Origin of the sequence: Microbispora hainanensis (assembly GCF_006874475.1) — a bacterium.
Classification (GTDB): Bacteria; Actinomycetota; Actinomycetes; order Streptosporangiales; family Streptosporangiaceae; genus Microbispora; species Microbispora hainanensis.
In genome coordinates this window covers 113,449-169,758 of sequence record NZ_VIRM01000002.1, presented here as the reverse complement: position 1 = coordinate 169,758, position 56,310 = coordinate 113,449, and the positions used below count along the sequence as shown (strand labels likewise).

General features: G+C 71.3%; 55 protein-coding genes (2 of these 55 cut by a window edge). 25 read left to right on the top strand and 30 right to left on the bottom strand.

The features are described from left to right. On the top strand, window positions 1–830 hold the 3' portion of the coding sequence (locus FLX08_RS02320; protein ID WP_244312246.1) for a D-alanyl-D-alanine carboxypeptidase family protein. Its footprint begins 511 nt before the window's first position; 830 of the gene's 1,341 nt are visible here — the last part of the coding sequence; its start codon lies beyond the left edge, outside the window; the stop codon is at window positions 828–830. Here FLX08_RS02320 and FLX08_RS02315 read toward each other — a convergent pair. Then, window positions 827–1,687, bottom strand: a complete 861-nt coding sequence (locus FLX08_RS02315) for an SDR family oxidoreductase (protein WP_142616503.1) — start codon at window positions 1,685–1,687, stop codon at window positions 827–829. The two genes, FLX08_RS02320 and FLX08_RS02315, sit on opposite strands and share 4 nt — an antisense overlap. Window positions 1,688–1,808: 121 nt before the next feature. Between FLX08_RS02315 and FLX08_RS02310 the strand changes: the two genes are divergently transcribed. Beyond that, entirely contained in the window at window positions 1,809–2,438 is a 630-nt protein-coding gene (locus tag FLX08_RS02310) for a TetR/AcrR family transcriptional regulator (protein ID WP_142616502.1), read from the top strand. Here FLX08_RS02310 and FLX08_RS02305 read toward each other — a convergent pair. From FLX08_RS02305 to FLX08_RS02295, 3 genes are all read right to left on the bottom strand, one after another. Continuing rightward, window positions 2,435–3,433, bottom strand: a complete 999-nt coding sequence (locus FLX08_RS02305; RefSeq protein WP_244312241.1) for a YihY/virulence factor BrkB family protein — start codon at window positions 3,431–3,433, stop codon at window positions 2,435–2,437. The two genes, FLX08_RS02310 and FLX08_RS02305, sit on opposite strands and share 4 nt — an antisense overlap. Window positions 3,434–3,567: 134 nt before the next feature. Then, entirely contained in the window at window positions 3,568–4,581 is a 1,014-nt protein-coding gene (trpS, locus tag FLX08_RS02300; RefSeq protein ID WP_142616501.1) for a tryptophan--tRNA ligase, read from the bottom strand. Between the two features lie 62 nt (window positions 4,582–4,643). Next, on the bottom strand, window positions 4,644–5,963 hold the full coding sequence (locus FLX08_RS02295; protein WP_244312239.1) for a hemolysin family protein: 1,320 nt from the start codon (window positions 5,961–5,963) through the stop codon (window positions 4,644–4,646). A 158-nt stretch (window positions 5,964–6,121) separates the two neighbouring features. Between FLX08_RS02295 and galE the strand changes: the two genes are divergently transcribed. Beyond that, the gene (gene galE, locus FLX08_RS02290) at window positions 6,122–7,075 is read left to right on the top strand and encodes a UDP-glucose 4-epimerase GalE (RefSeq protein ID WP_142616500.1); all 954 of its coding nucleotides are present in this window, start codon (window positions 6,122–6,124) and stop codon (window positions 7,073–7,075) included. Between the two features lie 57 nt (window positions 7,076–7,132). Here the strand turns inward: galE and FLX08_RS02285 are convergent, their stop codons facing one another. Further along, window positions 7,133–7,879, bottom strand: coding sequence for a CARDB domain-containing protein (locus FLX08_RS02285; protein ID WP_142616499.1), 747 nt, complete (start codon window positions 7,877–7,879; stop codon window positions 7,133–7,135). A gap of 221 nt (window positions 7,880–8,100) precedes the next feature. Further along, complete coding sequence (locus tag FLX08_RS02280; RefSeq protein WP_244312237.1) at window positions 8,101–9,531, bottom strand: MDR family MFS transporter; 1,431 nt, start codon at window positions 9,529–9,531, stop codon at window positions 8,101–8,103. A 55-nt stretch (window positions 9,532–9,586) separates the two neighbouring features. Between FLX08_RS02280 and FLX08_RS02275 the strand changes: the two genes are divergently transcribed. Next, window positions 9,587–10,150, top strand: coding sequence for a PadR family transcriptional regulator (locus FLX08_RS02275; protein ID WP_142616497.1), 564 nt, complete (start codon window positions 9,587–9,589; stop codon window positions 10,148–10,150). 157 nt (window positions 10,151–10,307) lie between these two features. Here the strand turns inward: FLX08_RS02275 and FLX08_RS42840 are convergent, their stop codons facing one another. The 4 genes from FLX08_RS42840 to FLX08_RS02255 form a co-directional block, all read right to left on the bottom strand. Next, window positions 10,308–12,728 (bottom strand): serine/threonine-protein kinase, encoded by a 2,421-nt coding sequence (locus FLX08_RS42840; RefSeq protein ID WP_142616496.1) that lies wholly within the window; start codon window positions 12,726–12,728, stop codon window positions 10,308–10,310. A gap of 366 nt (window positions 12,729–13,094) precedes the next feature. Then, the gene (locus FLX08_RS02265) at window positions 13,095–14,312 is read right to left on the bottom strand and encodes an NADP-dependent isocitrate dehydrogenase (protein WP_142616495.1); all 1,218 of its coding nucleotides are present in this window, start codon (window positions 14,310–14,312) and stop codon (window positions 13,095–13,097) included. Window positions 14,313–14,419: 107 nt separating this feature from the next. After that, window positions 14,420–14,704 (bottom strand): DUF3017 domain-containing protein, encoded by a 285-nt coding sequence (locus FLX08_RS02260; protein ID WP_142616494.1) that lies wholly within the window; start codon window positions 14,702–14,704, stop codon window positions 14,420–14,422. A gap of 45 nt (window positions 14,705–14,749) precedes the next feature. Beyond that, a complete protein-coding gene (locus FLX08_RS02255) occupies window positions 14,750–15,871 on the bottom strand; it encodes a citrate/2-methylcitrate synthase (protein ID WP_142616493.1) in 1,122 nt (373 codons plus the stop codon). A 181-nt stretch (window positions 15,872–16,052) separates the two neighbouring features. On the opposite strand from FLX08_RS02255, the gene FLX08_RS02250 reads away from it, so the two are divergent. Continuing rightward, window positions 16,053–16,709, top strand: coding sequence for an FHA domain-containing protein (locus FLX08_RS02250; RefSeq protein WP_142616492.1), 657 nt, complete (start codon window positions 16,053–16,055; stop codon window positions 16,707–16,709). An 88-nt stretch (window positions 16,710–16,797) separates the two neighbouring features. Here the strand turns inward: FLX08_RS02250 and FLX08_RS02245 are convergent, their stop codons facing one another. The 4 genes from FLX08_RS02245 to FLX08_RS02230 form a co-directional block, all read right to left on the bottom strand. Then, entirely contained in the window at window positions 16,798–17,259 is a 462-nt protein-coding gene (locus FLX08_RS02245) for a hypothetical protein (protein ID WP_142616491.1), read from the bottom strand. Between the two features lie 141 nt (window positions 17,260–17,400). Beyond that, a complete protein-coding gene (locus tag FLX08_RS02240) occupies window positions 17,401–17,967 on the bottom strand; it encodes a hypothetical protein (protein WP_142616490.1) in 567 nt (188 codons plus the stop codon). Window positions 17,968–17,973: 6 nt separating this feature from the next. Continuing rightward, window positions 17,974–18,702, bottom strand: a complete 729-nt coding sequence (locus FLX08_RS02235) for a hypothetical protein (protein WP_142616489.1) — start codon at window positions 18,700–18,702, stop codon at window positions 17,974–17,976. A 119-nt stretch (window positions 18,703–18,821) separates the two neighbouring features. Continuing rightward, window positions 18,822–20,231 carry a PE-PGRS family protein gene (locus tag FLX08_RS02230; RefSeq protein ID WP_142616488.1) on the bottom strand — a complete coding sequence of 470 codons (1,410 nt, stop codon included), beginning with the start codon at window positions 20,229–20,231 and terminating at the stop codon, window positions 18,822–18,824. Between the two features lie 55 nt (window positions 20,232–20,286). Between FLX08_RS02230 and FLX08_RS02225 the strand changes: the two genes are divergently transcribed. Both FLX08_RS02225 and FLX08_RS02220 read left to right on the top strand, forming a co-directional pair. Next, window positions 20,287–20,541, top strand: coding sequence for a hypothetical protein (locus tag FLX08_RS02225; protein WP_142616487.1), 255 nt, complete (start codon window positions 20,287–20,289; stop codon window positions 20,539–20,541). Window positions 20,542–20,616: 75 nt separating this feature from the next. Continuing rightward, window positions 20,617–21,309, top strand: coding sequence for a hypothetical protein (locus FLX08_RS02220; RefSeq protein ID WP_142616486.1), 693 nt, complete (start codon window positions 20,617–20,619; stop codon window positions 21,307–21,309). A gap of 46 nt (window positions 21,310–21,355) precedes the next feature. Here FLX08_RS02220 and FLX08_RS02215 read toward each other — a convergent pair whose 3' ends face one another. The 5 genes from FLX08_RS02215 to purN all read right to left on the bottom strand — a co-directional run bounded on the left by FLX08_RS02215 (window position 21,356) and on the right by purN (window position 26,632). Beyond that, complete coding sequence (locus FLX08_RS02215) at window positions 21,356–23,173, bottom strand: phosphatidylglycerol lysyltransferase domain-containing protein (RefSeq protein WP_208761223.1); 1,818 nt, start codon at window positions 23,171–23,173, stop codon at window positions 21,356–21,358. Between the two features lie 99 nt (window positions 23,174–23,272). Next, window positions 23,273–24,118: a bifunctional methylenetetrahydrofolate dehydrogenase/methenyltetrahydrofolate cyclohydrolase gene (locus FLX08_RS02210; RefSeq protein WP_142616484.1), complete on the bottom strand. Its 846-nt coding sequence runs from the start codon at window positions 24,116–24,118 to the stop codon at window positions 23,273–23,275. Between the two features lie 25 nt (window positions 24,119–24,143). After that, the gene (locus tag FLX08_RS40340) at window positions 24,144–24,311 is read right to left on the bottom strand and encodes a hypothetical protein (protein ID WP_167530245.1); all 168 of its coding nucleotides are present in this window, start codon (window positions 24,309–24,311) and stop codon (window positions 24,144–24,146) included. A gap of 126 nt (window positions 24,312–24,437) precedes the next feature. Then, window positions 24,438–25,979 carry a bifunctional phosphoribosylaminoimidazolecarboxamide formyltransferase/IMP cyclohydrolase gene (purH, locus tag FLX08_RS02205; protein ID WP_142616483.1) on the bottom strand — a complete coding sequence of 514 codons (1,542 nt, stop codon included), beginning with the start codon at window positions 25,977–25,979 and terminating at the stop codon, window positions 24,438–24,440. Beyond that, window positions 25,976–26,632, bottom strand: a complete 657-nt coding sequence (gene purN / locus FLX08_RS02200) for a phosphoribosylglycinamide formyltransferase (protein ID WP_142616482.1) — start codon at window positions 26,630–26,632, stop codon at window positions 25,976–25,978. Before purN ends, purH begins: the two co-directional genes overlap by 4 nt. Before the next feature lie 167 nt (window positions 26,633–26,799). On the opposite strand from purN, the gene FLX08_RS02195 reads away from it, so the two are divergent. The 3 genes from FLX08_RS02195 to FLX08_RS02185 all read left to right on the top strand — a co-directional run bounded on the left by FLX08_RS02195 (window position 26,800) and on the right by FLX08_RS02185 (window position 28,954). Continuing rightward, window positions 26,800–27,204 carry a hypothetical protein gene (locus FLX08_RS02195; protein ID WP_142616481.1) on the top strand — a complete coding sequence of 135 codons (405 nt, stop codon included), beginning with the start codon at window positions 26,800–26,802 and terminating at the stop codon, window positions 27,202–27,204. A 196-nt stretch (window positions 27,205–27,400) separates the two neighbouring features. Further along, complete coding sequence (locus FLX08_RS02190) at window positions 27,401–28,471, top strand: MDR family NADP-dependent oxidoreductase (RefSeq protein WP_142616480.1); 1,071 nt, start codon at window positions 27,401–27,403, stop codon at window positions 28,469–28,471. 18 nt (window positions 28,472–28,489) lie between these two features. Beyond that, the gene (locus FLX08_RS02185) at window positions 28,490–28,954 is read left to right on the top strand and encodes a MerR family transcriptional regulator (protein WP_142616479.1); all 465 of its coding nucleotides are present in this window, start codon (window positions 28,490–28,492) and stop codon (window positions 28,952–28,954) included. Here the strand turns inward: FLX08_RS02185 and FLX08_RS02180 are convergent. The 4 genes from FLX08_RS02180 to icmB form a co-directional block, all read right to left on the bottom strand. After that, on the bottom strand, window positions 28,933–30,594 hold the full coding sequence (locus FLX08_RS02180; protein ID WP_142616478.1) for a cell division protein PerM: 1,662 nt from the start codon (window positions 30,592–30,594) through the stop codon (window positions 28,933–28,935). The two genes, FLX08_RS02185 and FLX08_RS02180, sit on opposite strands and share 22 nt — an antisense overlap. 178 nt (window positions 30,595–30,772) lie before the next feature. Continuing rightward, the gene (sucD, locus tag FLX08_RS02175) at window positions 30,773–31,648 is read right to left on the bottom strand and encodes a succinate--CoA ligase subunit alpha (RefSeq protein WP_142616477.1); all 876 of its coding nucleotides are present in this window, start codon (window positions 31,646–31,648) and stop codon (window positions 30,773–30,775) included. Then, window positions 31,648–32,829, bottom strand: coding sequence for an ADP-forming succinate--CoA ligase subunit beta (gene sucC, locus FLX08_RS02170; protein ID WP_142616476.1), 1,182 nt, complete (start codon window positions 32,827–32,829; stop codon window positions 31,648–31,650). Before sucC ends, sucD begins: the two co-directional genes overlap by 1 nt. 157 nt (window positions 32,830–32,986) lie before the next feature. Beyond that, on the bottom strand, window positions 32,987–33,388 hold the full coding sequence (gene icmB / locus FLX08_RS02165; RefSeq protein WP_142616475.1) for a coenzyme B12-dependent isobutyryl CoA mutase small subunit: 402 nt from the start codon (window positions 33,386–33,388) through the stop codon (window positions 32,987–32,989). 280 nt (window positions 33,389–33,668) lie between these two features. On the opposite strand from icmB, the gene FLX08_RS02160 reads away from it, so the two are divergent. Both FLX08_RS02160 and FLX08_RS02155 read left to right on the top strand, forming a co-directional pair. After that, the gene (locus FLX08_RS02160) at window positions 33,669–34,562 is read left to right on the top strand and encodes a hypothetical protein (protein WP_142616474.1); all 894 of its coding nucleotides are present in this window, start codon (window positions 33,669–33,671) and stop codon (window positions 34,560–34,562) included. A 304-nt stretch (window positions 34,563–34,866) separates the two neighbouring features. Beyond that, entirely contained in the window at window positions 34,867–36,903 is a 2,037-nt protein-coding gene (locus tag FLX08_RS02155) for a glycoside hydrolase family 71 protein (RefSeq protein ID WP_244312235.1), read from the top strand. A 128-nt stretch (window positions 36,904–37,031) separates the two neighbouring features. Here the strand turns inward: FLX08_RS02155 and pcrA are convergent, their stop codons facing one another. Then, complete coding sequence (pcrA, locus tag FLX08_RS02150) at window positions 37,032–39,341, bottom strand: DNA helicase PcrA (protein WP_142616473.1); 2,310 nt, start codon at window positions 39,339–39,341, stop codon at window positions 37,032–37,034. A gap of 66 nt (window positions 39,342–39,407) precedes the next feature. Here pcrA and FLX08_RS02145 point away from each other — a divergent pair, with 66 nt between their 5' ends. The 4 genes from FLX08_RS02145 to FLX08_RS42835 all read left to right on the top strand — a co-directional run bounded on the left by FLX08_RS02145 (window position 39,408) and on the right by FLX08_RS42835 (window position 42,938). Beyond that, window positions 39,408–40,127: a PIG-L deacetylase family protein gene (locus FLX08_RS02145; protein ID WP_208761236.1), complete on the top strand. Its 720-nt coding sequence runs from the start codon at window positions 39,408–39,410 to the stop codon at window positions 40,125–40,127. A 304-nt stretch (window positions 40,128–40,431) separates the two neighbouring features. Further along, the gene (locus tag FLX08_RS02140; RefSeq protein ID WP_142616472.1) at window positions 40,432–40,920 is read left to right on the top strand and encodes a hypothetical protein; all 489 of its coding nucleotides are present in this window, start codon (window positions 40,432–40,434) and stop codon (window positions 40,918–40,920) included. A 9-nt stretch (window positions 40,921–40,929) separates the two neighbouring features. After that, a complete protein-coding gene (locus FLX08_RS02135; protein WP_142616471.1) occupies window positions 40,930–42,090 on the top strand; it encodes a sensor histidine kinase in 1,161 nt (386 codons plus the stop codon). Continuing rightward, window positions 42,087–42,938, top strand: coding sequence for a response regulator transcription factor (locus FLX08_RS42835; RefSeq protein WP_142616470.1), 852 nt, complete (start codon window positions 42,087–42,089; stop codon window positions 42,936–42,938). The genes FLX08_RS02135 and FLX08_RS42835 overlap by 4 nt, the downstream gene beginning before the upstream one ends. Here the strand turns inward: FLX08_RS42835 and FLX08_RS02125 are convergent. Both FLX08_RS02125 and FLX08_RS02120 read right to left on the bottom strand, forming a co-directional pair. Then, entirely contained in the window at window positions 42,902–43,657 is a 756-nt protein-coding gene (locus FLX08_RS02125; protein WP_244312219.1) for a CPBP family glutamic-type intramembrane protease, read from the bottom strand. The genes FLX08_RS42835 and FLX08_RS02125 overlap by 37 nt on opposite strands. An 11-nt stretch (window positions 43,658–43,668) precedes the next feature. Further along, on the bottom strand, window positions 43,669–44,562 hold the full coding sequence (locus FLX08_RS02120; protein WP_244312282.1) for a LysR family transcriptional regulator: 894 nt from the start codon (window positions 44,560–44,562) through the stop codon (window positions 43,669–43,671). A gap of 80 nt (window positions 44,563–44,642) precedes the next feature. On the opposite strand from FLX08_RS02120, the gene FLX08_RS02115 reads away from it, so the two are divergent. Next, complete coding sequence (locus tag FLX08_RS02115) at window positions 44,643–45,533, top strand: NAD-dependent epimerase/dehydratase family protein (RefSeq protein ID WP_142616468.1); 891 nt, start codon at window positions 44,643–44,645, stop codon at window positions 45,531–45,533. After that, complete coding sequence (locus FLX08_RS02110) at window positions 45,518–46,423, top strand: aldo/keto reductase (protein ID WP_142616467.1); 906 nt, start codon at window positions 45,518–45,520, stop codon at window positions 46,421–46,423. Before FLX08_RS02115 ends, FLX08_RS02110 begins: the two co-directional genes overlap by 16 nt. 19 nt (window positions 46,424–46,442) lie before the next feature. On the opposite strand, the gene FLX08_RS02105 is transcribed toward FLX08_RS02110, so the two are convergent. The 4 genes from FLX08_RS02105 to FLX08_RS02090 form a co-directional block, all read right to left on the bottom strand. After that, the gene (locus tag FLX08_RS02105; protein WP_244312215.1) at window positions 46,443–47,117 is read right to left on the bottom strand and encodes a neutral zinc metallopeptidase; all 675 of its coding nucleotides are present in this window, start codon (window positions 47,115–47,117) and stop codon (window positions 46,443–46,445) included. 70 nt (window positions 47,118–47,187) lie between these two features. Next, on the bottom strand, window positions 47,188–48,648 hold the full coding sequence (locus FLX08_RS02100; protein ID WP_142616465.1) for a glutamate-cysteine ligase family protein: 1,461 nt from the start codon (window positions 48,646–48,648) through the stop codon (window positions 47,188–47,190). A gap of 57 nt (window positions 48,649–48,705) precedes the next feature. Then, the gene (locus FLX08_RS02095) at window positions 48,706–49,344 is read right to left on the bottom strand and encodes a response regulator (RefSeq protein WP_142616464.1); all 639 of its coding nucleotides are present in this window, start codon (window positions 49,342–49,344) and stop codon (window positions 48,706–48,708) included. Continuing rightward, window positions 49,341–50,516: an ATP-binding protein gene (locus tag FLX08_RS02090; RefSeq protein ID WP_425280608.1), complete on the bottom strand. Its 1,176-nt coding sequence runs from the start codon at window positions 50,514–50,516 to the stop codon at window positions 49,341–49,343. Before FLX08_RS02090 ends, FLX08_RS02095 begins: the two co-directional genes overlap by 4 nt. Before the next feature lie 143 nt (window positions 50,517–50,659). On the opposite strand from FLX08_RS02090, the gene FLX08_RS02085 reads away from it, so the two are divergent. The 7 genes from FLX08_RS02085 to FLX08_RS02055 all read left to right on the top strand — a co-directional run. After that, window positions 50,660–52,870, top strand: coding sequence for a PspC domain-containing protein (locus tag FLX08_RS02085; RefSeq protein ID WP_142616462.1), 2,211 nt, complete (start codon window positions 50,660–50,662; stop codon window positions 52,868–52,870). Beyond that, window positions 52,860–53,066, top strand: coding sequence for a hypothetical protein (locus FLX08_RS02080; protein ID WP_142616461.1), 207 nt, complete (start codon window positions 52,860–52,862; stop codon window positions 53,064–53,066). Before FLX08_RS02085 ends, FLX08_RS02080 begins: the two co-directional genes overlap by 11 nt. A gap of 61 nt (window positions 53,067–53,127) precedes the next feature. Then, on the top strand, window positions 53,128–53,715 hold the full coding sequence (locus FLX08_RS02075) for a CGNR zinc finger domain-containing protein (RefSeq protein WP_244312207.1): 588 nt from the start codon (window positions 53,128–53,130) through the stop codon (window positions 53,713–53,715). Window positions 53,716–53,862: 147 nt separating this feature from the next. Then, window positions 53,863–54,306 carry a VOC family protein gene (locus FLX08_RS02070; RefSeq protein ID WP_142616460.1) on the top strand — a complete coding sequence of 148 codons (444 nt, stop codon included), beginning with the start codon at window positions 53,863–53,865 and terminating at the stop codon, window positions 54,304–54,306. A 2-nt stretch (window positions 54,307–54,308) separates the two neighbouring features. Continuing rightward, the gene (locus FLX08_RS02065; RefSeq protein WP_142616459.1) at window positions 54,309–55,190 is read left to right on the top strand and encodes a pyridoxamine 5'-phosphate oxidase family protein; all 882 of its coding nucleotides are present in this window, start codon (window positions 54,309–54,311) and stop codon (window positions 55,188–55,190) included. A 65-nt stretch (window positions 55,191–55,255) separates the two neighbouring features. After that, entirely contained in the window at window positions 55,256–55,792 is a 537-nt protein-coding gene (locus tag FLX08_RS02060; protein ID WP_142616458.1) for a PadR family transcriptional regulator, read from the top strand. Between the two features lie 56 nt (window positions 55,793–55,848). Then, on the top strand, window positions 55,849–56,310 hold the 5' portion of the coding sequence (locus FLX08_RS02055; protein WP_142616610.1) for an ABC transporter ATP-binding protein. It continues 222 nt past the right edge of the window; 462 of the gene's 684 nt are visible here — the first part of the coding sequence; the start codon lies at window positions 55,849–55,851; its stop codon lies off the right edge, out of view.

Here is a 56,310-nt window from a genome sequence, read left to right as displayed (position 1 = left end):
AGCCGATCTACAAGGTCGACGACCTCATGCGGGCGCTGCTCATGGTCTCCGGCAACGACGCGGCGGTCGCGCTGGCCGAGGCCAACGGCGGCGTGAAGAAGACGCTCGCCGACATGAACAAGGAGGCGCGCAAGCTCCAGGCGTACGACACGGTGGCCAAGACGCCGAACGGCCTCGACGCCCCGGGCCAGCGCAGCTCGGCCTACGACCTCGCCCTGATCGCACGGGCCGGGCTGGCGCTCCCCGACTTCCGCGAATACATCAGCACGAAGGTCGCCAAGTTCCCCGCGCCGAAGGAAGACCCCAAGAAGAAAAAGAAGAAGAAGCGCCGCGGCGACGCCGAGGCCAGCGAGTCTCCGCCGCCCGCCTACTACGAGATGGCCAACCACAACCGGCTGCTGGGCCGCTACAAGGGCATGCTCGGCGTCAAGAACGGCTGGACGTCCAAGGCCCTGGGCAGCTTCGTGGGCGCGGCCAAGCGCGACGGCCACACCATCATCGTCGTGATCATGCATCACCCCGGCGGATTCTGGGAGGAGGTCGCCAAGCTGCTCGACTGGGGCTTCGCCGCCAGGGGCAAGGCGGCCCCCGTGGGCCAGCTGGTCGCCCCCGCGCCCGACCCCAAGCCCGCCTCCTCTCCTCTGGCCGTACGGGCCTCTCCGACGCCGGGCGCGGCCGATGTGGGCGCGGCCAAGGCGCGCGGAGCGGACCCCGCCTCCGCGGGCCCCGCCACCCCCCTGCTGATCGGCGGCGGCGCCCTCGTGGTCCTCGCCATCGGCGCGTACGCCCTGCGCCGGCGCCGCAGGACGCCCGGCGACGCCGCCGGCTAGCGGGCAGGCGGGGCGGGGACGGCGTGCTCGGCGGCGCGGCTGACCTCCTCCCAGCGGGCCCACGTCTCCATGCGCTGCCGGGAGACGGCGAAGGCCAGGTCGTAGGCCATGCCACCCAGCAGCAGCCGTAGCGGCGGCTCGTCGCTGCCGACGAGCTTCAGCACGGCCTCGGCCGCCAGCCGGGGATCGCTGTCCACCGACCCTTCGGCCCACTGCTTCTCCAGCTCGGCCCGCAGAGGGGCGTAGTCGGGGATCGGCGTGGTCGCCGTCATGCTCGTGTAGAGGTCGGTCCAGTAGCCCCCGGGCTCGACGATGGTGAGCTTCACCCCGAACCGCGCGGCCTCCATCGCCAGGGCCTCGCTCATGCCCTCCAGGGCGAACTTGCTCGCACTGTAGAGCCCCGTGGTGGCGAAGCCGCCGAGCGCTCCGATGCTGGAGATCTGCACGATGTGCCCCGACCCCTGAGCACGCAGGCAGGGCAGGACGGCCTGGCTGACCCACAGCGCGCCGAAGAAGTTGGTCTCCATCTGGGCCCTGGCCTCGGCCTCGGTGAACTCCTCGATCATCCCCATGGACATGATCCCGGCGTTGTTCACCACGACGTCGAGCCGGCCGAAGCGCTCGGTCGCCCGGTCGACCGCGGCGAAGACCGCCGCGCGGTCGGTGACGTCCAGAGGAAGCACGAGCAGCCTGTCCCCGTTTTCGGCGGCCAGGTCGTCCAGGGGCGCGACGGTCCTGGTCGCGGCGACCACCCGGTCGCCGTTTCCGAGCGCGGCCTGGGTGAACGCCCGGCCGAGGCCCCGCCCCGCACCGGTGATGAACCAGACCCGTCCCGAACCGGCGGTCGTCGTACGCATGGTGGCTCCATTCGCTTACTTCGGTTGAACGATACGTCTCGTCTCGTTCGGCAATAGTGGCGTCCTGCCGGATCCCTGTCAAGACGGATCGTCTCGTCTCGTTTTTGATAGGTTCGGCGGCATGACGGCACAGCACGGCACGGCTCCCGGCACGGCTCCCGGCACCGCTCATGGCACGAGGCGCCGCAGCGAGGCCTCGCGGCGGGCCATCCTCACCGCGGCGTTCGAGCTCGTCGGCGAGGTCGGCTACGCGAAGCTGAGCATCGAGGGGATCGCCGCCCGGGCCGGGGTCGGCAAGCAGACCATCTATCGCTGGTGGCCCTCCAAGGGAGCGGTGCTCTTCGACGCGTTCCTCATGCTCTCCGAGGGACCGGACGACTCGCCCGCGCTGCCCGACACCGGCGACCTGGAGGCCGACCTCAAGGCGGTCCTGCGCGCGACGGTCGCCGAGCTGAACGACCCGCGATACGACGAGCCGATGCGCGCGCTCAACACGGAGATCCTGCACGACCCCGCGCTCGCCGCCGCGTACGCGGAACGGCTCGACGGGCCGATGAAGGAGCTGAAGAAGCAGCGGCTGCGCAGCGCGCAGCGGGCCGGGCAGCTCTCCGGCGACCTGGACCTGGACGTCGCGATCGAGATGCTGTGGGGACCGCTGCTCAACCGGTGGCTCCAGCGCAGCGGCCCGCTGACCCCCGAGTACGCCGACACGGTCGTGGAGACCGCGCTCAACGGGTTGCGCCCGCGTTAGGTCGTGTCCGACAGATCATGGCCCTGCTGCGCGGGGCCGCGGCCGGTCGTGGGCGTGATCGCGGGCGACGGCAGCGGGGTGGGCTGGGGCGGTGGGCCGAGCGTGGCCGTCGCCGTCCACGCGGCGGCATAGAGGATCACCCGGGCCGACAGGTTGATCCACAGCAGCAGCCCCACGACCACGGCGAACGTGCCGTACACCGGGTTGTGCAGGGTGCCGGCCAGGATCAGCGCCGCGAGCTGCTTCAGCACGCCGAAGCCGACCGCGCCCAGCAGCGCGCCCTTGAGCACCACGAGGAACGGCTGCGGCGGCTTGGCCAGCCAGCCGAGGATGACCAGGAAGAGCAGCAGGTCGGCGACGAGGCTCGCGCCGACCCCGGCGAGCCAGATCCCGAAGCCGGCCAGTGGCGAGGAGCCAAGGCCGAGCCATCCCGCGACCGTGCTCGTGGCCCCGGTGGCGAACCCGCTCGCGATCACCGACACCAGCAGGGCCAGGCCCATCAGCACGAGCGCGACGAGGTCGCGGAGCTTGCCGACGAAGTAGTTGAGCGGCGGCTCGCAGGTCATCCAGACGGTGCGCAGGGCCCCGCGCAGGGCGTCCATCGCGCCCAGCCCGGCGTACAGGAGGCCGAGCAGACCGATGATCCCGGCCCGGGCGCGGGCCCCGGCGAGCTGGTCGATGTGGAGCTGGTCCGCGAGCCCCGGAAGCTGACTGTTGATCGCCTCGGTGAGCGTGGCGAGCGCGTCCGGGCGGATCGTCACGACATAGCCGAACAGGGCGAACGCCAGCGCGATCAGCGGAAAGAACGACAGGAACGCGAAATAGGTGATGGCAGCCGCCAGCCGGTCCCCCGCCTGCACCTGATAGCGCTGCACGGTCCGGATGAGGTGGTCGAGCCAGGGGAAGCGGATCCGGTAACGCTCGATCCGCATCCGGCCCCATGCCCTGACCTCGTCGATCCGCCGCGTGACCCGGTCGACCAACGCCATCCCCATCGCCCTTGTGTACCCGGGGAAGGCGTCTCGATGCGTACGGCGACCGCGGCCCGGGGCGGGGCCGCGGTCTCAGGCGCGGCTCACTCGAAGGGCGGTGTGGGCGCGGCTCACTCGAACGGCGGCGTGGGCGCGGCTCACTCGAAGGGCGGCGTGGGAAGCAGGCCGAGGCGCTCGCGGACCTGCTCCATCGTCTCGCGGGCCACCTTGCGGGCCCGGGCGGCGCCCGCGACCAGCAGCCGGTCGAGCTCGGCCTCGTCGGCCAGCAGCTTCTCCGTACGCTCCCGGATCGGCGAGAACGTCTCGACGACGGCCTCGGCGACCTCCTTCTTGAAGGCGCCGTATCCCTGCCCGGCGAACCGCGTCTCCAGGTCGGGGATCGGCGTGCCGGTCAGCGCGGACAGGATCCGCAGCAGGTTGGTGACGCCCGGCTTGTTCTCCTCGTCGGCGACGATCTCGCTGCCGGTGTCGGTCACCGCGCGCATGACCTTCTTGCGCAGGACGTTCGGCTCTTCCAGCACGTCGAGGATGCCCTGGGGGCTCGACGACGACTTGGACATCTTGGCGGTCGGGTCCTGGAGGTCGGTGATCTTCTCGACCTCCTTGAGGATGTAGGGGCTCGGCACCTTGAACGTCTGGCCGTAGCGGCTGTTGAAGCGCTGCGCGAGGTCGCGGCTGAGCTCCAGGTGCTGCTTCTGGTCCACCCCGACCGGCACCTGGTCGGCCTGGTAGATCAGGATGTCGGCCGCCTGGAGGATCGGGTAGGTGAACAGGCCCACGCTGGCCGAGCTCTCGCCGTATCGCGCGGACTTGTCCTTGAACTGCGTCATCCGGCCGGCCTCGCCCATGCCGGTCTGACAGATCAGATACCAGGCGAGCTCGCTGTGCTCGCGCACGTGGCTCTGCGCGAAGACCGCGGCGCGCTCCGGGTCGAGCCCCGCCCCGAACAGCTGGGCGGCGGCGATCCTGGTGCGCCGGCGCAGCTCCTCGGGCTTGGGCGCGACGGTCAGCGCGTGCAGGTCGGCGATGAAGAAGAAGGCCTCATGGGTGTCCTGCAGCGCGACGTACTGACGGATGGCGCCGAGATAGTTGCCCAGGTGGAACGAGTCGGCGGTCGGCTGGATACCGGACAGGACGCGAGCAAGAGCCATACGGCAATTCTGTCAGGAGTCGCGGGCTGCCCGCGACAGACGCGGCCAGAGCGCGCGCCCCCTCAGCCGGCCGCCGCGGGGGCGATGTCTTCGGGAGGCGTGCGGGTGACGCGGACGCGGGAGACGCGGCGGCCGTCCATCTCCGTCACGGTCAGCTTCACGCCCGGGGCCTCGGCGACCTCGCCGCGCTGGGGCAGGTGGCCGAGGAAGGCCATGACGTAGCCGCCCAGGGTCTCGTACGGCCCGCTGGGCAGCCGCACGCCCGTCTGCGTGTGGAACTCGTCGAGGTTGACCAGCCCCTCGACCTCCACGTCTCCGGCGATCACGCGCACGGCGTCGCCGCTCTCGTCGTACTCGTCGCGGATGTCGCCCACGAGCTCCTCGACCAGGTCCTCCAGCGTAACGATGCCGTCGGTGCCGCCGTACTCGTCCACCACGATGGCGAGGTGGTGGCCCTCGTCGCGCATCTCCGCGAGCGTGGCGAGGACCCGCTTGCTCGCGGGCACGAGCTTGACCGGGCGGATCGGCACCAGCTCGCTGATCGGGTCCAGCCGCCCGGTGCGCACCGGGTCGAGCAGGTCGCGCACATGCACGAACCCGATCACGTCGTCGTAGGAGTCGCGATAGACGGGGAACCGGGAGTGCGGCATGGCCGCGGCGAGCACGGCGGCCTCGGCGAGCGGAGTGTCCGCCGCCATGAACTCGACCTCCGTGCGGGGCAGCATGACCTCCCTGAGCTGCCGCTTGCCCGCCGAGAACACCTCGGCGATCACGTCGCGCTCGTCCTGGGTGAGCTCCGTGTGGCCCACCACCATGTCGCGCAGCTCCTCGGTGGTCATGGCCGCCCTGTCGGCGGACGGGTTGCCGCCGAGCAGCCGTACGACGCCGTTGGTCGACTTGGACAGCACCCAGATCACCGGCCTCGACAGCGTGGCGATCCGGTCGAGCAGCGGGGCGGTGACGAGCGACAGGCTCTCCGCCCGCTGCCGGCCGAGCCGCTTGGGCGCCAGCTCGCCGAGCACCAGGGTGACGTACGAGATGGCCAGCGTGACGGCCACGAACGCGACGGGCGCGGCCACGCTCGGCCGCAGGCCCCACTGCTCCAGGACCGGGGCGAACCGCGGGCCCAGCGCGTCGGCGCCGAGAGCGGCCGACAGCACGGTCGCCACGGTCACCCCGACCTGGATGGCGGACAGGAAGCGGTTGGGGTCGCGGGCGAGCTTCTGCACCCGCGCGCCGCGGCGTCCCCCGTCGCGGCTCAGGCGGCGGATCTGGCTCTCCCGCAGCGAGACCATCGCCATCTCGGCCGCGGCGAAGAACCCGCCGATCAGGATGAATATCAGGACCAGGGTGATGGTCACCGCGACGTTGCTCAACGTCATCAGTCCGTTCGGGTGTCAGGCAGGCCAGGCCGGTCGTCGCAATCCCTTGCGACTTGCTGAGATTGCGGCACTGGAGGCATTTAACCCGCTCCTCATGGGAACCGCGTAAGCTAGGCCCTGGACGTACATAATCCAACACTTTTGAACAGGAGCAAACGGTGAAGCTGCTGGTTACTGGTGGAGCCGGGTACATCGGCAGCGTCGTGGCGGCGCAACTCCTGGAGGAGGGGCACGAGGTCACGGTGCTCGACGACCTGTCGACCGGGCACGCCGACGCCGTACCGCCGGGCGCCGCGTTCGTGCAGGCGTCGATCACCGAGGCGGGCGGCGTGCTGTCCGAAGGGTTCGACGCCGTGCTCCACTTCGCGGCCAAGTCCCTGGTGGGCGAGTCGGTGGAGAAGCCGGGGCTGTATTGGTCGAACAATCTCGGCGGCACGCTCGCGCTGCTCGACGCGATGCGGCAGGCCGGGGTGAACAGGATCGTGTTCTCCTCCACCGCCGCCACGTACGGCGAGCCCGAGCGCACGCCCATCCTGGAGACCGACCCGACGCGCCCGGGCAACCCCTACGGCGCGTCCAAGCTCGCCGTGGACACCGCGCTCACCGCCTTCGCCGGCATGTACGGCCTGGGCGCGGTCAGCCTGCGCTACTTCAACGTGGCCGGAGCGTACGGCGAGTTCCGCGAGCGGCACACGGTCGAGACCCACCTGATCCCCAACATCCTGAAGGTCGCCCTCGGCGAGCGCGAGTCGGTCAGCGTCTTCGGCACCGACTACCCCACTCCGGACGGCACCTGCATCCGCGACTACGTCCACGTCGCCGACCTCGCCCGCGCGCACCTGCTCGCCCTGGACGCCTGCACGCCCGGCGAGCACCGGATCTACAACCTGGGCAGCGGCACGGGCTTCTCGGTCAAGGAGGTCGTGGACGTCTGCCGCGAGGTGACCGGGCACCCCATCCCGGCCACCGTCGCGCCGCGCCGTCCCGGTGATCCGGCCGTGCTGGTGGCGTCGTCGGAGAAGATCCAGCGCGAGCTGGGCTGGAAGCCCGCCCACGCGTCGCTGCGGGACATGGTCGCCGACGCCTGGACCGCCTCCACGAAGCCCGCCTGACCTTCGCCGCCGGGGGTGCAGGGTCAGGCGCGGGGCATGGTCAGGCGCGGGGCATGGTCAGGCGCGGCGCAGGGCCACCCGTACGCTCGCCTTGTTGTTGGCCGGACGGCGGTCGCCGTACCGGCGCGAATAGACGGTGGCCATCGTCGCCACGGCGTGCGAGGCCCTGGACGGCACCCGGAAGACGAGTTCGATCAGCCCTCGCGACCCCGACCTGATCGGCGGCAGCGAGCACCCCACGAACTGGCGGTTCCCCCGGCAGCGCCCGCCTCGCGCGGACAGCAGCCGGGCCTGGCGCGGCTGGAAGAACACGTAGGCGTCCCGCACGACGCGCGGCCCCCGGTTGCGCACCTCGGCCCGCACGGAGAACCAGTGGCCCGGGCGGATGAACCTGGTCGAGGAGCGGAACCGCATCGACAGGTCGGCCCCCTCGTCGACCCGCGTCACCGCCTCGGCCCTGTTGTCGGTCTCGTCCCTGTCGAGCACCTCGGAGGTCAGGTCGGCCCGCGCCCGCAGCGGCCCGTGCGCGCCCGGCGCGATGACTCCGGTGATCGTCATGTCGCCCGAGCCGCCGGGCAGGACGTCGTCGGACGAGTGGCAGACGACCCGGTTGCGCGCCTTGCCCGGCTCGCACTCGGCGACGCCCACGTTGACGATCTGGAAGTCCTTCGGCAACGCGACCCGCAGCGTCGGCAGCACGGCGTCACCCGGGCCCTTGTTGTGCACGCTGACGTGATAGGTCAACGGCTGCCCCGGCTGCGCCACCTTCGGTGTGGCGGTGATGCCGACCGTGAGGTCGGCCATGCCCCACTGATCCTTCACCGGTGCCGGCCGGGGCGGCTCCCCGGGGTCGGCGAGCGCCGGATGCGGCGCTCCGGCGGCGAACACACAGACCAAACCCGTGAAACCCGTGACGACCCTACGACCCACTGCCGCTCCCCCGAACGCTTGGATCAATTCAACCGTGTCGGACAGGCCCCGCGCACCGTCCGACACGCCGCTCGAAGCGCCGCTGACGTGCCGTCTCACGCCGCGACAAGGTCCTCCTGCCGCGGCGCGGGCCTGTCGAGCGGCACACCACCCCGCGGCAGCAGGGCGAGCGCGAGGAGGGCGACGACCGCGCCCACGACTCCCAGCCAGGGGATGACGGTCGCGGTCGCGGCGGCGTGGGCCGTGGGCAGTCCGTGCACGGGCGCCTCCCGCGTCACCACGGACGTGTACGCCGTGCCCGCGACGGCCAGCGCGACCGAGCCGCCGATCTGCCGGAAGAACGTCAGGTTCGCGCTGGCCGTGCCGATGTAGCGGGGCGGCACGGAGGTCTGGATCGCCACGGTGAGACCGGACAGCATGGGCCCCATGCCGAGCCCGATCAGCGCCATCCACACGACGAGCAGCGGAGTCGAGGTGCCCACCTCGAGGTTCGCGCACAGCGCCGTGCCCGCGACGAGGAAGACCGGCGCGATCACCAGCCAGGGCTTGTAGCGGCGGGTGCGCGAGATCAGGGCGCCGGTGACCGCGCTGCCCACGACCATCGCCAGCATCAGCGGATAGATGTGCAGCCCCGAGGAGGTCGCGCTCAGGCCGTGCGCCTCCTGGAAGTAGCGCGGCAGGAAGACCACCCCGGCGTACATGCAGAACGCGGTGAAGAACGACGCCACGTTGACCAGCGAGTATGTGCCGTTCGCGAACAGGTGGAGCGGCACGATCGGCTCCGCGGCCCGCCGCTCGACGAGAACGAACACCACGAGCAGCGCGAGCGCGGCGCCGATCGGCCCGGCCACCGGCCCGCTCGTCCAGGTGTGGCCGTCGACCCCCTTCTCGGTCAGGCCGACGAGGAGTGTGCTGATCGCGGCGCTGAACACGGCGATGCCGAGGTAGTCGGGCCGCGCCCCACCGTGCCCCGGACGGTGGGGCAGCCGCCACACGATGATGGCCACGAGGACGGCCCCGATCGGGACGTTCACGTAGAAGGCCCAGCGCCAGCTCGCGTGGTCGGTGAACAGGCCGCCGAGGAACGGCCCGGCGATGTAGCTCAGGGCCATGACGCCGCCCAGGGCGCCCTGCACCCGCCCGCTGCGCTCCGGCGGGAACGACTCCAGCGCCAGCGCCAGTGACAGCGGCAGCAGCGCGCCCGCGCCGAGCCCCTGCACTCCGCGGAAGGCGATGAGCTGCCCCATGGTCTGCGCCGCCCCGGACAGGATCGAGCCGAGCAGGAACAGCACCACCCCGATCAGCAGGAGCGGCTTTCGCCCGTACGCGTCGGAGAGCCGGCCGTACAGCGGAACCGTGACGGTCGAGGTGAGGAGGTAGGCGGTCACCACCCAGGTGTAGAGGCCGGCGCCGCCCAGCTCGGTGGTGATCCTCGGCAGCGCGGTGCCGACGATCGTCTGGTCGAGCATCGCCAGGAACATGCCGCCGAGCACGGCGAAGAGGAGGAGTCCGTTTCTGGATCGCATATGTCGAAGGTGACATGTAAGCAATGACATGTCAATCCATAGGTATAGTGGGGGCATGTCCCTGCGCATCGCCCTTCTCGGTCTGCTGACGGCGTACGGCTCGGCGAGCGGCTACGACCTGACCAAGGGGTTCGAGAGGTCAGTGGCCCACGTCTGGCAGGCGGGGCACAGCCAGATCTATCCGGAGCTGGCGAAGATGACCGCCGACGGGCTGGTGACGGTGGCGGCGGAGGGCGCACGGGGGCGGAAGATCTACTCGATCACGCCGGAGGGCCGCGCGGAGCTTCGCGCCTGGCTGATCGGGCACGACCCCTCGGGTCCGGCCCGCAGCGAGGTCGCGCTGCAGGCGTTCCTGCTCCCGCTGCTCGAAACGCGCGAGGCGCTCGACGTGCTGGAGCGGCTGAAAACGCACATGGAGCACAAGCTGGCCGAGCTGGAGGCCCTGCGGGCGGCCAAACAGGCCGCCTCCGCCCAGGAGGGGACGTCCGGGGTCAGGTTCGGCGACCTCGCCCTGGACCTCGGCCTCCGGCAGGTCCGCACCTCACTGCAGTGGGCCGACGACGCCATCGCCCAGCTCGGCCGCCAGGCCACCACGGAGGAGGGCGCGGACCCCTCCTGAACCTGGACGGGCCGGGCAGGCATGATGCGCCGCCCGGCAGGCGGTCGGCAGCCGGTCGGCGTACGGGATCGGCCGACCTCGGGTGTGGGCTCAGCGAAGCCGGGGTGCGGGCATGAGCCAGCGTGCGCCCGGCCGGCCGGCCGGTTGGAGTGCGGGCTCAGCGGCAGGCGAGCTTGGGCGGGGCGTCCTGCTCTGGAGCGAAGTCGACGTTGCCGAAGTGCTTGCGCAGCAGGTCACGCATCGTGCCGTCGCCGTACATGCGGCTGATCGCGTCCTCCACGGCCCGGCAGGTGCGCACGTCCTTCTTCGGCAGGCCGACGACGTAGCGCTGGTCGGTCAGCCGCGCGCCGAGCACCGACAGTTTCAGGCTCGCCACCCGGTTGGCGAAGCCGGCGATGATGAGGTCGTCCCCAGGAACGGCGTCGACCTCGCCTCGCGTCAGCAGGTTCATGCACTCGGCGTAGTCGCTCACCGGGACCTGCTCGACGTCCACCTTTCCGGCGACGAGCCGGGCGCTGGCACTGCCGACGGGCGCGCACATCCGGCGCCCGGCCAGGTCCGCCAGCTTCTTTACGCGCGAACCGGAGAGCACCAGCAGGTCGGTGTGGGCCGTGTAGTACGGCCCGGCGAAGGTGACCGCGTCGTTGCGGTTGTCGTCGTAGGAGTAGGTAGCCACGACCATGTCCACCGTGCCGTCGGTCAGCGCACGCACCCGGTCGCCGACGCCGAGCCTGCGGAAGGTGATCCCGCTCGCGGGGACGTTCAGGCGCCTGGCGATGGCCGTCGCGACGTCCACGTCGAACCCGCTGAACCCGCTCGCCTGCTCCAGGGCGACCCCGGGCACGTCCCACCGCACACCGATCGTCAGCCGCTTGGTCTTCCGCGCCTTGTCATAAACGGAGCCGTATGACGGCCTCGTCGGCGGTGTGACCACGGCGCCGGTGCCGCCGTCCTCGCTTGCGTCGCCGAACGCGAAGCCGGTCTTGGCGGCGAAGATCGCGGCCCCGGCGGCCACGAGGGCGAGCACGGCCGCGAGCGCGCCGACGAGGCCCCTCCGGCGACGCCGCGTCCCGCCGCCCGGCTCCCTGCCGCCCGGGTCCATGCCACCTGGTCCGGTCCCGTCCGGCCCCATCCCGTACGCCCCGGTCCTGTCGGGCCCTATCCCGTACGCCGCCCCGGTCCCGCCCGGCACGCCGTATCCCCCGGTGCCGTCTGGCCCCGCCCCAGCCCGCCCTGTCCCAGAAGGCCCTGTCCCAGAAGGCCCCGTCCCAGAAGGCCCCGTCCCGCCTGACAGGGGCCCGACCGGCACGGGCCTCGCCGCGTCGGAACCCGCCGCAGCAGGCCGTACGGCGCCATGACCGCCGGGGCCCGTACTCTCGCGCGGGGCAGGGCCGAACCTGGGGTTGGTGGGCCCGGACAACAAGGCGGACTGGGACGCCCCGGTCGGCGCGGCGTTCCCGGCGTACTCGGCCTGACCGGCGTGACCGCCGTGATCGGCCTGACCGGCGTGATCGGCCTGACCGGCGTGATCGGCGTGACCGGCGTGACCGCCTGTGCCGGTCCATGCGCCGCTCCCGGCTCCCGCGCCGTTCCCAGCCCCCGCACCGGTTCCGGTCTCTGTGCCGCCCGTGGGCAGCGGGCCCGCGCCGCCCGGCGCGGGGGCGCGGACCGGACCCGTGCGCGCGAGGAGCGTGGCGTCAGGGTCGGCCGCGTGCGCGGCTCCCTCGGACAGCACGACCGCCGACGCGTCGCCCGACACGGCGCGGCCCAGCAGGCGCAGCAGGATCTGGTCGGCCGCCGGGCGCTCGTCCGGCGACTTGCGCAGGCACGCTCGGACCACTCCGCCGAGCGGCTCGGGCAGCATCCCGGTGTCGATGTCGTGGTTGAGGATGCGGTTGAGCACGACCGCGATCGAGTTGCCGCCGAACACGACGTCGCCGGTCGCGGCGTACGCGATCGTGGAGGCCCAGGAGAAAACGTCGGCAGGGGGCCCGACAGCACCGCCGGAGATCTGCTCGGGCGCCATGTAGGCGGGCGTGCCGATCGCCCGGCTGGTGATCGTGGCGGTCGAGTCGACGATGCGGGCGATGCCGAAGTCCACCACGCGCGGGCCGTCCACGGCCAGCAGCACGTTGTCGGGCTTGAAGTCGCGGTGGACGATGCCCGCCTGGTGGATCGCGGTAAGCGCGGTGGCCGTGCCGACCGCCAGCCGTTCCAGGGCCGAGCCGGTCAGCGGCCCGTCCTCCTCGACGGCCTCGCGCAGCGACCGCCCGTCGATGAACTCGCTCGCGATGTAGGGCGTGTCGCCCTCCAGGTCGGCCGCCAGGACCCGGGCGGTGCAGAAGCTCGCCACACGCTGGGCGGCGCGCAGCTCCCGCGCGAAGCGGGACCTGGCCGTCGCGTCGCCGGAGAACTTGACGTGCAGCAGCTTGACCGCGGCCCGCTCGCCGGCCTCGTCCTGGCCGAAGTAGACCACGCCCTGACCGCCCTCGCCGAGACGGCCGGACAGCACGAAGGGACCGAGACTGGTCGGATCCCCCGGTTGCAACGGCGCGATCTGCGGCATTCCGTTCCCCACGATTCGGCAAACTACCGGCCACCAGAACTTTACGGCCCCGGTGCGACGGTTCCGCGGCTCGATACCGCGCCGTGACGTCAGGAAACCGTGACAATGCGGCGAGCGGCCCCTACCTCCAAGTGAGGAAAGGGACCGCCCGGAAAGTGTCGGACGGCCCCGGGTGTGATCGCCCTGCCGTCGGGGCCACTGCGCCGCCTTTCCGGCCCTCGTGGAGGTCTCACGGCCCGTGGACGGTCCGGAAAGCGAACGGGCCTCTGCCCGGCGGTGGATAACCGCAGGCAGAGGCCCGTTTCCAGGCTCGTTCCATGCCTGTTCCAGGGCACGTTCCGACGCACGTTCTGAGGCACGCCGCGAAGCGCGCTCTCGTTACTGCGCCATCTTCTTCTTGAGGTTCTCGTCGAGCGCCGCGAGGAAGTCCTGCGTGGTCAGCCACTCGGCGTCGCCGCCGACCAGGAGCGCGAGGTCCTTGGTCATCTGGCCGCCCTCGACGGTCTCGACGCAGACCTGCTCCAGCTTCTCGGCGAAGTCGATGACCTCGGGCTGGTTGTCGAGCTTGCCGCGGTGCTGCAGGCCGCGGGTCCACGCGAAGATCGAGGCGATCGGGTTGGTGGAGGTCGGCTTGCCCTGCTGGTGCTGGCGGTAGTGACGGGTCACGGTGCCGTGCGCCGCCTCGGCCTCGACGGTGCGGCCGTCGGGGGTCATGAGCACGCTGGTCATGAGGCCGAGCGAGCCGAAGCCCTGCGCCACCGTGTCCGACTGGACGTCGCCGTCGTAGTTCTTGCAGGCCCAGACGTACCCGCCCTCCCACTTCAGGGAGGCGGCCACCATGTCGTCGATCAGGCGGTGCTCGTAGGTGATCCCGGCGGCCTCGAAGTCGGCCTTGAACTCGGTCTCGTAGACCTCGGCGAAGATGTCCTTGAACCGGCCGTCGTACGCCTTGAGGATGGTGTTCTTGGTCGAGAGGTAGACCGGGTAGCCGCGGTTGAGGCCGTACCGCATGGAGGCGCGGGCGAAGTCGCGGATCGACTCGTCCAGGTTGTACATCGCCAGCGCGACGCCGGCGCCGGGGAAGTCGAAGACGTTGAGCTCGATCGGCTCGCTGCCGTCCTTAGGCGTGAACGTCAGCGTCAGCGTGCCCTCGCCGGGAACCTTCAGGTCGGTGGCGCGGTACTGGTCGCCGAAGGCGTGACGGCCGACGACGATCGGCTTGGTCCAGCCGGGGACGAGCCGCGGGATGTTCGACATGATGATCGGCTCGCGGAAGATGACACCGCCGAGGATGTTGCGGATCGTCCCGTTCGGGGACTTCCACATCTTCTTCAGGCCGAACTCCTCGACGCGGGCCTCGTCCGGCGTGATCGTCGCGCACTTCACGCCCACGCCGTACTGCTTGATGGCGTTGGCGGCGTCGATCGTGACCTGGTCGTCGGTGGCGTCGCGGTTCTCAATGCCGAGGTCGTAGTACTTCAGGTCGATGTCGAGGTAGGGAAGGATCAGCTGGTCCTTGATGAACTGCCAGATGATCCGGGTCATCTCGTCGCCGTCGAGCTCGACGACCGGGCCCGCTACCTTGATCTTGGGCATGCGTGGGGTTCCCCTTCTGAACTAACTGGCCAGCAGGTCCTTTTTGAGGCTCACTGGCCGTTGAGGCTATCGGACGGGTGTGGTAAGTCCGCGACGAGGTCGTGTTCCTACGAGTCGTGCAGCCGCAACAGCATGAGCAGCGAGCCGATGACGAGCGCCGCGCCGAACGCCGCCAGCGTGAGCGCGTCCACCCGTTTGCCGCGGATCGCGAGCGCGCCCGCCCGCCGTTCGGAGACCGCCACCCGGACCAGGGATCCGGCGAGGAAGCCACATCCCATGATCGCACCACCCGTGGGCACCGGCGCACCCAGGCCGATCGCGCACAGCCCGGCGGCCGCGCCCGTCGCCACCAGCAGGTACGGCCCCCAGGCCGTACTCTCGCTCGTTCTCACTTCTCTCCCATGCGTGCAACTGCGGTCCTCGGCGCTTCCTCGCTGTCACCGCTCGTCGATGGGCACCCACTTCTGGTCGCGCTCGCCGATGTACTCGCTGTCCGGCCGGATCAGCCGGTTGTCGGCGTGCTGCTCGATCACGTGGGCCGTCCACCCGGCCATCCGGCTGACCGAGAACACGGGCGTGAACAGGTCCGTGGGGATGCCGAGGTAGTGGTAGACGGTCGCCGCGTAGAAGTCCACGTTCGGGTAAAGGTGCTTGTCCGCGAAGACGACCTCTTCCATCTCCCGCGACATCCGATAGTAGGTGTCGTCGCCCGAGGCCTCGGCCAGCTCCTGCGACATCCGCCGCAGGTGCGTCGCCCGGGGGTCCTCGGTCTTGTAGACGCGGTGCCCGAATCCCATGATCTTCTCGCCCGCCGCCAGCTTGTCCCGTACGGCCTGCGCGACGCCGCGCGGGTCCAGCGCTTCCAGCGTACGCATGACCTGCTCGTTCGCCCCACCGTGGAGGGGGCCCTTGAGCGTGCCGATGGCGGCGACGATCGCCGAGTGCATGTCGGACAGCGTCGCGGCGCACACGCGGGCGGCGAACGTGGAGGCGTTCATCGTGTGGTCGGCGTGCAGCACCAGGCAGGTGTCGAAGATCTCGACCTCGCGCTGCCCGGGACGGCGGCCGGTGATCTGCAGCAGGAAGTTGGCGGCGGTGCTCAGCTCGGGGTCGGGCGCCGGGATGTCGGCTCCCGTCCTGGCCGCGTGGTAGCGGGCGACGAGGATCGGCTGCTGCGCCGTGAGCCTGGCGGCCTTGCGGAGGTTGGCGTCGGCGGCGTTGGAGTCCTTGTCCGGGTCGTCGGCCCCGGCCAGCGAGACCAGGCTGCGCAGCGCCTCCATGGGCGCCTGTTTCCCGGCGATCTCGGCGATGTTGCTCTCGGCGAGCGAGCCCAGGGTGCGGCCTTCGGCCAGCTCCGCGCCGTAGTCCGCGAGCTGCCGGCGGGTCGGCAGCGTGCCGCGCTGGAGCAGGTGGGCCACCTCTTCGAAGGTGGCGTGGCCGGCCAGGTCGTGGATGTCGTATCCACGGTAGAAGAGACGGCCGGCCTTGCCGTCGATGTCGCTGAGCGCTGTGGACGCGGCGACGACATCGGCGAGGCCTTTGGTGGGCTTGTCCGCCATAAGTGTTTCCTCCGCTTATCTCCGCCCGAAGTCTACCCGTGAGCAGGTAAAGCGCCCCTCAAAGGTCCAGACCAATTTCAGGATTGATTCTGCTCCTGGCAAAGGCGATTCCCCCTCGCCACGGGTGGGTAAGCCGCAGCTATAGGGAAAGTAACGGCGGGCTACCTGGGGAGGAACTGCCGTGGAGGGGCCGTTCATACGGATCGAGGACAGCGGCGAGGTGGTGCCGCTGCGCCCCGACGTCACCACGATCGGCCGCGGCCGAGGCGTGGACATCCGGCTGACGGATCCGAGCGTGTCACGGCTGCACGCCGAATTCGTCCGTCGCGGGCCCTACCTGTACGTCGTGGACCTGGGCCTGTCCCGCAACGGCACCCGGGTGAACGGCAGGCCGATCGCCAGGAGGGTGCTGGACGACGGCGACGTCGTCTCCTTCGGAGCCGCCCGGGCCCGGGTCGGCGGGATCCCGAGGGAGGACCTCGCCCCCGAGGTCGAGCTGCGCCGCGCCGCCGCGCCGGAGCTCACCCGCCGGGAGGTCGACGTCCTCACCTCGCTGTGCCGTCCGGCGCTGTCCGACGAGGCGTTCGTGGCGCCCGCGACGGCCCGGGAGATCGCCGACGACCTGGTGGTGACCGAGGCGGCGGTCAAGCAGCATCTGCTGCGGCTTTACCAGAAGTTCCGCATCCCGGAGGGCACCAACCGGCGCACCCGGCTCGCCAACGAGGTCGTCGCCCTCGGCCTGGTTCGGCCCACGCCGGTCGTGCCGCCGCAGCGGGCCACCGGACCGGCCGAGCCGGAGCCGCAGCCCCGCCCCAGCGCGGGCCGCCGGGCCTCCTGAACCAGCCGCACACCGGCCGCCGGGAGCGGAAGCCATCCCACCCCCGGCGGCCAATGGAGCGTTCCCACATATCCTCTGCCGCTCGCCGTCATGCCTTGGCGATCACCTGGGTCAGCGCTGCGAGAAATGGCTGCGGGTTCATCACCGCCACCACGTAGTGCTCGCCACCCCGCCCGCCGAGCTCGACAGCCTGCATACCCACCGGGACGTCGTACCCTCCGCCCAGCAGACGAGGTCCCCGGCTCGTGGCCGGCGGGTTGAGCGTGATGTCGGCGACGGGAAGCGTGTGACGGCCCACGCGTAGCGTCCGGGACGTCAGGGTGATGGCGTTGTAACGGCGCTTGCTCAGCGAGACCAGCCCGGGGATCGAGGCGATGCCGAAGAACAGCGGAGTCAGGACGAGCATGGCATCGAGCGGGAGCTCGTGATCCTGCAACCAGGCGTCCCCGAAGGACCAGATCAGCAGCACGGCGCACAGTGTCCAGGGCACGCCGAGCCACAACTTCGGCTTCCCGGGCCGTTCCTTGTAGACGATCTCGGTGTCGGACAACCGAATCCCTTCTGATGATCAGCGACCAATGCGGTCGACAGCCGGCAGGCGACCCTCCAGCCGATGCGGGGAATGCCACGCCCGGCGATGAGGTCGCGTATCCGAAGAGGGGCAACGCACGCTTCCCGCCGCACGCAGGCGTCACCACTTGCCTTTCGAGCTGTTCAGAAACGACATGACCCCGGAGACGATCGCTCCGCCGATAGTCAACACAACCCTGTCGGCGCCTTGCATGATGAGGGCCAGCGCGAGATCGGTGGCGTCGGCGTCCGGCAGGACGACCATGGTCATCTCCACGCCGGCAGGAGTGTCACCCTTCCGCACCACTGGACCGCGTTCGCTGTCACGCAGTTCCTCATGCCCCGTTGGGCCGAACAGGTAGGTGTAGTGGCGATCCCCCAGCACGATGCTGATGCCCCTGTCCTCCATACGCAGAGCACGCCGATTCCGGAAGAGACGAGCGGCGACTCCACCCACCGTCACCTGCGTATGCTCATCGACGGCGACGTATCCGGAGGCGCCGAACAAGTTAGAGATCTCCGCATATGGCAACCCATCCCCAACGAGCGTGGCCTCTCGATCGTTGGTGATTTTGAGAGAGACCTCCCCGTATGGACCCGCCGTGCCGACCAGGTGCAGAAAGATGTCTTTCCGTTCACGACGGCGTTCAGGCACTCGCTCGACAAGATCAAAAGAGAAACCGGACATCGCACCTCACCGTCCTGCAGGAGCGGGCAGTTGATCGAGGCTGGGGAGGAGCTCGGTGATCAGCTCCCAGACGCGCGGCGTCTCGGTGAACACCAACCGGAGCTCGCTGTCCGGCGTCACCGTCCCCGGCATGATCGGCTCCGCGGGACGTTCCCGCAGCCAGTAGCCCAGGGGACCGCAGTCGAGCACGGTGATCCCGCGGATATCGGTACCCCTGCCCTCGCGGTTGTTCCACGCAGCGGTCATCCGCCAGTTGCCGTTGAGCTGAAGCAGCAGGTGGGTCAAGACCATCAGTTCGGGGTCGGCGAGCGCACCCTCGGCGGCGAGCGCCGCGCGCAACCGCTCGACAGTCTCCTCCACGTCGTCGATGTCCGCTTCGGCGAGCGCCACGAAGCCGGCGTCCATGACGCCGACCGTCGTGGTGATGCTCGTGGCCGCCGGTGGCTTGGCGTCCCTGTCGCGCAGACCCACCGCTCGCGCGAGTGACCACACGAGGGTGCTGAGATCGGTGCGGACATACTCGGACTCCGGTTCGCCGGGCCACCCCTCGTACACGTAACAGGCGTCATTGCCGATGACCGCACCGTGGTTCGTGACGCCCTGGGCTCCGGTGATCTCGATCTGGACGAGCACGATCGGTTCGGCCAGGGCATTCGTCAGGTCGGCGAGCTCGGGGACGACGGCGTCACCGTTATTGATCAAGCCGACGGCCCGCAACTCATTCCGAGCAGTCACCAGGCCAGCCGTAACCGCCCTCCCCTCGTAAAGACAGCCCAGGACCCCCAAATGGTCTGGGCTGAACCGGAAGCGGCCACGCGCGCTGTCGAAGGACGGCATCAATCAGTCTCCCTGTGCTAGTCGAACGGATTGAGGGTGCTGAAGACTTTTCCGGCCCCCTCGCCGATCGCCTGGCCTACTTTCTTCGCACCGGCCTCAATATCGTCCCAGTGTTCGACGACCTTCGCGCCGACGTAAACAGCGCCCGTGACGACGGTAGCGCCGACGGTGAAGGGATTGGGGCAGACCATCGCAGCAGTAAGAGAAGCGTTGAAACCTACCTCGGCGATATCCGCGACATAGCCGGCGCCGTTGCGCTTGAACGCGTCGATCGGGTTGCCCTGCGAGACGACGTTCGCCGCGCTGTAGCCGGTGGAGGCGACGCCGCCCACAATGCCCAGCGACCGGAGGGCGCCGGCGGTCTGGGCCACCGCTCCAAGCCGGGTGAGGGCAGTGGGCTCGACCTTCAAGATTGCGGCGGCGGCCTCCATCTTCTTCGGGTCCGCGGTCGCCGACCAGACCTTGAGCAGGTTCGCCTCTCCGGAAACTTGCACCCTCACACCGGCATGTGTTTTGCCGCCCAGCAACTCGGCAAGCCGGTTGTCACCGAAGGCGCGATTGAGAAGGTTGTTCACCCGGGCCCCGGCGAGCGCCCTGCCCGTCCCCACGACCTTTCCCGTGGCCTTCAGCTCGAGGTCATGAGGCAGCATGGCCACGTAGTCACGGTAGAGCTTGCTCTTCATGAACAGCCTGCGGGTGAGGCCGACGAGGCTGTGGCCCGGTGCCATGACAGTCTGCGCAGACAGCGTCACTTTCCTGCCCTCAATGACGCTTTTCAGCCATGGTGTCGCTTTGACCAGGCTGCCTTGCAGTGCGCCGCCCTTGGCCTTGGCCAGCAGTGGGTTGACGGTCGGCGCCAGGACGTGGTTGTGGAACAGCACGCGGCTGAGGGATACGGCCTGGGTGGTGACGATCGGAGCGGTGGCGGTGACCCCTTTGACATCGCCAACGATCTTGAGGATGTTGGCGACCGTCGCCTCGTGCGGTTCGAGGGCCGGGATGGCGTGCGCGACGGCGGCGGCCTTCAACCGCGTCAGGTAGTCGTCCAGCGACTCACCGGGCTTGCGATGGAAATCCGAATTTCCAGTTTTGTTCGCCCAGTCCGCGACCGAGTTGACGGAGATGAGAGTCGCCGGGTCGATCTTGTTGCCATTCGCAACGATTTCCAGCGGCGGAAAACCTGCCCACACGAGCCCGGCGAACGGGTCGCCGGTCTGCAGCCGCCCGATTGCGGCCCGCTGCCTCAGGTCCTTGGCCGTGTCGCTCCCCCAGCCGGGCATTTCCCGAAGCGGTGCGACGATTTGGGATGCCTGTAATGGCCAGGCGCGCTTGAAAACCTCATCCGCTGACCTGTTCAGGTCGTCCATAAGGCCGGCCAAGCGTTCGAGCTCTTCAGGCCTGAAGCTCCGCGTCACGCCTTCCCCCATGCGGCCGGAGCCTACCTGTAACTTATCCTCGAATAAAGCGCTGAGAGGAGAAAACGTGCCACCTCCGCCCGAAGTGCAAGAACTCGAGAACAGGGCCGCCAAACTTCGGGAATTGGCCAATGACGTGGAGAAACTGGTCGACGGAGTGAACGGCATGGCGGCCACCATGGAGTGGTCGGGTCCGCTGACCGACCGGATACGGGGCCAGATCGGCACCTGGAAGACGCGCTGCCGCACCGTGGCGGCCCGGCTTCTCGACGAGGCCGATCGGTTGGATCGCGAGGCCCGTGACCTGGCGATCAAGAACTGACGGGGGACGTGCTGAACAAAAGCGGCGAGTGTTCCGTCGAAACGGAATGTCGGCCGATCGGCAAGGGAGCGTGCGATGCGCAGGGTTATGACGTCAGCGGTGGCGGCAGCCGTGGTGACCGTGACGGCTACGGCACTGGGCGCGGGTCAGGCCGTGGCGTCACAAGCGTCACTGGCGGCACAGGCGGCACAGGCGGCACGCGCGACGGCTGGGGTGGCGAGCGCGGCCCAGGGCACGGCGAAGCTGCCCAAGGGGTTCCTGCTGAACGAGGCCAAGATGAACGGCCCGCGCAGGCCGTGGGAGCACCTGAAGCTCAGCAACAGCCTGAAGAAGCCCCTTGAGGTGAACCCGTGCGGCCGCAGGACCGCCGGCGACGGCCGCAGCGCGAGCCGTACGTTCACCTATCTGGCCGAGACCGTCTACCGCAGCGAGCAGGTCGTGCTCTACCCCTCGGAGCGGGCCGCGAAGGCGGCGATGCGTTCCGTACGCGCCGACCTGGCCAAATGCGGCTCGGGAGGCCGCGGCCACGAACGCTACTCATACCGCTGGAAGAGCACCGGCATCGGCGACGAGGCCCTCCGGATCGGCGGCTTCTTCTTCGAGAACCGATCCCGCTCGGTCGTCGTCCGCCAGGGCAGCGCGATCGCGGTCTACGTCAGGACCGGCCTGGTGACCAAGAGCCTCCCTGTCTCCCGGTTCCGCCCGCTGATCAAGGACGCCCGCACGATGGCCGCCAAGCTCTGCCGCCTCCCCGGCGTCTGCGGGTAGGCCCGGTGGCGGTGCACCCACCGGCTTCCCGCGTGGACGAGTGTGATCAGGCTGTTCTGCGGGTCTCCGGGCCGCTGTCGCCGCCGACGACAGCGCCGGGGAGGAGGCGGGGAACGGGAGCCGGTCGGCGGCGGCGGAGCAGGCCGCCCGCCCAGCGGAGTCCCGGAGGTGTGAGGAACGCCTCCGCCCGGAGCGCGGCGACGCCGATGCGCGGCAGGTCGCGGGCGGCGGGATAGAGCAGGAAACGCGGCTCCCACGCGGGCCGGAACTTGGCGTTGAAGCGATACAGCGACTCGATCTGGAACCAGCGGGACAGGAAGACGAGGACGCCGCGCCAGGCACGCAGCACCGGCCCCGCCCCCAGCCGCTCCCCCCGGGCCAGCGCGGAGCGGAACATCGCGAAGTTCAGCGACACCCTGGTCACGCCGAAGTCCGGCGCGGCCTGCAGGGCCCGCACGATCAGCAGCTCGTTGAGCCCGGGGTCGGCCTCGCGGTCGCGCCGCATGAGGTCGAGGGAGATGCCGTCGGCGCCCCACGGCACGAAGTGCAGGACGGCCTGGACGTCCCCGCCCGGCGTCTCCTCGCCCTCGGGCGTGGCCCGGTGGGCGGTGACCACCAGGCAGCCGGCGTCGGCGGGGTCGCCGAACCGGCCGAGCGCCATCGAGAAGCCCCGCTCGGTCTCGGTGCCACGCCACCGGTCGGCCAGGCCGGCGATGTGCTCGCGCTCCGCCTCGCTCAGGTCTCCCGTCCGCCGCACCCGGCAGGTGTAGCCGAGACGTTCCACCCGCCTGACCATCTGCCGTACGTTGCGCAGGGCCCGGCCTTCCAGGGTGAAGCCGGCCACGTCCACGATCGCCTCGTCGCCGATCTCCAGTGCGTCGAGACCGCCTTCCCTGGCCCACACCTCGCCGCCGGTCTCGCCGCAGCCGATGACGGCCGGGACCCACGCGTGCCGGCCGGCCTCCTCCAGGAACCGCCTGATCGCCCCGGGCCACGCCTCCGGGTCGCCGATCGGGTCGCCGCCGGCCAGCATCACCCCGGCGACGACGCGGTAGGCCACGGCGGCCTTGCCGCTGGGCGAGAAGATCACGCTCTTATCCCGGCGGAGCGCGAAGTATCCGAGCGAGTCCTGCCGGCCATAGCGGTCGAGCAGGGCCCGCAGCCGCCGCTCGTCGTCCTCGTCCAGCGCGGCGACCGGCCGTTCCGGCCGGAGGGCGAGGTAGATCGTGGTGACGGCGGTGAGCGCGCCGAGACCGGCGAGCGAGAAGTAGACCAGGTCGCCGGTGCGCTCCGACGTGAACACGACCGGCCCCTCCAGGCCGGCCAGGCCGAGCACGACGTGCCGCATCTGGTCGCCGAAGCCGGGGTGGCCCGCGACCGCATGGTGGTGCGCGGCGACGAGGATCCACCCGATCACGACGTCGAACGCGCCGAGCACCAGCAGGTGCCCCAGCGCGCGCCAGCGCGAACGCGGGTCGGAGAGGGCGTAGAACTCCCCTTTGCCGACCAGCAGCACCACCCACAGGAGCAGCGACACCGACGCGGCGACCGGATGCCGGTGCAGCCCTTCGAGCACGGCGTCCACCGGGAGCAGCACCACGACGGCCCGCCAGGCCCGCGCCTTACGCCGTCTGAGGGCGTGGGCGAGCATGATCAGCAGGATTCCGACCAGGAGCGACGCCGCCTCGGCGAGCGTCGTGACGCTGCCGGGCAGGACGCTCGCGATCTCGCCGATCCGGCTCGCGCGCAGGCCCGGCACCAGGCCCCTGACGATGTCCAGGATGCCGATCAGCAGCGCGGCCCAGGCCGCCAGCCCCGGGACCCGAGACCGCAGCTTATGCCTGCTCCGCGTCCGACTGCTCACACACAGTGACGATAAGTCATGATTTGTCGGGTCAGCGGCCGCAAGCCCGATTCTTGGATCGGGCTTGACGCGGACCGGCCCCGTGATCAGCCTGGCGGATCAGGCGCGCTCGGCGGCCTCGACGACGTTGGCCAGCAGCATGGCCCGGGTCATCGGCCCCACCCCGCCGGGGTTGGGGGCGACGAAGCCCGCGACCTCACGCACGTCGGGAGCCACGTCACCGGTGAGCTTGCCGTCGACCCGGGAGACGCCCACGTCGAGCACGGCCGCGCCGGGCCTGACCATGTCGGCGGTGATGAGGTGGGGCACTCCGGCCGCGGCGACCACGATGTCCGCCCGGCGCACGTGGGACGCCAGGTCCTGGGTGCCGGTGTGGCACAACGTGACGGTGGCGTTCTCCGTACGGCGGGTGAGCAGCAGGCCCAGCGGACGGCCCACGGTGATGCCCCGGCCGACCACGACGACCTCGGCGCCCTTGAGCGGCACGCCGTACTCCTGGAGGAGGACCACGATGCCGCGCGGGGTGCAGGGCAGCGGGGCGTCGACCATGTGGACGAGCCTGCCCAGGTTGACCGGGTGGAGGCCGTCGGCGTCCTTGGCCGGGTCCATGCGCTCGATGAGCGCCTGGGTGTCCAGGTGGCGCGGCAGCGGCAGCTGGATGATGTAGCCCGTGCAGGCCGGGTCGGCGTTCAGCTCGTCGACCGCCGCCTCCACGTCCGCCTGGGTGGCGCTTTCCGGCAGGTCCTTGCGGATGGAGGTGATGCCGACCTCGGCGCAGTCGCGGTGCTTGCCCGCGACGTAGATCTGGCTGCCCGGATCGTCTCCGACGAGGATCGTGCCCAGGCCGGGGGTGACACCCCGGTTCGCCAGGGCCTTCACCCGTTCCGCCAGTTCACCCTTGATCTTGGCGGCGGTCGCCTTGCCGTCCAGAAGCCGCGCGGTCATGGCACTTCCCGTCCTTCCAGGTGCGTTACCGTCCCCCCTCGCGCCGCTCGATGATCCGGCGGGTGAAGGGGATGAACTCCACGATCCGCCAGCCGAAGTAGGCGGCCAGCGCGGCGACGGGCAGCAGCGCGATCGGGCTGTTCCACACGCCGCTCATCGTCGCGAAGGAGCTCATGATCGTATCAAGGGGCATGGAGAGACTCCGTGGGGAGGATGGGGTGGGCGTTTCAGGCTAACCGCCCCAAAGGGGTGATCGTGCCGTTTTCACCCCATCCATCCCAACAGTCGCCTATCCATGCCGATAGGTCGGCCTTCTCGTTCAGTGGAAGAAGTGCCGCGTCCCGGTGAAGTAGAGCGTGATGCCCGCCTCCTTGGCCGCCTCGATGACCAGCTCGTCGCGGATCGAGCCGCCCGGCTCGACGATCGCCTTCACCCCGGCCTCCGTCAGCACCTGCAGGCCGTCGGGGAAGGGGAAGTACGCGTCGGAGGCGCCGACCGACCCGGCCGCGCGCTCGCCGGCCCGGGAGACCGCCAGCCGGGCCGAGTCGACCCGGTTGACCTGGCCCATGCCGACGCCGACGGTCGCACCGCCGGACGCGAGCAGGATCGCGTTGGACTTCACCGAACGGCAGGCCCGCCACGCGAAGGCCAGATCGGCCAGCACCTCGGGCGAGGCCGGCTCTCCGGTCTTCAGCTCCCACGTGGACGGGTCGTCGCCGGGCGCGTCCACCCGGTCGACCGTCTGCACGAGCAGGCCGCCGTCGATGCGGCGGAACTCCGCGGCGTTCGACGGGCCCTCGGGGCAGGCGAGCAGGCGGATGTTCTTCTTCTCCCTGAGCACGTCGAGCGCGTCCGCCGCGAACGACGGCGCGACCACCACCTCGGTGAAGATCGGCGCGATCTGCTCGGCCAGCTCGCGGGTCACCTGGCGGTTGACCGCGATGACCCCGCCGTACGCGGAGACCGGGTCGCACTCGTGCGCCTTGCGGTGCGCCTCGACGACGTCGGCGCCCACGGCGATGCCGCAGGGGTTGGCGTGCTTGATGATGGCCACGCACGGCTCGGCGAAGTCCCAGGCGGCCCGCCAGGCGGCGTCGGCGTCCACGTAGTTGTTGTAGGACATCTCCTTGCCGTGGAGCTGCTCGGCGTTGGCCAGGCCGCCCTTCTCGCCGGTGTAGAGGGCCGCTGCCTGGTGCGGGTTCTCGCCGTACCGCAGGGCGGTCTTGCGCTTCCACGCCGCGCCCATGAAGGACGGCCAGTCGCCCTCGGGGGCGTACACGTTGGCGAACCAGGACGCGACCGCGACGTCGTAGGCGGCGGTGTGCGCGTACGCCGTGGCGGCCAGCCTCCTGCGCTCGGTCAGCGTGAAGCCGCCCTCGGCGACCGCGGCGAGCACCTGCCCGTACGCCGCGGGGTCGACGACCACGGCCACAGTGCCGTGGTTCTTGGCGGCGGCGCGGATCATCGCGGGCCCGCCGATGTCGATCTGCTCGACGCACTCGGCGTCGGAGGCGCCGGAGGCGACCGTGGCGGCGAACGGATAGAGGTTCACCACCGCGAGCTGGAACGGCTCGATCTCCAGCTCCTCCAGCTGCTTGACGTGGGAGGGGTTGGCGCCGTCGGCGAGCAGCCCGGCGTGCACCCGCGGGTGGAGGGTCTTGACCCGTCCGTCCAGGCACTCGGGGAATCCGGTGAGCGACTCCACCTTGGTGACCGGCACGCCGTAGGAGGCGATCGCGGCGGCGGTGCCGCCGGTCGACACGATCTCCACGCCCGCGGCCTCAAGCCCCCGCGCCAGGTCTTCCAGACCCGTCTTGTCGTAAACGGTGATCAGCGCACGGCGGATGGCGATGCGGGTCACTTCGTGATCCTTCCTGGTGTCGGGCCGTCTGCGGCCTGTCCTGCGACTCGTCCCGTCCCCAGGCGCACGGTCCGCCCGGTCAGGGTCCAGCCTTCGCGGGCCATGCGGCCCACGGTCTCGACGAGAAGGCGCCGCTCGACGGTCTTGATGCGCTCGTGCAGCGACTCCTCGTCGTCCCCCTCCCGCACGGGCACCGCCTCCTGGGCGATCACCGGGCCCGTGTCCACGCCCGCGTCCACGAGGTGGACCGTGCACCCGGTGACGCGGACGCCGTACGCGAGGGCGTCGCGCACGGCGTGCGCACCGGGAAAGGCGGGCAGCAGCGCCGGATGGGTGTTGACGACCGGAAACGCGCCCAGCACACGAGGGCCGAGGATCTTCATGAAACCGGCGGAGACCACCAGGTCGGGCTTGTGCTCGGCGATGCGCCCGGCCAGACTCTCGTCCCACTCCTCCCGGGCCGGATGGTCGCCCACCCTGTCGACGAACGTGGGGACGCCGGCGCGCTCGGCCCGGGCCAGCCCCTCGATACCGGTTCGGTCGGCCCCGACGGCGACCACGGCCGCGCCGAACCCGTCGTCGGCCGCCGCGTCCAGCAGCGCTTGCAGGTTGGTCCCCGAACCCGAGACGAGGACGACAAGCCGGACGGACAGAGCGGAACTCCTTCGTGAGGTGCCTTCGTTTTGCAGGTGGTTGCCGGGAGATGGTTCCTTAGAGAGTGGTCGAGCGTGGAGGGCCGTCCCTCGACGCAGCTAAAGCGTATCGGGCGCCGGCCATCACGACTTACGACGGGTTATGCGGAACGCGAGGCGAGGAGACCGTGACAACACCCCTGCAGACGCCGACCCCTGCGACCGGAGGTCGCCGGGCGCTCGCGCTCGCCATCATGGCCCTGGTCTTCACGCTGATGCTGCCGGCCGCCGGGCTGGCGCTGTCGATATTCGCGATCGTCATCGCGATCCGTGACCTCCGCCTGCTCAGCCGCGAACGACGCGGGATCGGACTGGCGACCGGGGCCGTCGTGCTCTCGTCGCTCGCGTTCGTCCTGGGGATCGTGACCACGGGATTCCAGCTCTACTTCTCCGACGAGCTCAACGCCTACAACGAGTGCCGCAAGGGCGCGGGCACGGTGGCGGCCCAGCAGGACTGCTCCGAGCAGCTGATGCGGTCGTTCGAACGGAAGATGGGCGTGGCCTGGCCATCCGGAGTCCCGGCCCCCGCCTGACGGCACGACCACGGGCGAGCCGTGCGCGTCGTGGTCCCGGCTTCCGCCTGACGGCACCACAGCGGGCGAGCCGTACGCGGCGTCGCGTACGGCTCGCCGGTCTTGCCCTTGACGCGCGGGTCAGGGGTTAGCGTCGCGGGGCTCGTGCGGCCCTGGCCGTGCGAGCGGTCCCTTTCCCGACACCGTGGGAGTTCCCATGCCCCCGACTCTGCCCCGCGCCCTGCCCGGCACCCTGCCCGGCACCCTGCCCGGCACCGCGCCCCTGCCCGGCACCGCGCGGGAGATCCGGCTCGCCGACGTTCCGTCCGGTCTTCCCGGCCCCGAGCATCTGACCGTCGCCGAGGTCCCCCTGCCCGTGCCGGGGACCGGTGAGGTGCTGGTGCGCAACCGGTGGTTCCAGGTCTTCCCCTCGCTGCGCACACTCATCGCCGGAGGCGTGCCCGGCACGCCCTTCCCCGCCCTCCGCCCCGGAGACACGCTGTTCGGCCCGGCCGTCGGCGAGGTCGTCGCGGCCCCGCCGGACGGGGATCTACGGCCGGGCGACCTGATCCCGCATTTCCAGGGCTGGCGTGAGTACGCCGCGGTTCCCGCCGCCCCGCCGCTGGGCGACGCCCTGCCCGACCCGGCCGCGCACCTCGCGTCCGGCGCGACCGCGTACGCCGCCCTGACCCGGATCGCCCGCCTGCGCGCAGGCGAGACGGTGCTCGTCACCGGGGGTGCCGGAGGCGTCGGGTCGCTCGCCGGCCAGATCGCCCGGCTGCTGGGCGCGGGGCGCGTGATCGGCACCACCGGATCCCCGGCCAAGGCCGGGCGCATGACCGCCGAGCTCGGCTACGACGCGGTGGTGCTCCGCGACGGCGGCCCGATCGGCGGGCGGCTGGCCGAGGCCGCGCCCGACGGCGTCGACGTGGTCGTCGACACCGTCGGCGGCGAGCAGCTTCAGGCCGCGGTGGCCGCGGCGCGGCCGGGCGCCCGCCTCGTCGTGGTCGGCACCCTGGCCACCCAGCTCTCGCCCGCGTCCGGCGGCACGACGGCCCCGGTGGAGCTGGACGCCTTCCAGCTCATCGCCAGGAACATCACCGTCCGCGGCCTCACCGGCGTCGACGGCGAGGTCCACGCGGAGTGGACGGAGCGCTTCGGCGCCTGGCTGCGCGCGGGCGCCGTCACCTTCCCGCACACGCGGATCTCGGGCATCGAACGCGCGCCGCTGGCGTTGCGCGAGTTGTTCGAAGGACGGCACGTGGGGACGGTCGTCATCGAGATGTGACAACAGCCGGGAGGTCTCATGCGGATCGGCGACGCCGCGGCGGCGGCCGGGACCACGCCACGCGCCCTACGCCTGTACGAGCAGCGCGGCCTGCTCCTGCCGCCCCCGCGGACCTCGTCGGGCCAGCGGGAGTACGGCCCGAGGGACATCGCCCGCATCCGGCTCGTGCGGCAGCTGCTCGCTCTCGGCCTGACCATCGAGGACGTCGCCCGCTGCGCCGACCGCCTGCACCTGCTGGAGGGCGACACGCTCCCGCCGTACGGCAGCCCCGGCTGCTCCGGCACCGGCGACGGCAACGGCAACGGGAGCGGCGGCAGCAGCGGGGTCGTGCAACGCCGGATCGCCGCGCTGGACGCCGAGATCGCCCGCCTGACGGACCTGCGGAACCGGCTCGCCTCGGCCATCGCCGAGCCGGAGCGCACGGATCGGGCAGAGCGGGCGGATCAGACAGATCGGGCGGATCAGTCGCGGTCCCAGGCGTAGGGATCGACGTAGATGACGTGACCCCCGCGATCGTCGGTCTCGTCCACGATGTCCTTGCGCGGCGCAGGCGGGGGGCTCGGGTCGCGGCGCTTCGCGGCCGGCCTGCGCGGCTTCTCGGGGACCTCGGAGGCGGCCCCGGCCCGCCGCGCGTCCATGGCGTCGAAGGTCTCCGCCGCCGCCGCGGCGTGCTCGTCGGTCCAGTCGTCCCTGATGACCGGGATCGGCTGGGTGTCCGCCTCGGTGGCGTCCAGCCAGTGGCCCGGCAGGTGGGCGCCGCGCGCGGGCCGCACCCGCCCGGCCGCCTTGGCGATCACGGCGCCGGCCTTCCGCACCGGCTCGGGCGGCGTGGCGGGCCGCCGGGAGATCAGCCACCAGTTGGCGATGCCGGCCGAGATGCCGGCGGCCACGCCGACCTCCAGCGTGACCGACAGCGCCACCTCCCAGGGTGACGGCCCCACCGCGGCCAGGCCCGCCCCGCCGAGCGGGCCGCCCGACAGCGCGGCGAGCGTTCCCGCGACGAGCCCGGAGGTGATCCCGCAGACGAACCCCCACAGCGGCGCGGCCTCGATCGAGGGGGTCGGCGCGACGCGGGCCGTCACCACGCCGGCGACCGCCCCGGCCGCGAACGGCACCGCGATCACGCCCATGACCCAGGTGGGCGCGGCGCCGGACGACGGCAGGGCGCCCAGCAGCGGCAGCATGGGCACCGCGCTCAGCTTGACCCCGGTGGGCGCGACCAGCGTCCCGGCGCCCACCGCGAACCCGGGCCCGGAGATGTAGGCCATGCCCCAGATGACGGCGTTGAAGAAGTAGAGGACCTCCAGGAGCAGGAGCAGCAGGCCGCCGACCACTCCGGGGCTGAGCACCTCCGACATCTGCTGGATCCGGGCGAAGTTGACCACCACGGCCGCGAGCACCAGCACGGCCCCGGCCACGAGCATCAGCGCGGTCGCGACGGCCGTGCCGGCCACGAGCGAGCGCGGCCGCTCGGGCAGCAGGCGCAGCATCGACCGCCACGGCCCGATCGTGCGGGCGGTGGCCACCGAGCCGGTGACGAAGGCCAGGAGCAGGTGGCTGACCAGCGCCTCTCCGAGGAACGGCTCCATGATCTCGTTGCCGGAGACGAGGGCGATCACCCCGGCGAGCAGCGCGTACGGCGCGGCCAGCGAGATGCCGGCCTGGGCGATGAGCGCGAGCTGGGCGCGACGCCGGGCGTTCTCGAGGTCGCGCGGCGTGCCCTTGGGCAGCCGGGCGGGCATCCGCACCCGCAGGTCGGCGTCGCGCGCCATCCACAGGCCGGCCCGATAGAGCAGCACCCCCGGCAGGATCATCAGGCCGATGGGCAGCAGGCCCACCCGGCCGCCGGGGATCGCGAAACCGGCGTGGTGGGCGGCGAGCCAGAGCTGGCAGGCCGTACGGAAGACGCCGGGCAGGCCCTCGCCGAACGGCCCGCGGGGCGCGGCCATCCAGCCGATGAGGGTGAGCGTGGTGAGCACGGCCAGGCCGACGCCGAGCGTCCCGACCGCGGCCAGCATGCCCGAGACGGGGAGCGGCCGGCGGGTCTCCTCGTCGTCCCCGGCCCCCATGCGGCCGAGCACGGCGCGGGGAGCGGTCCTGAATTGATCGAGAAGACCCGTCACGTTACCGCATCATCCCAGCCCGGCGGCCTTGCTCCACGTCGCCACGCCGGGGAGTACGCAATCCCGGACGCATCGGCACGCGCTCCGGCCGCGCCCCCCGGAAACGACCGCGACCTTGCGCTCACACCACCGCGGCGGTGGGAGCGCAAGGTCGCGGACGACAGCCGGATGTACGCGATCAGCGGCTGGACATGATCTCGCGCATGAGGCGGGCGGTCTCACTCGGCGTACGGCCGACGCGGACGCCGACCTTCTCCAGGGCCTCCTTCTTGGCCTGGGCGGTGCCGGCGGAGCCGGACACGATCGCGCCCGCGTGGCCCATGGTCTTGCCCTCGGGCGCGGTGAACCCGGCGACGTAGGCGACGACCGGCTTGGTCACGTGCTCGTTGATGTAGGCAGCCGCGCGCTCCTCGGCGTCGCCGCCGATCTCGCCGATCATCACGATCGCGTCGGTCTCCGGGTCGTCCTGGAACGCCTGGAGGGCGTCGATGTGCGTCGTGCCGATGACCGGGTCGCCGCCGATGCCGACACAGGTGGAGAAGCCGATGTCGCGCAGCTCGTACATGAGCTGGTAGGTCAGCGTGCCCGACTTCGAGACCAGGCCGACGCGGCCCTTGGTGGTGATGTCGGCCGGGATGATGCCGGCGTTCGACGCGCCGGGCGAGGCGATGCCGGGGCAGTTCGGGCCGATGATGCGGGTCTTGTTGCCCTTGGAGACGGCGTACGCCCAGAACTCGGTGGTGTCGTGGACCGGCACGCCCTCGGTGATGACCACGCACAGCGGGATCTCGGCGTCGATGGCCTCGCGGACCGCGGCCTTGGTGTGGGCCGGGGGCACGAAGACGACCGACACGTCGGCGCCCGTCTGCTCCATGGCCTCCTTGACCGTGCCGAAGACCGGCAGGCCCTCGTGCGTGACGCCGGCCTTGCGGGCGTTCACGCCGCCCACGACCTTGACGCCGGCGGCGAGCATGCGGCGGGTGTGCTTGGTGCCCTCACCACCGGTCATGCCCTGAACGATGATCTTGCTGTTCTCGGTGAGCCAGATAGCCATTACGCACCTACCGCAGCGAGCTCGGCGGCGCGCTTGGCCGCTTCGTCCATCGTGTCGACCAGCTCGACCCGCGGAAGCGCGGCGTCGGCCAGGATCTGCCGCCCCAGGGCGGCGTTGTTGCCGTCCAGGCGGACGACCAGCGGGTGGGTCACTTCCTCGCCCCGGCTCTGCAGGAGCTGGAAGGCCGAGACGATGCCGTTGGCGACGGCGTCGCAGGCGGTGATGCCGCCGAAGACGTTCACGAAGACCGACTTCACCGACGGGTCGGACAGGATGATCTCCAGGCCGTTCGCCATGACCTCGGCCGAGGCGCCGCCGCCGATGTCGAGGAAGTTGGCCGGCTTGGGCTGGCCGGGGAACTCCTCACCCGCGTACGCCACGACGTCGAGCGTGGACATGACCAGGCCCGCGCCGTTGCCGATGATGCCGACGTTGCCGTCGAGCTTGACGTAGTTGAGGTGCTTCTCCTTGGCCCGGGCCTCCAGCGGGTCCTCCGCGGCCTTGTCGACGTACGCCGCGTGCTCCGGCTGGCGGAAGTTCGCGTTGTCGTCGAGGGTGACCTTGCCGTCGAGCGCCTTCACCTGGCCGTCGGCCGACAGGATCATCGGGTTGACCTCGACGAGCGTGGCGTCCTCGTCGACGAAGACCGCCCAGAGCTTCTCGATCAGCTCGGCGGCGCCGTCCAGCGCCTGCTGCGGCAGGCCGCCCGCCACCGCGATCTCGCGGGCCCTGGCGCGGTCGACGCCCGTCAGCGGGCTGACCGGCACCTTCGCCACCTTCTCCGGCGCGGTGTGCGCGACCTCCTCGATGTCCATGCCGCCCGAGGCGGAGCAGATGGCGAGGAAGGTGCGGTTGGCGCGGTCGAGCAGGAAGGAGAAGTAGTACTCCTCCGCGATCTGGCTGGCCTCCTCGATCAGAACCTTGTGGACCGTGTGGCCCTTGATGTCCATGCCGAGGATCTGCGTCGCCTTCGCGTGGGCGTCGGCGGCGTCGTCGGCCACCTTCACGCCGCCGGCCTTGCCGCGCCCACCGGTCTTGACCTGGGCCTTGACGACAACGCGTCCGGTGAGCTGCTCGGCAGCCGCCCGCGCCTCCTCCGGCGTGTGCGCGACGATTCCGCGCGGCACCGGGATGCCGTACTCCGCGAAGAGCTCCTTCGCCTGATGTTCGAACAGGTCCACGAGGGTCCGTCCCTTTTGATGTCCGAGGCCGGGCGCCGTCGTCCCGCCCGGCGTTTCCGCGCATGAAGCCTAGTCCCCGTACGAGCGTGGCCGCGTCGTCGGGTCCCGCCGGAGCCTTGCCAACAACTCTGGAGTACGGCAAGGTTGGGCAAAATGCCTAAACGGTGGCTGGAACCGCCGAACGGACCCATTCCACGATCTCCTGCGTGGTGGAGCCGGGCGTGAAAATCCGGGCGACTCCCATCTTCGTGAGTTCGGGGATGTCCGCCTCGGGAATGATGCCGCCGCCGAACACCACGATGTCCTCGGCGCCCTCTTCCCGCAGGACCTCGAAGAGCCGGGCGAACAGCGTCATGTGGGCGCCGGACAGGATCGACAGCCCGATCGCCGCCGCGTCCTCCTGGATCGCCGTACGGACGATCTGCTCCGGCGTCTGGTGCAGCCCCGTGTAGATGACTTCCATGCCCGCGTCGCGCAGCGCCCGCGCCACCACCTTGACGCCGCGATCGTGCCCGTCGAGCCCCGGCTTCGCGATGACGACCCGAATCCTGCCTGCCATGAAGACCTCCCGCAGATGGTGCTCGCTGCCCGAAGCGTAACCGCCACCCGAGGCATGACCCCGGAACGCCCCCACAGGTCGGCTATCCACATGATCCATGCGCGCGTTCGGCGGGAACCCGCCCACCTTTTCCCGGTGGAAAGGCAACCAGCCGCGTATCTCATCACAAATTGAAAAACTCACAGGAAATGTTGATTTTCGTGACACTCTCGTGATCACGAGCCGCAATGATTTCCCAGCTGCCCTCCTGATCTTGAGGGCACCTACGGGAGGAATCACTTTGAAGCGAGCATTCATGGCGCTGGCGTGCGCCGCGACGGCCGCGCTCGTGGCGCCCGCCGTCGCCGCCCCCGCGCAGGCTCAGACCTCTACCCAGGCGCAGGCCCCCGCCGCCGACCCTGTGGCGGCACTACGCAAGCAGTTCGTCTCCGGCCACGGCGTACGGTTCGTCTCCACGGGCAAGCTGAGCCTCGCAGGCGTCACCGCCATCAAATACACCTCGAACGGCAGCTACGCCTTCGGCCGGTCCGGCGTCGTCGCCTCGGACAGCACGCAGAAGTCCAAATACAGCGAGCTGCTGAAGGACGAGGACGAGGACCTGAAGGACGCGGAGAAGCCTCTCCGCATGATCGTCATCGGCTCGACCGGCTACTTCTCCGGCGGGGTCTACACGAGCCTGCTCCCCGAGGGCAAGACCTGGCTGCGGCTCCCCGGTCTGCGGCCGAACTCCTCGGCGAGCCCGCTGAACCCCCTCGACTGGCACAACCTCAAGGCGGTCCTCGCGACCACCAAGGCCAAGGGTCCCGGCGGCAGGGTCAACGGCGCGAAGACCACGCTCTATCGCGGCACCATCACACTGGGCCAGCTCATGAAGACCAACCCGGGCGTCAAGGACAGCCTCGCCGCCATCGGGTCCAACCCCGCCAAGAACGTGGTGTCCTGGAAGCTGTGGATCGGCTCCGACCAGCTCGTCCGCCGCGCCTCGGCCAGCGTCGACCTGAAGATGAAGTCCGAAGGCGAGTCTTTCACCTTCAACCTGTCCACCGACAGCACGTACGCCGGCTGGGGCAGGAAGGTCACGGTCAAGGCGCCGCCGAAGAGCAAGGTCGCCAAGCTGTCCGACCTCGACGGTGACGTGCCGGAGACGTCGGGCACCGTAATCCTGCCCAACTGAACGACGGGCGGCTGATCAGGCACTGAACCGCGCGGCCGAGCCCCCCGCACGGCGCTCAACAGAGGCGGCCGGTCTCCGGGTGATCGTCACCCGGGGCCGGCCGCTTCATTCGTTCCGGCCGGGCGCACACCGCTTCGGCCGCCCGCGCGTGGCCCGAGCGCGGCCTGGGCCACACGTGCTTGGCGGGCGGCGACGCACCCGGGATCGGGTGCGGTTTCAGGCGCGCCGAAATTGTCATCGTTCCAAGTCAGGCGACTTCGGCGAAGATCGTGCACACCGATTGATCGTGTCCCAATCTGGGCTGATGACCATGCAGTCCCAACGCCCGTCCCCGAGAACCGGGGCTCGTAGGAGATTCCTGCCGTCGCTGGCGATGGTCGCCGCACTTGGGGCGACCGTGCTCGCGACCGCACCCGCGTCCGCGACCGGCACCGCGCTCACCGGCTCGGCCACGGCGACGGCCGCCACCACCACCGCCATGGCCGGGGCCGTCTCCACCGGCGAGGTGAGCGTCGCCGCCACCGACGACGTCTTCGTCAGCGAGGCCGAGCCCACCAAGAACTTCGGCACCGAGGTCTGGATGAGCGTGTGCGGCAGCGCCTGCGGCAGCTCGGCCACCGGAGAGCGCGTCGCCCTCCTCCGGTTCACCGTCAGCGGGCTCCCGGCGGGCGCCACGATCGTCACGGCGAGCCTCGGGGTGACCTCGGCGCGGACGACGGACACCACCATCTCGGTGCGCCCGGTGACAGGCGCCTGGACGGAGACCGGCACCACCTGGAACAACCGGCCGGCCATGGGCGCAATCATCGGCTCGCACACCGGGTTCGCCGCGGGCGGGACCGCCACGCTGGACGTCTCCTCGGTGGTCAAGGGCAACGGCACCTACGCCTTCGCGCTGACCGGCACCTCGGCGACCACGACGGTCCTGCACTCCTCACGGGCGGGCACGGCCGTGGCGCCCACCTTGACGGTCGGCTACACCGAGGGCACGGCGGGGCCGCTGCCGTTCACCATCCCCACGACGTCTCAGCTCCGGGCGTCGGGCAAGAAGGTGTTCGCCCACTACTTCACGCCCTATCCGGTCTCCCTCGACAACAAGGCCCCGGCCGAGGACTACTACACGAGGAACTACCTGAATCCGGACGGCGAAAGCGGCAAGCACTCCGCGTACGGCGGGCTGCTGCGCGACCGGCCCCTCGGGCGCGACCCGCTCACCGGCGACTGGGCGCTGGCCGACTTCGCGACAGAGGTGAGGCAGGCCATCGCGGCCGGGCTGGACGGGTTCACCGTCGACATCCTGTCGCTGACGGGCACCCACTGGACCCGGATCCAGAAGCTCATCCAGGCCGCCGAGTCCGTCGACCCCGGCTTCAAAATCGTGCTCATGCCCGACATGAACGGCCTCGCCTCGGCCGACAGCGCGGCACTGGCGGACGCCGTGGCGACGCTGGCGGCCTCGACGTCGGTCTACCGGCTCGGCGACAACCGGCTGGTCGTCGCGCCCTTCAAGGCGGAGGGGCGTACGGCCGCCTGGTGGGCGGACTGGATGACGACCATGGAGACCCGGCACGGCATCAAGGTGGCTCTCGTCCCCTGCTTCCTCGACTTCAACAAGTATCGCGACGCCTTCAGCTCGATCAGCTACGGCTTCGCCAACTGGGGCGGGCGCAGCCCTGCGGCCAACAGCGCTTTGACGACCAACATCGACCGCGCGCACGGCATGGGCAAGATCTGGATGCAGCCGGTGTCCGTCCAGGACGAGCGGCCCAACCAGGGCATCTACGACGAGGCCGCCAACACCGAGAACCTCCGGGCCACCTGGCAGGGCGCGATCGACGGCAAGGCCGACTGGGTGCAGCTCGTCACCTGGAACGACTATTCGGAGAACACCCAGTTCGCCCCGTCGAGGAACGCCGGATGGACCTACCTCGACATCAGCGCCTACTACCTGACCTGCTACAAGCTCGGCTGCCCCGCGGTCACGAAGGACGTGGCGTACCTGACGCACCGGGTGCACCCGGTCGCGGCCATCCCCTCCTATGGCGAGACGAAGCTCATGAAGCTCCGCTCGGGCAGCACGCAGGCGCGGGACACGGTCGAGGTGCTGACCATGCTGACCGGGGCCGCCAAGGTCACCGTGGACGTCGGCGGCACCCGGCAGACCTACGACGCGCCCGCCGGGGTCTACGCCAAGACGGTCCCGCTGAAGGCGGGCACCGCCTCGGCCTCGGTCTCCCGGGCCTCCACGGTCGTGGCCACGGCGACGTCTCCCTTCACCATCACCACGACGCCGTACGTGCAGGACCTGCACTACCGCGCGGCATCGAGCGGCCGCCCCTGACAACGGGCGTCAGCCACCCGGAGCCCCTGACACGGAGTCACAGGTAGGCCCGCGCCCCACGGCCGGTCCGCGCGACCCCGCCGTGGGGCGAGGGCTCCGGGCTCCGAGCTCCGGGCTCCGGGCTCCGGTCAGAGCTTGTCGATCGGGGCGTAGGCGAGCAGCAGGGTCTTCTCGCCCTCGCTGCCGAAGTCGATCTTCACTCGCGTCTTCTCGGCCTGCCCGTCCACCGCCACCACGGTGCCGAGCCCGAACGTGTCGTGGGTGACCCGGTCGCCGGGCGACAGGTTCGGGATCTGCCGGCCACCGGTCTTCGGGGCGGGAGCCGTACGGGCGGCCGGGCGCGAGGTCGCGGCGGACCAGGCGGTCTTGCCCGGGTCGCCGCGCCACTCGATCAGGTCGCCCGGCACCTCGGACAGGAAGCGCGAGGCGGGGTTGAACGACGGCGCGCCCCACGCCGAGCGGACCGCCGCCCTGGACAGGTAGAGCCGCTGCTTCGCCCGGGTGATGCCGACGTACGCCAGCCTGCGCTCCTCCTCCAGCTCCTTCGGGTCGCTCAGCGAGCGCATGTGCGGGAAGACGCCGTCTTCCATGCCGGTGAGGAACACCACGGGGAACTCCAGGCCCTTCGCGGTGTGCAGGGTCATCAGCGTGACCACCCCGCCGTGGTCGTCGGGGGCGCGCTCCCCCGGCGGGACGACCCCTCCGGGCCCTCCGGGGATCTGGTCGGCGTCGGCGACCAGCGAGACCTGCTCCAGGAAGTCGACGAGCGTGCCATCCGGATTGGCCTCCTCGAACTCGGCGGCCACCGCGATCAGCTCGTTGAGGTTCTCCAGCCGGCTCTCGTCCTGCGGGTCGCCCGAGGTCTCCAGCTCCGTCCGGTAGCCGGTGGCGCGCAGCACCTCCTCCGCCAGGTCCGACAGCGGAAGCTCCTTGGCGCGCAGCTCGTCGAGCATCGCGACGAACTCGCGGATCGCGTTCAGCGAGCGAGTAGCCACCCCCGGCGCCTCGTCGGCCCGGCGGAGCGCCTCCCAGAAGCCGATGCGCTCCCGGTTGGCGAATGCCTCGATCATCGCCTCGGCACGGTCGCCGATGCCGCGCTTGGGCACGTTGAGGATGCGCCGCAGCGACACCATGTCGTCGGGGTTGGCCAGGACCCGCAGGTAGGCGAGCAGGTCCTTGACCTCCTTGCGCTCGTAGAACCGCACCCCGCCCACGACCTTGTACGGCAGGCCCGTGCGGATGAAGATCTCCTCGAACACCCGGGAGGCGGCGTTCGTGCGATAGAAGATCGCCACGTCGCCCGGGGAGACGCCGTGGTCGTCGCAGAGCCGGTCGACCTCCTGCGCGACGAACATGGCCTCGTCGTGCTCGTTGTCGGCCGCATAACCGATGATCTTAGGACCGGCTCCCTGGTCGGACCACAGGTTCTTCGGCTTGCGGCCCTCATTGCGGGAGATGACCGCGTTGGCGGCGTTCAGGATCGTCTGCGTGGAGCGGTAGTTCTGCTCCAGCAGGATCGTCCGCGCGTCCGGATAGTCGCGCTCGAACTCCAGGATGTTGCGGATCGTCGCGCCGCGGAAGGCGTAGATCGACTGGTCGGCGTCGCCGACGACCACCAGCTCGGAGGGCTCGACGCCCTCGCGCACCACGTCGCCGTCGGCGGTGCGCACCTCGGGCCGCCCGACCAGCTCGCGGATCAGCATGTATTGCGCGTGGTTGGTGTCCTGATACTCGTCGACCATCACGTGCCGGAACCGCCGCCGGTAGTGCTCGGCCACGTCGGGGAAGAGCTGGAGCAGCGTGACCGTCAGCATGATCAGGTCGTCGAAGTCCATCGCGCCGGCCTCGGTGAGCCGCCGCTGGTAGGTGCGGTAGGCCTCGGCGAGCGTCCGCTCCAGATGCGTCGAGGCCCGGTCGGCCGCCGTCTCGTAGTCGATCAGCTCGTTCTTGAAGTTGCTGACCTGGGCCGAGAAGGACCGCGGCGGGTAACGCTTGGGGTCGAGGTCGAGCTCGCGGCACACCATCGCCATGAGCCGCTGCGCGTCGGCCTGGTCGTAGATCGAGAAGCTGGAGGAGAAGCCCAGCCGCTTCGCCTCGCGCCGCAGGATCCGTACGCAGGCGCTGTGGAACGTCATGACCCACATCGCCCTCGACCGCGGCCCGATGAGCTTGTCGACCCGCTCCTTCATCTCGCGGGCGGCCTTGTTGGTGAAGGTGATCGCGAGGATCTCCCCCGGCTGGACGTCACGCTCCGCCAGCAGGTAGGCGATGCGATGCGTCAGCACCCTGGTCTTTCCGGAGCCGGCCCCGGCGACGATCAGCAGCGGGCTGCCCTGGTGGATGACGGCGTCCCGCTGCTGCGGGTTGAGGCCGTCGAGCAATGGATGAGTGGCGGCTCGGGTGGACACTCTCCTTAGGTTATGACCGCGCACCGACATCCGGAGCCCACTCGCCCGGCAAGTCACGTTTAAGGTGATGTGCCGGACCATGAGGAGGGGCTGCTCGTGCTGGACGAGGCGGATATCAAGAAGGTGCTGATGGTCGTCGCTCACCCCGACGACATCGACTTCGGCGCGGCGGGGACGGTCGCCCGGCTGACCGAGGCGGGGGCCGAGGTGGTGTACTGCCTGGTGACGGACGGCGACGCGGGCGGGTTCGACCGTGCGGTGGACAGCGGCGGCATGGCGGCCCTGCGCCGGTCGGAGCAGACGGCCGCGGCCAAGTGCGTGGGCGTGAGCGACCTGCGCTTCCTCGGCTACCAGGACGGCGCGGTCGAGCAGACGCTCGGCCTGCGGCGGGACATCGCCCGGGTGATCCGCCAGGTGCGGCCCGACCTGGTCATCACCTCGACCCCCGAGCGCAACTACCTGCGGATCAGCCCGAGCCACCCCGACCACCGCGCGGTCGGCGGCGCCACCCTCGACGCCGTCTACCCCGACGCCCGCAACCCCTACGCCTTCCCCGAACTGCTCGCCGACGAGGGCCTCGAGGCCTGGACCGTCCGCGAAGTGTGGCTCACCGGGGGCATGACCCCCGACCACTACGTCGACGTCACCCTGACCGTGGATCGCAAGGTCGCCGCGCTGCGCGCACACGAGAGCCAGACCTCGCACATCCCCGACCTGGACGGCATGATCAGGGGCATGCTCTCCGGTCACGCCGCCGCCGCGGGCCTCCCCGAGGGCTCGTACGCGGAGGCGTTCCAGCGGGTGGTCACCGCCTGAGCCGCACCGAGCCGGGCCCGACAAGCCGGCCCGAGCGCGGTCCGGCCCGAGCGCGGGCCGGCCCGAGCCGGACGAAGCCGAGCGGGTTGAGCCGAGCGGGTTGAGCCGAGGCTGAGCCCCGCTGAGCGCTCCGAGCCGGGGGCCGAGCGGGCCGACCGGGGCGGGCCGGGCTCAGCGGGTTGAGCCGGGCGGACGCGTTCTCCACCCCAGGGTGGAGGGCAGCCGGGCTCCACCCTGTTTTCCACCCCCGCACTCCACCCGCGCGCCGATCCGGTGCGCGCCCGGCATCCCTACTTTCGTGGGCATGGAAACCACGCAGATCATCCTCATCGCCCTCGCCGTCGTCGCCATCGTGATCTACCGGCAGATGAGGCCGAAGCCCGTCGCCAGGCCGCTGGGGGTGATCATCCCCGTCGTGATGGTCCTGATCGGTGTCAGCGGCGGCGGGCTCGTCGACGCTCGTCACACGTCGCTGAGCGTCGCCGTGCTCGTCGTGGAACTCCTCGTGGCCGCCGGTCTCGGCGTGCTGCGGGCCATGACGACACGCGTGTGGCGCGACCAGCAGGGCGTGGCGTGGTCGCAGGGCGGCGTCCCGACCCTCGTCGCCTGGGTGGGCTCCATCGCCGTCCGGGTCGCGATGATGGCCCTGACCTCCTTCCTGGGCATCGCCTCGTCGCAGAACTCCATCCTCCTGTTCATCGGAGTGACCCTCGGTGTCCAGTTCCTCGTCGTCGCCCGGCGGGCGAACGCCCTCCCCGGCGCGGCCGTACCCGGTGCCCAGACCGCCCGCTAACGTCGGGACGTGCCCACTCGTGACGGATATGTCCAGGCCGCTTGGGAATCCAGCCGCAGGAACGCGATCGCCGGCGCGTTCCTGCGGCTGGCCGTGATCGCCCTGCTGGTCGGCGGGCAGGCGACCAGCCCGCCGGGATTCGGCCTGACGGGCGACCGGCTCGCCATCACCGCGCTGACCGCCGCGATCGCCGTCACGCTGACCCTCATGGTCGTCATCCGGCTGCGGCCGATCCTGCCGGTGCGGTGGAACGCCGGTCCGGCGGAGGCCGTCCTCATCGCGCTCACCCTCGTGGCGAGCATCGCCCTCGACATGGTCTCCGACAGCAGCCCGGCCGTCGCCGTGCTCATGTTCTCCGTCGGGGCCGCCGCCGTACGGCACCCGCTGAAGTGGTCGCTGCCCATCCTGCTGCTGGCTCTGGCGGGCCTGGGATCGAGCGCCCTGGGACTGCTGCCGCCACCGATCACCCCCGAGGCGCAGGACCGCGACCTCGGCCTGTGCGTCTCGGTCTTCGTGGTCTTCGCGGTCGCCTACGCCATCAAACAGCGCAGGGCCGCGACCGCCGCGCAGGCGGGCGAGGCCGTGCTGGCCGAACGCGCCCGGATCGCCAGGGAGATCCACGACATCCTCGCGCACTCTCTGTCGGCGCAGATCGTGCATCTGGAGGGCGCCCGGCTGCTGCTGCGCGCCGACCGGTCGCAGGAGGCCCTCGACCGGGTGGAACGCGCTCGCGAGCTGGCCAAGAAGGGCCTCGACGAGGCGCGAAGCGCCGTGGCCGCGCTCCGCGACGACGCCCAGCCGCTGCCCACCGCGCTGGACGCACTCGCCGAGGAGTTCCGCGACGCGACCGGCAGGCCGTGCGATGTCGTCGTCCGCGGGCACGAACGCCGCCTGCCGCCCGAGACCGAGCTGGCGATGATCCGCACCGCCCAGGAGGCCGTCACCAACGTGCGGCGGCACGCTCCGGGCTCCCCCGCCACCGTACGGCTGAGCTTCGGCGACCGGACGTGCGAGCTGGAGGTCGTCAACCCCCCGAGTGAGAAACCGGGGACACCAGGAGGAGGATATGGACTCGTGGGCATGCGCGAACGCGCCGAGCTCCTGGGCGGCACCCTGGAGGCCGGCGAGACCGAGGACGGTTTCCGGGTCAGGCTGCGGGTGCCGGCATGACCGCCCGCGTGCTCGTGGTCGACGACCAGGCCGTGGTGCGCGACGGGCTCGTCCTGCTGCTCGGCCTGCTGCCGGACATCGAGGTCGTGGGGTCGGCGTCCGACGGCGAGGCCGCGCTCCGCCTGGTCGCGGACGAACGGCCCGACGTGGTGCTGATGGACCTCCGCATGCCCCGCGTGGACGGGGTCGAGGCGACCCGGAGGATCCGCGCCCGGTTCCCGGACACGCAGGTCGTCGTGCTCACGACCTACACCGACGACGAGTCGGTCTTCGCCGCGCTGCGCGCCGGGGCGCGCGGCTTCCTCACCAAGAGCGCCGACGCCGAGGAGATCGCCCGCGCCGTGACCACGGTGATGAACGGCGACGCGCAACTCGATCCCGGTGTGCAGCGCCGCCTGCTGAACACCGTCACCGGCGGCGGCACCGATACGAACGGCGGCAACGGCACCAGGACCGGCACCGGCACCGGCACCGGGACCGACGCCGCGCGGCCCGCCGAGACGACCGGCCCCGCCGCCGCACCGGAGCACCGGTCACGGTTCGCATCGCGCCACACGCGCGAGGCCCGGCACGCGGACCGGACGCCCGCAGCCCGTACAACCACGGATGCCGGGACGGCGCGAACCCCCGTGGCGCCGCCCGACGGGCTGACTCCGCGCGAGGCGGAGGTCCTGCGGCTCATCGCGCGCGGCCTGTCGAACGCCGAGATCGCCGCCACCCTGTTCATCGGCGAGGCCACGGTCAAGACGCACATCAACAACCTCTTCGCCAAGGTCCGGGTGCGCGACCGGGCCCAGGCGGTGGCGTACGCCTACCGGACCGGCCTGGCCGATCCCCGCGAGGGCTGATCGAGGCGGCGGGCCACCCGGGCGGCGGCGTAGCCGAGGGAGTTCGTCGCCAGGTGGAGCAGCGCGGGCGCGAGCAGCCCGGCGCGGTGCCGCAGGCCGTGGAACACGAGCCCGGCGACCGCGGTGGAGGCCACCGTCCCCGCCACCAGCCGTCCCGTCTCCGCGAGCCGTCCCGCCTTCGTCTGGGGAGCGGCCTCGTCCGGCGTCTCCCCGGCGGCCAGCCGGCCGAGGGCGGGGTTGGCCCCCGCCATGTCGACGGCGGGCAACACGTGCCACAGTCCGAACAGCGCGGCCGAGGCGGCGACGGCCGCGCGGGGCGGGAGCGAGCGGCCGAGCAGGGCGGGCAGCGCGCCGCGGAAGCCCACCTCCTCCAGCAGCACGGTCCCGAAGGGCACCTGCACCAGGGCCTCCTCCAGCACCCGGCGGCGCGACAGCGCGAGCGCGCGCTCGTCGTGGAAGAGCGGGCGGGTGCGGGGGTGGGCGACGCCCGCCGCGTAGACGGCCGCGACGCCGGCGGCGAGCGCGCCCCCGGTCACGGCCCCGGCGTGGGCGTGGCGGAAGCCCAGCTCCCGCCAGGTGATCCCCTCCCTGCGGGCGATCAGCACCAGTGCGCCGGTCGCGACCGACGAGGTCAGGGGCGCCCACCGCCGGGCGACCCGGTTGTTGAGCACGTTCGCCGCGGCGAGCACCCCGAGACCTGCCGCCAGCGCCGGCCTCACCCGTCTTTCCCTCACCCGTGACCACCCGGCGACAGGAGTTCGCACAGCGCGTCGACGTACGGCTGGGCGGGGCCGCGGTCGCGACGGGAGGTCGCGATGCCGATGAACCGGGACGGGCTGGGCGGCTCAAGGGGGATCGCGACCACGTCCGGGCCCGGCGTGAGCGAGATCTCCGGGATGAGCGCGACGCCCACGCCCGCGGTGACCAGGGACTGCGCGAAGAAGTAGTCGGTGGCGCTGCACGAGATCCGCAGCTCGAAGCCGGCCAGCTCGGCATAGCGGCGAAGGAGGTCCACGGTTTTCAGGCATCCGAGGATCCAGCGTTCGGCAGCGAGCTCGGCCAACTGGAGGCGGGCGCGCCCGGCCAGCGGATGCGTACGCGGAAGGACGACCCGGAGCGGGTCGGCCATCAGCGGGGTCCACGCCATGCCGGAGCGGTCGTCCGGACGAATCAGCGGGAGTCCGTCGAAGTGGTAGGCGAGGGCCAGGTCGGCGCGGCCCTCCCGCACCAGGGGCAGGCTGTCCTCCGGTTCGCGTTCGAGGATCGTCAGCTCGGCCTCCGGATGCTCGGCGACGAAGCGGCTGAGCGCCGGCGGTAGGAGACGGCGGCCCCCGCTGGCGAACGTCGCGATCGTGAACCTGGCCCGTGCGGTCGAGAGCCGGTCGATGCGCTCCTGGGCGTCGGTCAGCTCGGCGGCGATGGTCTCGGCGGTGTCGACGAGCATGCGCCCCGGCTCGGTGAGGACCACGCCGCGCGTGCTGCGCCGCACCACGGGGACGCCGAGGCCGCGTTCCAGCGCGGCGATCTGCTGCGAGACGGCCGAAGGGGTGAGCCGCAGGGCCGCGGCCGCCCGGTTGAAGCTGCCGTGGCGGGCGACCTCCCGCAGCACGCCGAGCCGATGCACATCGATCAACAGTTTTCCTTACGACCGGCTAAGAAGATCGCCACTACCGCTGACGACTATACGCGGCCACCCTGATCGTCATGAGCGAGATGTGCGTCATCGGCGGAAGCCGATACTTCGGCAGGCGGCTGATCGAGAACCTGCGCGACGCGGGGACGGCCGTCACGGTCGTCAACCGCGGATCGGCCCCGGCGCCCGAGGGCGTGACGCACCTGCGGGCCGACCGCGACGACGAGGACGCCCTGCGCCGCGTCCTGGGCGACCGCCACTTCGACGCGGTGATCGACCAGGTCTGCTACACGCCGGTGCAGGCGGCCGTCGCGCTGCGGGTGTTCGCGGGCAGGACCACGCGTTACGTCATGACCTCGACCGTCGAGGTGTACGCCCACCTGGACGGCCCGCCGCACGCGGAAGACGCGGTCGATCCCGCCGCCTGGCCGGTGGCGACGGACCTGCCGTGGGACGACCCGGCGTTCCTCGACGCCAACTACGGCGAGGGCAAGCGTCAGGCGGAGGCGGTCTTCACGCGTGACGCGGCATTCGGCTTCGTCGGCGTCCGCACCGCGCACGTGCTCGGCGGCGCGGACTTCACCGGACGGCTCGCGCACTACGTCCGCAGGATCCGGGCCGGCCTTCCGGTGATCGTGCATGACGATCCCCGGCCGGCGTCGTTCATCCACGAGCCGGAGATCGCGCGGTTCCTCGCCTGGGCCGCGCGGGCGGACTTCACCGGCCCGGTCAACGCCGCCTCGCACGGCACCCTGGACGTACGGCACCTGTGCGCGGCCATCGGCGAGACCGTGTACGCGGTCGGCGCGGACACCTCGCCGTTCTCCTTCGACCGCGGCTATGCCATGGACAACGGCCGGGCCACGGCGCTCGGCTTCCGCTTCTCGCACATCGCCGACTGGCTGCCGTCGGTCGTCCAGGAGGCGCTCGCCGGGGAGGAGCGGACATGCGCACCCGCCTGATCGGAGACGTCCCGGTGAGCGCCGTCGGCCTCGGCGCCATGCCGCTGTCCATCGAGGGCCGGCCCGACGAGGCCAGGGCGATCGCGACGATCCACGCCGCCCTCGACGCGGGCGTCACGCTGATCGACACCGCGGACTCCTACCACTGGCACGCCGGCGAGATCGGCCACAACGAACGGCTGATCGCCCGCGCTCTCGCCTCCTACGGCGGCGACGTGAGCGGGGTCCTCGTCGCCACCAAGGGCGGCCGCGGCCGCCCCGGAGACGGCTCGTGGACGGTGAACGGCGACCCGCGCTACATCAGACGGGCCTGCGAGGCGTCGCTCAAGCGGCTCGGCACCGACGCGATCGGGCTCTACCAGCTCCACAAGCCCGACCCGGACGTCCCCTTCGCCGAGTCGGTCGGCGCGCTCCGCGACCTGCTCGACGAAGGCAAGATCCGGATGGCCGGGATCTCGAACGCCGGCGTGCGGCAGATCCGCGAGGCCGACCGGGAGCTCGGCGGCCGTCTGGCCTCGGTGCAGAACCGCTACTCCCCCGCCGTACGGGACAGCGAGGCAGAGCTCCGCCTGTGCACCCTGCTCGGCGTCGCCTTCCTGCCCTGGAGCCCCCTCGGCGGCATCTCCCGAAGCGCCCTGGACAGCCCTCTGAGCAACCCTCTGGACAGCCCTCTGGACTGTGACGATCCCGCCGGTGGGACGGCGTTCCACGTGATCGCCCGCCGGCGTGGCGTGAGCCCGCAGCGGGTCTGCCTGGCCTGGCACCTGGCCCGCTCCCCGCGGGTCGTCCCCATCCCCGGCGCCAGCCGTCCCTCGTCCGTCCGCGACTCCGCCGGAGCCGCCGAGCTGACGCTCACCGCCGACGAGCTCGCCGAGCTCGACCGGCCGTGACTCGACCGGGCGTGAGGAGTCAGCAGGTCACCACACCCTCGGTGTAGCCCTGGGCGAACGACCGCTGGCGCTGCTCCGGAGTGCCGTGGGCGTCCGGAGTCCACCAGACGTCGGTGGGGTCGCCCGCCGCCTGGAGGTTGATGAGCAGCTCCTCCTCGTCGCCCTGCTCCGCGCTCAGCACCCCCGCCTGGATGAGGCCGCCCAGCGCGGCGCCCGCGTAGCAGTCGGCCTGGAGCTCTCGCTGCACGTTGAAGCTGAAGTTGCCGACTAACTGGGCCTGCACGGCGTGCCCCAGCTCGTGCGGGATCACGACGTAGACCGCCCCGTCGCCCAACTGGTCGTACATCGCCTTGAGCCAGACCGCGTCGTAGGCGATGAAATGGCCGATCGGGCAATAGAAGGCGTTTTCCGGCACAGCCGCCTGCCCACCGCAGTCGGGACCATCGGTGCCCTGATAGGCAACGAAGCGGGTGATCGGGCGATATTGCGCGTCGTTCTCCTGGAATCGTTGCGCCCAGAACCACTCGGTGAGGCACCGGGCGAGTAGGACGTCGCCGGGAAAGTCGTCGCCGTTGCTCTCGCACGGCGTTCCCCGGGACGCCGCGTCTCCCGGCTCCGCCCGGTCGGGCGGGGAGCCGGGAAGCGTGCCGCAGGAGGCGACAAGGGTCGCCAGGAGCACAAGCGCGGCAAGCATTCGGCGAGGCATTGCCATAGGAATACCCATTTATGCCGCAAAGATGGGCACCGTCACCGAATTGCAAGTTTCACATGCCCCAGCTGTGGACGGGCTCGTTGGTGTGCATGTGCTCCAGATAGCGCAGGGTCATGCGGCGCAGCGCCTCATAGTCGCCACCGAACGCGCGGGCCGTCCTGACCTGCCAGTCCGCCCCCGTACGGCCGGTCACGCAGCGCCGTTCGATGATGCCGAGCAGCCGGTCGCGCTGGACGGGGTCGACCTCCCACAGGTCGAGCCCGTGGTAGGCCATCGGCAGCAGCCTGCGCAGGATCAGCTCGGCGGCGGGCACCTCCCCCAGGCCGGGCCAGTAGAGGCGGGCGTCGAGGCCATACCGCGCGGCGTTGCGGAGGTTGTCCTCGGCCGCGGCGAAGGACATGCGCGTCCACACGGTCCGCTCGGCCGCCGGGAGCACCCGCATGAGCCCGTAGTAGAACGCGGCGTTGGCGGCGATGTCGGCCACCGTCGGCCCGGCGGGCAGCACGCGGTTCTCCACCCGCAGGTGGGGGACGCCGTCGGAGACGTCGTAGACGGGCCGGTTCCAGCGATAGACGGTGCCGTTGTGCAGGCGCAGTTCGTGCAGCTCGGGCACCCCGCCGTCGTCGAGCACCCGCCTCGGGTCCTCCTCGTCGCACAGCGGCAGCAGCGCGGGGAAGTAGCGGACGTTCTCCTCGAACAGGTCGAAGACCGACGTGATCCACCGCTCCCCGAACCAGACGCGCGGCCGCACGCCCTGGACCTTCAGCTCCTCGGGCCGGGTGTCGGTGGCCTGCTCGAACAGGCTGATCCTGGTCTCGCGCCACAGCTCCTTGCCGAACAGGTACGGCGAGTTGGCGGCGACCGCGACCTGCGGACCTGCGATGGCCTGGGCCGCGTTCCAGTGGTCGGCGAACCTCTCCGGGCTGACCTGCAGGTGGAGCTGCACGCTCGTGCACGCCGCCTCGGGGGTGATGCTGTCGGCGTAGGTGTCGAGCACGTCCACCCCCTCGATCACGAGGTGCAGGTCTTCGCCCCGGGCGGCGAAGATCTGCTCGTTCAGCAGCGCGTAGCGGGGGTTGGCCGACAGCGTCCCCTCGTGGACGTCGCTCTCGCGCAGCGTCGGCAGGATGCCGACCAGCATGAGCTGACCGCCGACGCGCGCCGCCCGCTCCTGCGCCCGGTTGAGGCGCAGCCGTACGGACTCCTCCAGCAGGCGGCCGCCCTCGCCGGCCAGGACCTGGGGCGGGATGTTGATCTCGACGTTGAACTGGCCCAGCTCCGTCGCCCAGTCGGGCTCCGCGATGGCGGCCAGCACCTCGGCGTTCTTCATCGCCGGCTCGCCCCGGGAGTCGACGAGGTTCAGCTCGATCTCCAGGCCCGCCTGGGGCCGGTCGAACGCGAACCGCGACTCCCGCAGCATCTCGGCCAGCACGTCGAGCGACAGCTTCACCTTGTCCCGGTAGCGACGGCGGTCCTCCCGGCTGAAGGAGACGGAGGGTACGTCACGGCCCATGCACTGAGCGTCGCACGCCGGAAGGCGATCGCACCAGACGGGTTCGCTCGGACGGGGTCAGACCAGACGTCGTGCGGTGGCCCAGCGCGACAGCTCGTGCCGGTTGGACAGCTGCAGCTTGCGCAGCACGCTCGACACGTGCGTCTCGACGGTCTTCACCGAGATGAACAGCTCCTTGGCGATCTCCTTGTAGGCGTAGCCCCGGGCGATCAGCCGCAGCACCTCGCGCTCCCGCTGGGTGAGCGAGTCGAGCTCCGGGTCGATGGGCGGGGCCTCCGTCGAGGCGAACGCGTCGAGCACGAACCCGGCAAGCCGCGGCGAGAACACCGCGTCGCCCTCGGACACCCGGATGATCGCGTCGGTCAGCTCGGCGCCGCTGATCGTCTTGGTCACGTAGCCCCGGGCGCCGCCGCGGATGACCCCGATCACGTCCTCGGCCGCGTCCGACACCGACAGCGCGAGGAAGCGCACCTGGGAGCCGGAGCCGAGCACGCGCCGCAGCACCTCCTGGCCGCCGCCGCCCGGCATGTGCACGTCGAGCAGCACCACGTCGGGCTCCAGCTCGCCGATCGCCGTCACCGCCGACTCCACGTCCTCGGCCTCGCCGATCACCTGGATCGACGGACCCAGCTCGGCCCGTACGCCGGACCGGAACAGCCGGTGGTCGTCAACGATCAGCACGCGTACGGTCTTCATTTTTCCCTCTTCATGGTCAGCATGACCTCGGTTCCGTCGCCCGGCTCGGTCCTGACCCGGGCGCTTCCCCCGTTGCGCTCCATCCTGCCGATGATCGACTGGCGGATGCCCATCCTGTCACCGGGGACGTCGTCGAGCACGAAGCCCTTGCCCCGGTCACGGACGAACACCGTCACCTCGTCGGGCTCGACCTCGGCATAGACGGAGACGACCGGAGCCCCACTGTATTTGCACGCGTTGACCATCGCCTGCCGGGCGGCGTGCAGCAGGGCCACCAGGCCCTCGTCGAGCTCGCAGTCGCCCACGCAGACCACCTCGATCTGCACGCCGTGGGCGTCCTCCTCCTCGGCCGCGACCCGTCGTACGGCCGCCGCGAGGGTGGCGTCGGCGTCCTGCTTGGGCTGGTAGAGCCAGTTGCGCAGCTCACGCTCCTGCGACCGGGCGAGCCGGGCGACCTCCCGCGCGTCGTGGGCGTTGCGCTGGATCAGGGTCAGCGTGTGCAGCACCGAGTCGTGGACGTGAGCGGCCACCTCGGCCCGCTCCTCCTGCCTGATGCGCTCGGTGCGCTCCCGCTGCAGCTCCTTCATGAGCGTGGCCAGCCAGGGCGCGGCGATCATCAGCATGCCGCCGACGACGACCGCGGTGAACACGAGCCCGGTCCTGGCCTTCGCCAGCTCGCCGCTCGCGGCCAGGAAGCCGATCGCGCCCACGACCACCAGCAGCGCGCCGATGCCGGTGCGCACCCAGGTCGTGCTGACCTGCTTGACCGCGCCCGACATCCACCGCTGCCGCCGTCCCGGGTCGGCCTGCTGCCACAGGATCAGCGCGCCGATGCCGCCGACCGCGATCGGCCACGTGCCGAACCCCCCGCTGGAGGCGCCCGTCATCCACGCGAAGCCCGCCAGCGCCAGCCACAGCACGCCGTACGCGGCGAGCTGGCCCCACTCACGGGCCGGCGCGCGGCCCTTCACCTCCTCCTTGGGGGTGAACATCCACAGCGCGGCGTACGCCACGACGCCCAGCCCGTCGATGACGGTGAGCAGCACGAACGCGAGGCGCAGCACGACCGGGTCGAGCCGCAGCTGGGCGGCGGCGCCCTGGGCGACGCCCGCGACCACCCGGCCCGAGGCGGGCCGGACCATCCGGGGATACGCCGCGGGGGCGTTAGGCATCTCAGACATCTCGGGAAGCATCGTCACACGTCACCGGCCATGAGCGCATCAGGGCATGCCCTGACGCCACCCCTGAGGGTTCGGGGACGAGTCAGGGGTTCCCCCGATGGCACGGGCATGGCGCGCGAGGCCAGGATGGGACCATGACCGAGGCACCACCGACACCCGCTCCCGACTCCCCCGGCACGCCCGAGCCCGAGAAGGTGCTGAGCCGCTCCAGGGACGGGCGCATGATCACGGGCGTCTGCGCGGGTCTCGGCAGGTTCACCGGCATGGACCCCGTGCTCTTCCGGGTCGGCTTCGGCGTGCTCGTCCTCGCCTCCGGCACCGGCGTCCTGCTGTACATCGCGGCGTTCCTGCTGATGCGCCAGCCGAGCGGCGGCCCCGGCCACCTGGAGCAGTGGACCCGGCGGATGTTCGACGCCGAGACCGTGCTGGCGCTGCTGGCCGCGGTCTTCGCGTTCGGCCTGATCATCAACGTCGCGTCCGGAGGGATCAACCGCGGCACGATCGTGGTCGGCACGCTGCTGGCCATCGTGCTGATGGCCGCCCACACGCGCGGCGTCGACCTGCTGACGATGGCCAAGTCGATGCCCGAACGGGCGACCGGACGGCGCGGCATGACCCGGGCCACCCCGAACTTCGCGCCGTTCGCGCCCTTCGCCGAGCCGCCCGCGCGAGAGCCGTACGAGGGGGGAAGGCCGGCGACGGAGACACCGCTGCGGGAGACCCCGGCGCCGCAGGCCCAGGCCCAGCGCTCCGCGGCCGACACGACGGACCGGGTGGATACGGCGGGCGCCGCCGGCTCGGCAGGCACCGCAGGCACGGCGGACGCAACGAGCGCGGCGGGCACCGCCGGCACGAGGGACCCCGCGGCTCCGCGCCCGGCCTCGGACGGTGCAGCGGACAGTGCGGCGGACACAACGGACGCAGGCCCGGCCTCGGACGGTGCAGCGGACAGTGCGGCGGACACAACGGACGCAGGCCCGGCCGCGGACAAGACTGCGGACGACACCGCGATCCACCACAGGACGGTCCCCGCCGCGGCCGTGGGCGACACCGCGATCCACGACAGGACGGTCCCGCCCGCGGCCGTGGGCGACACCGCGATCCACGACACGATCGCCCAGGACTCGGTGGCGGCGCCGGCGAAGGCCGTGGACGACACACTCGTCCAGGAGACCGTCTCCGGAGACGCGACGGCACCGGTGGGACGGGCCGACGGCGACCCGCCGACCCGGCCCTTCGAACCCCTCGCCCGGCTGGCGGCGGAGCCCGCCCCCGGCACGTTCACCCCGGACCCGAACACCCCATCTCCGGATGCCGCAGCTCCGAATGTCCCTGGTCCGGACGCCTCCAGCCTCGGAGGCCCGGCCGGCTGGGCTCCGCGAACAGCTCCAGGCGCGCCCGGCCCCTCCGTCTCCGCGCCTCCGGCCGACGCCGGCTATCGGCGGCTGTCCGACCTGGCCCGCGAGGCGCGGGCGGGCGCGTACGGCGACGGCGGCGCCCGCGACCACGGCATGCGAGGGCAGGGCATGCGAGGGCAGGGCATGCGAGGACACGCGGGCGGCGGGCACGGGGCAGGCGGGCACGGCTTCGGGGCCGGAGAGCCCTTCGCCCCCCACGGCCCCTATTCGAGGGGGCGGGAGCCACACCAGCCCTACGGGACGCCCTATCCTCCCCCGCCGAGCCCCTACGCCCCGCCTGTGCCGCCGCCCCCGCGGCCGCCGAAGGCGAAGCGGCCCAGGTCGTTCGTCGGCGGCCTCACCATCTGCCTCGCCCTGATCGTTGGAGGGATCATGGTCACCATGCAGCGGACCGGCTCAGGCTCGGTCGGCCTGCCGGTCGTCGGCGGGGCGGTCCTCGTCACGATCGGGGTGGGCCTGCTGGTCGCGGCGTGGGTCGGCCGGGGTGCCGCGCTGATCGCCGCGGGCACGCTCGTGGCCCTCGTGCTGGTGGGAAGCTCGACGGTGAACGGCATCCCCCGCAAGATCGGCAGCTTCGTCTGGCATCCCGTCGGCGTCGTCCAGACGCCCGGCCCGTACGAGCTGGGCATCGGCGAGGGCAAACTCGACCTGAGCGACGTGACGCTCAAGCCGGGCGGCCGGGTGAGGTTCGACGCCTCGGTGTCGATGGGACAGCTCACGGTGGTCGTGCCGTCGACCGCCCGCGTGGAGGTGCACGGCTTCGCCAAGCTGGGCGAGGTGAGGATCGACCACAAGGTCGAGGACGGCAGCGACGTGCAGTTCGACCGCGTCCTCGAACCGGAGGCGCCCGTCGAGGGCGACGTGCCGACGATCGAGCTGTACGTCAAGGCCGGCCTCGGCGACGTGGAGGTGCGCCGTGGCGCCTGAGTCGCGACCCGAGCGCCCGCGCCGGGTGCACCGTACGAACTGGATGTCCCTGCTGTGCGGCCTGCTGTTCATCGGCATGGGGATCCGCTATCTGACCGCGCCGGAGCCCGACGCCGTCGTCATGGCGCCCGTCCTCGTCGGCGGGCTGGGCTTCGCGGCCTTCGTCGCCATCCTCGCCAAGGCCATCCGCCGCTGACGCCTCCGGCCGGCCTCCCGATCTCACGGGTGTGCCCGGCCGGCCGCGTTAGACTGAACCGGTGTCCTCGCTGCTGGTCCTGGAATTCGTGAGCACCGTCCGGGCGAACCGGTCCGGACTGGTGGACATGCTGGAGGACGTCGGCGGCCTCGCCGCCTGGGTCGGCGACCACGCGTCCGAGCTCGGCATCGACCCCGCCGCGTTCGTCGCCACCCCCGAGATGCGTGACGAGGTCGTGGCGCTGCGGCAGGCGATCCGCGCGCTGTTCGCCCGCGCCGTGGCCCCCGGGCCGGCGAGCGGCGCGGACGCGGCCCGGCTGCCGGCCTTCGAGCCCTCCCTCGATCTCGTGAACGCCACCGCGGCGGCGGTGCCCGTCGCCCCCCGGCTCGAATGGCCGCCGGACGAGGCACCCCGCGTCCGGACCCTGCCGGCCCGGGCCGCCGCCGACTCCGTACGCCTGCGGGCGGCCCTCGCGTCCGCCGCCGTCGAGCTGCTGGGCGGGCCGCAGCGGGAGCACCTGCGCGCCTGCCCGGCGCCCCGGTGTGTGCTGTATTTCGTCAGGGAGCACCCGCGCCAGGAGTGGTGCTCCGTGGCCTGCGGAAACCGCGCCCGCGCGGCCCGTCACTACCGGCAGCACAAGAACGCCTGACGCCCGGACGTCCCCGCTCTCGGGCCGCCTCTGCCACTCCGCACTCCGGCGGCGGTCCGGTTTCTAATGGACTTTGACGTGAATGTCCGTTAGTCTGCCTTCATCTTCTAACGGGTCAATCCATTAGAGCTGAACGAAGGAGCGGCCATGAGCTTCACCACGGGGCACGTCGGACTGAACGTCTCCGACCTCGACAGGTCGGTCGGCTTCTATCGGAAGGTGTTCGGCTTCGATCTGGCCGGGGAGTCGGCCGACGAGGCGCACCGCTACGCGTTCCTCGCCCAGGACGGCACGCTGGTGCTGACGCTGTGGCAGCAGAGCGAGGGCGCGTTCGCCGCCGGCCTTCCGGGGCTGCACCACCTGTCGTTCCAGGTGCCGGACATCGAGGACGTACGCAGGGCGGAGGCCGTCGTCCGGGAGACCGGGGCGACGATCCACCACGGCGGCATCGTCCCCCACCGCGAGGGCGGCTCCTCGGGCGGCCTGTTCTTCGAGGACCCCGACGGGATCCGGCTGGAGATCTACGCGCCGAGCGGCGCCGACGACCGCCCCGCTCCCCGGTCCGACGCTCCGACCTGCGGCTTCTTCTAGAGATGCGGCACGCGGGTGAGATCGCGGTCCAGCGCCGCGCGGGCGTCCGGCTGGACGGGCACGGATCGGCCCGCGTACGGGCCGAGATACCGGAGGCCGCCGCGCGGTTCCTGGAGTCGCAGCGCATGATCGTGATCGGCGCGGAGGACCATGAGGGCCGGGTGTGGGCCGCGCCGCTCACCGGCGGGGCGGGCTTCGCCGCGGCGGCCGGCGATCGCGCGATCGTCGTGGACGCGGTGCCCGGCGCGCCGCTCGCGGGCGTGTTCGACGAGGAGCACGACATCGGCATGCTGGGCATCGAGCCCTGGTCCCGGCGCCGGATGCGGGTCAACGGCCGGGCCCGGCGGGACGGCGAGCGGCTCGTCGTACGGACCGAGCAGGTGTATTCGAACTGCCCCAAATATCTGCAGAAGAGGGTGATCACCGAGGATCTGGAGCCCGGCGAGCGGACGTCGCGGTCCGGAGACCGCCTGACGGAGGCCCAGCAGAAGTGGATCGGCGCCACCGACACCTTCTTCGTCGCGACGCACGCGCCCGGGCTCGGCTCGGACGTCTCGCACCGGGGCGGCAACCCCGGGTTCGTCGAGGTGGTGGACGCCCGGCGGCTCGTCTGGCCCGACTACGCGGGCAACCTCATGTACATGACCCTCGGCAACCTGGAGCTCAACCCCGCCGCCGGGCTGCTCTTCCTCGACTGGACCACCGGCGACGCGCTGCACCTGACCGGCAGCGCGCGGGTCGACTGGGACCCGCGCGAGGTGCCGGGCGCGCAGCGGCTCGTGGAGTTCGACGTCGAGCGGGTGCTCCAGGTCGGCGGCGCGAGCCCGCTGCGCTGGGCGTTCGAGGAGTTTTCCCGGTTCAACCCGCCCGTCAGGGGTGCGTGAGGGACGCACCCCCGAGGGGCTCGGCCGGTAGCCAAGAGCATACTCCGTATGCATACTGAGTATCCATGTCGGTACGACACGGCCTGCTCGCCCTGCTGAGCCGGGGCCCGCGCTACGGCTACCAGCTCAGGGCCGAGTTCGAGGCGTCCACGGCGACGACCTGGCCCCTGAACATCGGGCAGGTCTACACGACGCTGTCCCGCCTCGAACGCGACGGCCTGGTGTCCCGCGACGACCAGGGCGGCCAGGACGAGCAGGGCCGGGTCCGCTACGCCATCACCGCGGAAGGCCGCGACGAGCTCGACCGGTGGTTCGCCAAACCCGTCTCCCGGGCCGACCGGCCCCGTAACGAGCTCGTCATCAAGCTCGCGATGGCGGTCACCACGCCCGGCGTGGACGTGGCGGCGGTCATCCGGGCGCAGCGCTCCGCGACCATGCGGAGCCTGCAGGAGCTCACCCGCGCCCTGCGGACCCTCGACGCGTCCACCGAGGCCGCCCAGCGCCTGGTCGTCGACTCGATGATCTTCCATGCCGAGGCCGAGCAGCGCTGGCTCGACCACTGCGAGGCCGTCCTCGCCCGTCCCTCCGAGGAGAACCCGTGACCGAAACCCGACCTCCGGACCGGTTGCCCGCGCCGGACGGCGAGCCGGTCGTGCGCATGACCGGCGTCGTACGCGTCCACGGCGAGGGGACGGGAGCCGTCCACGCGCTGCGGCGCGTCAGCCTGGACGTCGCCGCCGGGGAACTGGTCGCGGTGATGGGCCCGTCCGGGTCCGGCAAGTCCACCCTGCTCAACCTCGCGGGCGGGCTCGACCGGCCGACGGAGGGATCGGTCGTCCTCGAAGGCCGGGAGCTGCGGGATCTGTCCCCGAAACAACTGGCGGAGCTACGCCGCAGGAGCGCCGGATATGTCTTCCAGGACCTCAACCTCATCCCGTCGCTGACCGTCGCCGAGAACGTCGCGCTCCCGCGCGAGCTGGACGGCGTCCGTACGGCGAGGGCGAGGGCGGAGGCGACGGCGGTGCTGGAGGAGGTCGGGCTGGCGGACCTCGGCGACCGGTTCCCCGACGACCTGTCGGGCGGCCAGCGCCAGAGGGCCGCCATCGCCCGGGCGCTCGTC

Bases quoted from the DNA above. Each gene is read 5' to 3' on its own strand.
- FLX08_RS40340 (WP_167530245.1), bottom strand. From the start codon at position 24,311: ATGCCCCTTGATACGATCATGAGCTCCTTCGCGACGATGAGCGGCGTG.
- FLX08_RS02090 (WP_425280608.1), bottom strand. From the start codon at position 50,516: ATGCCTAACGCCCCCGCGGCGTATCCCCGGATGGTCCGGCCCGCCTCG.
- FLX08_RS02095 (WP_142616464.1), bottom strand. From the start codon at position 49,344: ATGAAGACCGTACGCGTGCTGATCGTTGACGACCACCGGCTGTTCCGG.
- FLX08_RS02155 (WP_244312235.1), top strand. From the start codon at position 34,867: ATGACCATGCAGTCCCAACGCCCGTCCCCGAGAACCGGGGCTCGTAGG.
- FLX08_RS02065 (WP_142616459.1), top strand. From the start codon at position 54,309: ATGCGGCACGCGGGTGAGATCGCGGTCCAGCGCCGCGCGGGCGTCCGG.
- sucD (WP_142616477.1), bottom strand. From the start codon at position 31,648: ATGGCTATCTGGCTCACCGAGAACAGCAAGATCATCGTTCAGGGCATG.
- FLX08_RS02105 (WP_244312215.1), bottom strand. From the start codon at position 47,117: ATGCTTGCCGCGCTTGTGCTCCTGGCGACCCTTGTCGCCTCCTGCGGC.
- FLX08_RS02185 (WP_142616479.1), top strand. From the start codon at position 28,490: ATGCGGATCGGCGACGCCGCGGCGGCGGCCGGGACCACGCCACGCGCC.
- FLX08_RS02140 (WP_142616472.1), top strand. From the start codon at position 40,432: ATGGAAACCACGCAGATCATCCTCATCGCCCTCGCCGTCGTCGCCATC.
- pcrA (WP_142616473.1), bottom strand. From the start codon at position 39,341: ATGTCGGTGCGCGGTCATAACCTAAGGAGAGTGTCCACCCGAGCCGCC.
- FLX08_RS02100 (WP_142616465.1), bottom strand. From the start codon at position 48,648: ATGGGCCGTGACGTACCCTCCGTCTCCTTCAGCCGGGAGGACCGCCGT.
- FLX08_RS02305 (WP_244312241.1), bottom strand. From the start codon at position 3,433: ATGGGGATGGCGTTGGTCGACCGGGTCACGCGGCGGATCGACGAGGTC.
- trpS (WP_142616501.1), bottom strand. From the start codon at position 4,581: ATGGCTCTTGCTCGCGTCCTGTCCGGTATCCAGCCGACCGCCGACTCG.
- FLX08_RS02220 (WP_142616486.1), top strand. From the start codon at position 20,617: ATGCGCAGGGTTATGACGTCAGCGGTGGCGGCAGCCGTGGTGACCGTG.
- FLX08_RS02110 (WP_142616467.1), top strand. From the start codon at position 45,518: ATGCGCACCCGCCTGATCGGAGACGTCCCGGTGAGCGCCGTCGGCCTC.
- FLX08_RS02275 (WP_142616497.1), top strand. From the start codon at position 9,587: ATGTCCCTGCGCATCGCCCTTCTCGGTCTGCTGACGGCGTACGGCTCG.
- FLX08_RS02060 (WP_142616458.1), top strand. From the start codon at position 55,256: ATGTCGGTACGACACGGCCTGCTCGCCCTGCTGAGCCGGGGCCCGCGC.
- FLX08_RS02295 (WP_244312239.1), bottom strand. From the start codon at position 5,963: ATGACGTTGAGCAACGTCGCGGTGACCATCACCCTGGTCCTGATATTC.
- FLX08_RS02285 (WP_142616499.1), bottom strand. From the start codon at position 7,879: ATGGCCGACCTCACGGTCGGCATCACCGCCACACCGAAGGTGGCGCAG.
- FLX08_RS02255 (WP_142616493.1), bottom strand. From the start codon at position 15,871: ATGGCGGACAAGCCCACCAAAGGCCTCGCCGATGTCGTCGCCGCGTCC.
- FLX08_RS02240 (WP_142616490.1), bottom strand. From the start codon at position 17,967: ATGTCCGGTTTCTCTTTTGATCTTGTCGAGCGAGTGCCTGAACGCCGT.
- FLX08_RS02280 (WP_244312237.1), bottom strand. From the start codon at position 9,531: ATGCGATCCAGAAACGGACTCCTCCTCTTCGCCGTGCTCGGCGGCATG.
- FLX08_RS02265 (WP_142616495.1), bottom strand. From the start codon at position 14,312: ATGCCCAAGATCAAGGTAGCGGGCCCGGTCGTCGAGCTCGACGGCGAC.
- icmB (WP_142616475.1), bottom strand. From the start codon at position 33,388: ATGGCAGGCAGGATTCGGGTCGTCATCGCGAAGCCGGGGCTCGACGGG.
- FLX08_RS02115 (WP_142616468.1), top strand. From the start codon at position 44,643: ATGAGCGAGATGTGCGTCATCGGCGGAAGCCGATACTTCGGCAGGCGG.
- FLX08_RS02230 (WP_142616488.1), bottom strand. From the start codon at position 20,231: ATGGGGGAAGGCGTGACGCGGAGCTTCAGGCCTGAAGAGCTCGAACGC.
- FLX08_RS42835 (WP_142616470.1), top strand. From the start codon at position 42,087: ATGACCGCCCGCGTGCTCGTGGTCGACGACCAGGCCGTGGTGCGCGAC.
- FLX08_RS02310 (WP_142616502.1), top strand. From the start codon at position 1,809: ATGACGGCACAGCACGGCACGGCTCCCGGCACGGCTCCCGGCACCGCT.
- FLX08_RS02315 (WP_142616503.1), bottom strand. From the start codon at position 1,687: ATGCGTACGACGACCGCCGGTTCGGGACGGGTCTGGTTCATCACCGGT.
- FLX08_RS02085 (WP_142616462.1), top strand. From the start codon at position 50,660: ATGACCGAGGCACCACCGACACCCGCTCCCGACTCCCCCGGCACGCCC.
- FLX08_RS02190 (WP_142616480.1), top strand. From the start codon at position 27,401: ATGCCCCCGACTCTGCCCCGCGCCCTGCCCGGCACCCTGCCCGGCACC.
- FLX08_RS02210 (WP_142616484.1), bottom strand. From the start codon at position 24,118: ATGACCGCGCGGCTTCTGGACGGCAAGGCGACCGCCGCCAAGATCAAG.
- FLX08_RS02070 (WP_142616460.1), top strand. From the start codon at position 53,863: ATGAGCTTCACCACGGGGCACGTCGGACTGAACGTCTCCGACCTCGAC.